Annotated in this window: 65 protein-coding genes; 8 read left to right on the top strand and 57 right to left on the bottom strand. The window is 41.7% G+C overall.

The genetic code is table 11. The features are described 5' to 3' along the window. Positions 1 to 29 precede the first annotated feature (29 nt). Entirely contained in the window at positions 30 to 1343 is a 1314-nt protein-coding gene (locus DW103_RS12495; protein WP_122276621.1) for a Gfo/Idh/MocA family protein, read from the top strand. Between the two features lie 126 nt (positions 1344 to 1469). Here the strand turns inward: DW103_RS12495 and DW103_RS12490 are convergent, their stop codons facing one another. Continuing rightward, positions 1470 to 2990, bottom strand: coding sequence for a DUF4301 family protein (locus tag DW103_RS12490; protein WP_122276611.1), 1521 nt, complete (start codon positions 2988 to 2990; stop codon positions 1470 to 1472). 216 nt (positions 2991 to 3206) lie between these two features. On the opposite strand from DW103_RS12490, the gene DW103_RS12485 reads away from it, so the two are divergent. Next, positions 3207 to 5426, top strand: a complete 2220-nt coding sequence (locus DW103_RS12485) for a bifunctional (p)ppGpp synthetase/guanosine-3',5'-bis(diphosphate) 3'-pyrophosphohydrolase (protein ID WP_122276647.1) — start codon at positions 3207 to 3209, stop codon at positions 5424 to 5426. 4 nt (positions 5427 to 5430) lie between these two features. On the opposite strand, the gene DW103_RS12480 is transcribed toward DW103_RS12485, so the two are convergent. Then, entirely contained in the window at positions 5431 to 6039 is a 609-nt protein-coding gene (locus tag DW103_RS12480; protein WP_122276609.1) for an HU family DNA-binding protein, read from the bottom strand. 362 nt (positions 6040 to 6401) lie between these two features. On the opposite strand from DW103_RS12480, the gene DW103_RS12475 reads away from it, so the two are divergent. After that, positions 6402 to 7190, top strand: a complete 789-nt coding sequence (locus DW103_RS12475) for a dienelactone hydrolase family protein (protein ID WP_122276607.1) — start codon at positions 6402 to 6404, stop codon at positions 7188 to 7190. Positions 7191 to 7213: 23 nt separating this feature from the next. Here DW103_RS12475 and DW103_RS12470 read toward each other — a convergent pair whose 3' ends face one another. Further along, a complete protein-coding gene (locus DW103_RS12470) occupies positions 7214 to 8644 on the bottom strand; it encodes a CCA tRNA nucleotidyltransferase (RefSeq protein ID WP_122276605.1) in 1431 nt (476 codons plus the stop codon). 298 nt (positions 8645 to 8942) lie between these two features. Here DW103_RS12470 and DW103_RS12465 point away from each other — a divergent pair, with 298 nt between their 5' ends. Both DW103_RS12465 and DW103_RS12460 read left to right on the top strand, forming a co-directional pair. After that, positions 8943 to 9956, top strand: a complete 1014-nt coding sequence (locus DW103_RS12465) for a virulence RhuM family protein (protein WP_122276603.1) — start codon at positions 8943 to 8945, stop codon at positions 9954 to 9956. A 161-nt stretch (positions 9957 to 10117) separates the two neighbouring features. After that, positions 10118 to 10948, top strand: a complete 831-nt coding sequence (locus tag DW103_RS12460) for a hypothetical protein (RefSeq protein ID WP_122276601.1) — start codon at positions 10118 to 10120, stop codon at positions 10946 to 10948. 117 nt (positions 10949 to 11065) lie between these two features. Here the strand turns inward: DW103_RS12460 and DW103_RS12455 are convergent, their stop codons facing one another. Then, a complete protein-coding gene (locus tag DW103_RS12455) occupies positions 11066 to 13576 on the bottom strand; it encodes a DUF6383 domain-containing protein (protein ID WP_122276599.1) in 2511 nt (836 codons plus the stop codon). A gap of 381 nt (positions 13577 to 13957) precedes the next feature. Further along, positions 13958 to 14740, bottom strand: a complete 783-nt coding sequence (locus DW103_RS12450) for a mechanosensitive ion channel family protein (protein WP_233545683.1) — start codon at positions 14738 to 14740, stop codon at positions 13958 to 13960. Between the two features lie 218 nt (positions 14741 to 14958). Here DW103_RS12450 and DW103_RS12445 point away from each other — a divergent pair, with 218 nt between their 5' ends. Next, positions 14959 to 15777, top strand: a complete 819-nt coding sequence (locus DW103_RS12445) for a tetratricopeptide repeat protein (protein ID WP_122276595.1) — start codon at positions 14959 to 14961, stop codon at positions 15775 to 15777. Positions 15778 to 15866: 89 nt separating this feature from the next. On the opposite strand, the gene eno is transcribed toward DW103_RS12445, so the two are convergent. From eno to tig, 44 genes are all read right to left on the bottom strand, one after another. Then, positions 15867 to 17150: a phosphopyruvate hydratase gene (gene eno / locus DW103_RS12440; protein ID WP_122276593.1), complete on the bottom strand. Its 1284-nt coding sequence runs from the start codon at positions 17148 to 17150 to the stop codon at positions 15867 to 15869. 196 nt (positions 17151 to 17346) lie between these two features. Next, on the bottom strand, positions 17347 to 17829 hold the full coding sequence (gene rplQ / locus DW103_RS12430; RefSeq protein WP_122276589.1) for a 50S ribosomal protein L17: 483 nt from the start codon (positions 17827 to 17829) through the stop codon (positions 17347 to 17349). 8 nt (positions 17830 to 17837) lie between these two features. Then, positions 17838 to 18830: a DNA-directed RNA polymerase subunit alpha gene (locus DW103_RS12425; protein ID WP_122276587.1), complete on the bottom strand. Its 993-nt coding sequence runs from the start codon at positions 18828 to 18830 to the stop codon at positions 17838 to 17840. 12 nt (positions 18831 to 18842) lie between these two features. Further along, positions 18843 to 19448: a 30S ribosomal protein S4 gene (gene rpsD, locus DW103_RS12420; RefSeq protein WP_122276585.1), complete on the bottom strand. Its 606-nt coding sequence runs from the start codon at positions 19446 to 19448 to the stop codon at positions 18843 to 18845. Positions 19449 to 19570: 122 nt separating this feature from the next. Further along, complete coding sequence (rpsK, locus tag DW103_RS12415) at positions 19571 to 19960, bottom strand: 30S ribosomal protein S11 (protein ID WP_115497995.1); 390 nt, start codon at positions 19958 to 19960, stop codon at positions 19571 to 19573. 11 nt (positions 19961 to 19971) lie between these two features. Beyond that, on the bottom strand, positions 19972 to 20352 hold the full coding sequence (gene rpsM, locus DW103_RS12410; RefSeq protein WP_122276583.1) for a 30S ribosomal protein S13: 381 nt from the start codon (positions 20350 to 20352) through the stop codon (positions 19972 to 19974). A gap of 35 nt (positions 20353 to 20387) precedes the next feature. Then, positions 20388 to 20504 (bottom strand): type B 50S ribosomal protein L36, encoded by a 117-nt coding sequence (gene ykgO / locus DW103_RS12405; RefSeq protein WP_005645768.1) that lies wholly within the window; start codon positions 20502 to 20504, stop codon positions 20388 to 20390. A 15-nt stretch (positions 20505 to 20519) separates the two neighbouring features. After that, complete coding sequence (gene infA / locus DW103_RS12400; RefSeq protein ID WP_005634776.1) at positions 20520 to 20738, bottom strand: translation initiation factor IF-1; 219 nt, start codon at positions 20736 to 20738, stop codon at positions 20520 to 20522. A gap of 10 nt (positions 20739 to 20748) precedes the next feature. Then, the gene (gene map, locus DW103_RS12395) at positions 20749 to 21534 is read right to left on the bottom strand and encodes a type I methionyl aminopeptidase (protein ID WP_122276581.1); all 786 of its coding nucleotides are present in this window, start codon (positions 21532 to 21534) and stop codon (positions 20749 to 20751) included. A gap of 4 nt (positions 21535 to 21538) precedes the next feature. Continuing rightward, complete coding sequence (secY, locus tag DW103_RS12390) at positions 21539 to 22879, bottom strand: preprotein translocase subunit SecY (protein WP_122276579.1); 1341 nt, start codon at positions 22877 to 22879, stop codon at positions 21539 to 21541. A 3-nt stretch (positions 22880 to 22882) separates the two neighbouring features. Next, positions 22883 to 23329 (bottom strand): 50S ribosomal protein L15, encoded by a 447-nt coding sequence (gene rplO, locus DW103_RS12385; protein ID WP_122276577.1) that lies wholly within the window; start codon positions 23327 to 23329, stop codon positions 22883 to 22885. Between the two features lie 27 nt (positions 23330 to 23356). After that, entirely contained in the window at positions 23357 to 23533 is a 177-nt protein-coding gene (gene rpmD, locus DW103_RS12380) for a 50S ribosomal protein L30 (protein WP_122276645.1), read from the bottom strand. A gap of 18 nt (positions 23534 to 23551) precedes the next feature. Further along, the gene (rpsE, locus tag DW103_RS12375) at positions 23552 to 24070 is read right to left on the bottom strand and encodes a 30S ribosomal protein S5 (RefSeq protein WP_122276643.1); all 519 of its coding nucleotides are present in this window, start codon (positions 24068 to 24070) and stop codon (positions 23552 to 23554) included. Positions 24071 to 24075: 5 nt separating this feature from the next. Then, positions 24076 to 24420 (bottom strand): 50S ribosomal protein L18, encoded by a 345-nt coding sequence (rplR, locus tag DW103_RS12370; protein ID WP_122276575.1) that lies wholly within the window; start codon positions 24418 to 24420, stop codon positions 24076 to 24078. Positions 24421 to 24441: 21 nt separating this feature from the next. Then, a complete protein-coding gene (gene rplF, locus DW103_RS12365; RefSeq protein ID WP_122276573.1) occupies positions 24442 to 24993 on the bottom strand; it encodes a 50S ribosomal protein L6 in 552 nt (183 codons plus the stop codon). A 16-nt stretch (positions 24994 to 25009) separates the two neighbouring features. Continuing rightward, positions 25010 to 25405 (bottom strand): 30S ribosomal protein S8, encoded by a 396-nt coding sequence (rpsH, locus tag DW103_RS12360; protein ID WP_122276571.1) that lies wholly within the window; start codon positions 25403 to 25405, stop codon positions 25010 to 25012. Positions 25406 to 25462: 57 nt separating this feature from the next. Then, the gene (gene rpsN / locus DW103_RS12355; RefSeq protein ID WP_005634756.1) at positions 25463 to 25732 is read right to left on the bottom strand and encodes a 30S ribosomal protein S14; all 270 of its coding nucleotides are present in this window, start codon (positions 25730 to 25732) and stop codon (positions 25463 to 25465) included. 6 nt (positions 25733 to 25738) lie between these two features. Next, positions 25739 to 26296, bottom strand: a complete 558-nt coding sequence (gene rplE / locus DW103_RS12350) for a 50S ribosomal protein L5 (RefSeq protein ID WP_122276569.1) — start codon at positions 26294 to 26296, stop codon at positions 25739 to 25741. After that, a complete protein-coding gene (rplX, locus tag DW103_RS12345; protein ID WP_122276567.1) occupies positions 26296 to 26616 on the bottom strand; it encodes a 50S ribosomal protein L24 in 321 nt (106 codons plus the stop codon). The genes rplE and rplX overlap by 1 nt, the downstream gene beginning before the upstream one ends. Positions 26617 to 26635: 19 nt before the next feature. Then, a complete protein-coding gene (gene rplN / locus DW103_RS12340) occupies positions 26636 to 27001 on the bottom strand; it encodes a 50S ribosomal protein L14 (RefSeq protein WP_005853982.1) in 366 nt (121 codons plus the stop codon). Position 27002: 1 nt separating this feature from the next. Continuing rightward, positions 27003 to 27260: a 30S ribosomal protein S17 gene (rpsQ, locus tag DW103_RS12335; protein WP_009859539.1), complete on the bottom strand. Its 258-nt coding sequence runs from the start codon at positions 27258 to 27260 to the stop codon at positions 27003 to 27005. Between the two features lie 9 nt (positions 27261 to 27269). After that, a complete protein-coding gene (gene rpmC / locus DW103_RS12330; protein ID WP_122276565.1) occupies positions 27270 to 27467 on the bottom strand; it encodes a 50S ribosomal protein L29 in 198 nt (65 codons plus the stop codon). A gap of 6 nt (positions 27468 to 27473) precedes the next feature. After that, complete coding sequence (gene rplP / locus DW103_RS12325; RefSeq protein ID WP_005634742.1) at positions 27474 to 27908, bottom strand: 50S ribosomal protein L16; 435 nt, start codon at positions 27906 to 27908, stop codon at positions 27474 to 27476. A gap of 20 nt (positions 27909 to 27928) precedes the next feature. Further along, complete coding sequence (gene rpsC, locus DW103_RS12320) at positions 27929 to 28663, bottom strand: 30S ribosomal protein S3 (RefSeq protein ID WP_115497988.1); 735 nt, start codon at positions 28661 to 28663, stop codon at positions 27929 to 27931. A 7-nt stretch (positions 28664 to 28670) separates the two neighbouring features. Continuing rightward, the gene (rplV, locus tag DW103_RS12315; protein ID WP_005634739.1) at positions 28671 to 29081 is read right to left on the bottom strand and encodes a 50S ribosomal protein L22; all 411 of its coding nucleotides are present in this window, start codon (positions 29079 to 29081) and stop codon (positions 28671 to 28673) included. Between the two features lie 49 nt (positions 29082 to 29130). Next, positions 29131 to 29400 (bottom strand): 30S ribosomal protein S19, encoded by a 270-nt coding sequence (rpsS, locus tag DW103_RS12310; RefSeq protein ID WP_005634738.1) that lies wholly within the window; start codon positions 29398 to 29400, stop codon positions 29131 to 29133. A 20-nt stretch (positions 29401 to 29420) separates the two neighbouring features. Beyond that, the gene (gene rplB, locus DW103_RS12305) at positions 29421 to 30245 is read right to left on the bottom strand and encodes a 50S ribosomal protein L2 (RefSeq protein WP_122276563.1); all 825 of its coding nucleotides are present in this window, start codon (positions 30243 to 30245) and stop codon (positions 29421 to 29423) included. 8 nt (positions 30246 to 30253) lie between these two features. After that, entirely contained in the window at positions 30254 to 30547 is a 294-nt protein-coding gene (rplW, locus tag DW103_RS12300; RefSeq protein ID WP_115497986.1) for a 50S ribosomal protein L23, read from the bottom strand. Between the two features lie 11 nt (positions 30548 to 30558). Beyond that, a complete protein-coding gene (gene rplD / locus DW103_RS12295) occupies positions 30559 to 31188 on the bottom strand; it encodes a 50S ribosomal protein L4 (RefSeq protein WP_122276561.1) in 630 nt (209 codons plus the stop codon). Then, a complete protein-coding gene (rplC, locus tag DW103_RS12290) occupies positions 31188 to 31805 on the bottom strand; it encodes a 50S ribosomal protein L3 (protein WP_122276559.1) in 618 nt (205 codons plus the stop codon). Before rplC ends, rplD begins: the two co-directional genes overlap by 1 nt. A gap of 21 nt (positions 31806 to 31826) precedes the next feature. Continuing rightward, positions 31827 to 32132, bottom strand: coding sequence for a 30S ribosomal protein S10 (gene rpsJ / locus DW103_RS12285; protein ID WP_005634728.1), 306 nt, complete (start codon positions 32130 to 32132; stop codon positions 31827 to 31829). Between the two features lie 20 nt (positions 32133 to 32152). Then, positions 32153 to 34282, bottom strand: a complete 2130-nt coding sequence (gene fusA / locus DW103_RS12280; protein ID WP_122276557.1) for an elongation factor G — start codon at positions 34280 to 34282, stop codon at positions 32153 to 32155. Positions 34283 to 34313: 31 nt separating this feature from the next. Further along, a complete protein-coding gene (rpsG, locus tag DW103_RS12275; protein WP_122276555.1) occupies positions 34314 to 34790 on the bottom strand; it encodes a 30S ribosomal protein S7 in 477 nt (158 codons plus the stop codon). A gap of 154 nt (positions 34791 to 34944) precedes the next feature. Beyond that, positions 34945 to 35355 carry a 30S ribosomal protein S12 gene (gene rpsL, locus DW103_RS12270; protein ID WP_005634721.1) on the bottom strand — a complete coding sequence of 137 codons (411 nt, stop codon included), beginning with the start codon at positions 35353 to 35355 and terminating at the stop codon, positions 34945 to 34947. 292 nt (positions 35356 to 35647) lie between these two features. Beyond that, the gene (mutL, locus tag DW103_RS12265) at positions 35648 to 37507 is read right to left on the bottom strand and encodes a DNA mismatch repair endonuclease MutL (RefSeq protein ID WP_122276552.1); all 1860 of its coding nucleotides are present in this window, start codon (positions 37505 to 37507) and stop codon (positions 35648 to 35650) included. Next, complete coding sequence (locus DW103_RS12260; RefSeq protein ID WP_122276550.1) at positions 37507 to 37809, bottom strand: hypothetical protein; 303 nt, start codon at positions 37807 to 37809, stop codon at positions 37507 to 37509. The genes mutL and DW103_RS12260 overlap by 1 nt, the downstream gene beginning before the upstream one ends. Positions 37810 to 37842: 33 nt before the next feature. After that, positions 37843 to 39474 carry an OstA-like protein gene (locus tag DW103_RS12255; RefSeq protein ID WP_122276548.1) on the bottom strand — a complete coding sequence of 544 codons (1632 nt, stop codon included), beginning with the start codon at positions 39472 to 39474 and terminating at the stop codon, positions 37843 to 37845. Further along, positions 39471 to 40835, bottom strand: a complete 1365-nt coding sequence (locus tag DW103_RS12250) for a peptidylprolyl isomerase (protein WP_122276546.1) — start codon at positions 40833 to 40835, stop codon at positions 39471 to 39473. The genes DW103_RS12255 and DW103_RS12250 overlap by 4 nt, the downstream gene beginning before the upstream one ends. Before the next feature lie 22 nt (positions 40836 to 40857). Beyond that, positions 40858 to 41712: a peptidyl-prolyl cis-trans isomerase gene (locus tag DW103_RS12245; RefSeq protein ID WP_122276544.1), complete on the bottom strand. Its 855-nt coding sequence runs from the start codon at positions 41710 to 41712 to the stop codon at positions 40858 to 40860. A 13-nt stretch (positions 41713 to 41725) separates the two neighbouring features. Next, the gene (locus tag DW103_RS12240; protein WP_122276542.1) at positions 41726 to 43312 is read right to left on the bottom strand and encodes a peptidylprolyl isomerase; all 1587 of its coding nucleotides are present in this window, start codon (positions 43310 to 43312) and stop codon (positions 41726 to 41728) included. Positions 43313 to 43425: 113 nt separating this feature from the next. Further along, positions 43426 to 45606, bottom strand: a complete 2181-nt coding sequence (recQ, locus tag DW103_RS12235; RefSeq protein ID WP_122276540.1) for a DNA helicase RecQ — start codon at positions 45604 to 45606, stop codon at positions 43426 to 43428. Positions 45607 to 45632: 26 nt separating this feature from the next. Beyond that, positions 45633 to 46862 carry an ATP-dependent Clp protease ATP-binding subunit ClpX gene (gene clpX, locus DW103_RS12230; protein WP_122276538.1) on the bottom strand — a complete coding sequence of 410 codons (1230 nt, stop codon included), beginning with the start codon at positions 46860 to 46862 and terminating at the stop codon, positions 45633 to 45635. Between the two features lie 65 nt (positions 46863 to 46927). Beyond that, positions 46928 to 47593, bottom strand: coding sequence for an ATP-dependent Clp endopeptidase proteolytic subunit ClpP (clpP, locus tag DW103_RS12225; protein ID WP_122276536.1), 666 nt, complete (start codon positions 47591 to 47593; stop codon positions 46928 to 46930). Between the two features lie 181 nt (positions 47594 to 47774). Beyond that, entirely contained in the window at positions 47775 to 49130 is a 1356-nt protein-coding gene (tig, locus tag DW103_RS12215; RefSeq protein ID WP_122276532.1) for a trigger factor, read from the bottom strand. Positions 49131 to 49456: 326 nt separating this feature from the next. On the opposite strand from tig, the gene DW103_RS12210 reads away from it, so the two are divergent. Further along, positions 49457 to 49702 carry an RNA-binding protein gene (locus DW103_RS12210; protein WP_122276530.1) on the top strand — a complete coding sequence of 82 codons (246 nt, stop codon included), beginning with the start codon at positions 49457 to 49459 and terminating at the stop codon, positions 49700 to 49702. Positions 49703 to 49771: 69 nt separating this feature from the next. Further along, on the top strand, positions 49772 to 50671 hold the full coding sequence (locus tag DW103_RS12205; protein WP_122276641.1) for a CPBP family intramembrane glutamic endopeptidase: 900 nt from the start codon (positions 49772 to 49774) through the stop codon (positions 50669 to 50671). A 1-nt stretch (position 50672) separates the two neighbouring features. On the opposite strand, the gene lptB is transcribed toward DW103_RS12205, so the two are convergent. From lptB to DW103_RS12165, 8 genes are all read right to left on the bottom strand, one after another. Further along, complete coding sequence (lptB, locus tag DW103_RS12200; RefSeq protein WP_122276528.1) at positions 50673 to 51425, bottom strand: LPS export ABC transporter ATP-binding protein; 753 nt, start codon at positions 51423 to 51425, stop codon at positions 50673 to 50675. Between the two features lie 128 nt (positions 51426 to 51553). Beyond that, positions 51554 to 52006, bottom strand: a complete 453-nt coding sequence (locus DW103_RS12195; RefSeq protein ID WP_122276526.1) for a D-Ala-D-Ala carboxypeptidase family metallohydrolase — start codon at positions 52004 to 52006, stop codon at positions 51554 to 51556. Positions 52007 to 52017: 11 nt separating this feature from the next. Further along, the gene (locus DW103_RS12190; protein ID WP_122276524.1) at positions 52018 to 52224 is read right to left on the bottom strand and encodes a hypothetical protein; all 207 of its coding nucleotides are present in this window, start codon (positions 52222 to 52224) and stop codon (positions 52018 to 52020) included. A 16-nt stretch (positions 52225 to 52240) separates the two neighbouring features. Continuing rightward, the gene (locus DW103_RS12185) at positions 52241 to 52681 is read right to left on the bottom strand and encodes an HU family DNA-binding protein (protein WP_122276639.1); all 441 of its coding nucleotides are present in this window, start codon (positions 52679 to 52681) and stop codon (positions 52241 to 52243) included. A gap of 145 nt (positions 52682 to 52826) precedes the next feature. After that, a complete protein-coding gene (locus DW103_RS12180; protein WP_122276522.1) occupies positions 52827 to 54092 on the bottom strand; it encodes a 6-bladed beta-propeller in 1266 nt (421 codons plus the stop codon). A gap of 39 nt (positions 54093 to 54131) precedes the next feature. Beyond that, the gene (locus DW103_RS12175) at positions 54132 to 55427 is read right to left on the bottom strand and encodes a 6-bladed beta-propeller (protein ID WP_122276520.1); all 1296 of its coding nucleotides are present in this window, start codon (positions 55425 to 55427) and stop codon (positions 54132 to 54134) included. A gap of 18 nt (positions 55428 to 55445) precedes the next feature. Beyond that, positions 55446 to 56558: a 6-bladed beta-propeller gene (locus DW103_RS12170; protein ID WP_122276518.1), complete on the bottom strand. Its 1113-nt coding sequence runs from the start codon at positions 56556 to 56558 to the stop codon at positions 55446 to 55448. A 121-nt stretch (positions 56559 to 56679) separates the two neighbouring features. Beyond that, a complete protein-coding gene (locus DW103_RS12165) occupies positions 56680 to 57144 on the bottom strand; it encodes a hypothetical protein (RefSeq protein ID WP_122276516.1) in 465 nt (154 codons plus the stop codon). Between the last annotated feature and the right edge of the window lie 321 nt (positions 57145 to 57465).

The following is a 57465-nucleotide window of genomic DNA, read 5'->3' as shown; positions in this document are numbered from 1 at the left end:
AACACTTATATTATCTAATTATTAAGACCATGACAACACGAAGAGATTTTCTCCGGCAAGCGACCTTATTAGGAGCCGGACTTACAGTAAGCCCTTTCTTTATTCAAGCCGGTACGGGAAGTATCAGTGCCAACGACAAAATACGTGTCGGCCTTATCGGTTGCAATGGAATGGGGTTCGAAGACCTGAAAGCTTTCCTACGTAACCCGGAAGTCGAATGTATCGCACTTGCCGATATTGACGAAGGTGTTCTGAACAACCGGGCCGCCGAAACAGCAAAAATAACCGGTAAAAAAGTAAAGAACCTGTACAAGGACTGGCGTAAACTGATTGACAACAAGGATATAGACATTGTTATTGTCGGAACTCCGGACCATTGGCATTGCCTGCAAATGGTTTCAGCTTGCCAGGCTGGCAAAGACGTTTACTGCGAGAAACCGTTGGGCAACAGCATCGAAGAATGTAACATCATGATTCGTGCCGCCGAAAAATACAACAAAGTCGTACAAGTAGGCCAATGGCAGCGAAGCGATCCTCACTGGCAAGACGCCATGGCATTCGTGCATAGCGGCCAGTTAGGTAAAATCCGCACTGTGCGCGTATTCTCTTATCAGGGCTGGTGTCCTTCCATTCCCGTTAAGCCGGATGAAGCAGTCCCGGCAGGCGTAGATTATGACATGTGGCTGGGACCGGCTCCCAAGCGTCCGTTCAACCGGAACCGTTTCCACTTCACCTTCCGCTGGTTTTGGGACTACGCGGGCGGACTGATGACAGACTGGGGAGTCCATTTGCTGGACTATGCCCTTTATGGAATGAATGTTACAGCTCCCAACTCCATTATGGCTTCAGGGGGCAAATTCGGTTATCCGGACGATGCCTGCGAAACACCCGACTTATTGCAAACCATCTATACATTCAACGATTTCACAGTCATGTGGGACCATGCGATTGGTATCGATGACGGTGCTTACGGGCGCAATCACGGTTTAGGCTTCGTAGGCGAAAACGGAACATTGGTTGTCGACCGGGGCGGCTGGGAAGTGATACCGGAAAAAGTGAACGGAAAAGCCCGCATGGAAGCCGTACCTCTCAAACGTTCATATGGAGAAGGAGGCTTGAACCTGCACGTCAAAAACCATTTGGAATGTATTAAATCTCGCAATCGCAACTGCAATGCTAGCATTGAAATCGGTGCTCACATCGCAAAGTTCTCCCAATTAGGGAACATTGCTTACCGGACCGGAAAGAAATTAACCTGGGACGGAAGCAGCTTCCACGATGCTGAAGCCGACAAATATCTATGCAAGGAATACCGCGCTCCTTGGGAATTACCGAAAATATAAAAGGGTTAATCCTTTAATTTGGTCGTTATACAAAAACAGCCGGTGGATAATCATTCCTTATTTACAAAGGAAATAATTACCACCGGCCCAAATTATTAATTAAAAAAAACGGATGAAATCCTTATTTCATTGATGCTCCCTCCGCAACAAGTCATTCACGGTCTTCACCGGATTGAATGTTTCGATGGGGACTTCCACAAAGACCGTACTCCAGTCGCTCATCGCACCATTCCATAAACCCGGAAGTTCAAGTGCTTTCAATTCACGACCATCTTTACTCTTATAGGAGATAAAACCGGTATTCTTATCGACATAATCCGGCAAATTAAATTTCTCTCCCTTGTAATTCTTTAATGCACAAACCAAATCGACCGGATTGAAATGCGTACCTTGCTCGAACATCTCCTTCTTAGCCGGGTCACTCAAGTCTACTTGTGAACTTTCGAGTATTTGCAAGGAAACCGTTCCATCCGGATTGACTGTCAGGAACGGGCCACCGCCCGGTTCACCGACATTCTTCACCATACCGCACACACGCAACGGACGGTTCAGTTTGCTCTTGAGGTAAAGTATCAGCTCGGCATCTTCCAAAAGCTTGGTGTCCGGGTTCTTAACACACAATTCATCCTGAAGAAAATGAATCATCTCCTCCACTTGGTCGTGCGTATATTTACCACTATCAATCAATGCCATATAGTTGAATATACGTTCCTGCAAAGAAACCAATACGCCGGCAATCACTTTCTTATAGATTACCGTTGCGCATTTGAAACTGTCCGGCACGACATTATCGATATTCTTTACAAATACCACATCGGCATCCACATCATTCAGGTTCTCAATCAAAGCACCGTGTCCCCCCGGACGGAAAAGCAAATTACCGTTCTTATCCCGGAACGGCTGATTGTCCATACCGGCGGCAACCGTATCCGTGCTCGACTTCTGCACGCTGAAGGATATATCATATCTGACAGAGAACTTCTCTTCATATTCATCCGACTTTGCAGCAACCAACTGTTCAAACAAAGCCTTATGTTCGGGAGATACGGTGAAATGGATATTCACTTCGCCGGCATGATTCTTGGCATACATCGCCCCTTCCGCCAAATGCTCTTCCATTGCAGTACGCACTTTCTGCGGATACGAATGAAACAGCAACAAGCCTTTCGGCAACATCCCGTAATTAAGCCCTTTCGCCTCCAGCAAATTGGCAACCACAGCTTTGTAATTGCCGTCTGCAACCAAAGTCGAAATATTCTTTTCCTCATTTGCTATGCAAGCCGCATTCAGGGCGCCATAGAAAGCAAAATGTTCAATCTCGTCAAAAAACTTCTTTTCAAACGCATTCGACGGTTGGTCGTAATCGGCAGATAAGAACTCATACAAGTTCTTAAACATACGGCTTGCCGCTCCCGAAGCCGGCACAAACTTCACTATTTTCTTGTTCTTAGCCAGATAAGCATCCCAGGCTTCCATATAATAAGCCTGTCTTTCCTGCGGAATAACCATTATGCCTCTCTCTACCGATGCCGAAGCGGCTATTTCAAGGAAGGGAAATCCTTTTACAAAGCATGCCAACTGTTCATTTATCTGCTCTTCGCTGATACCTTTCTTAGTTAGCAGTTCCAAGTCTTTTGCGTTTAGCATAATATCTTCTTTTAATTAATAATTCGTTACGCAAGCAGGGACTTTCTGCTCTATCTATATCGCAAATGTATAAAATTACCTTTAGAATAGCAGTCATATTCCAAGAAAAAGTTACTTTTACAGTATGTTTTACAAGAAGAAGTGCCCGCAAGCCCTATTCGCCTTGAATACAAACATGGAGGTTATACCGGCACATTCTTAAAAAGACAGAGTACTATGGATATACAACCGTTCTTTACCGAAGAAGAAAAAAAGCAGTTTTTCTGTAAATATAAACAACTGTTACGCAGTCTTTACTCCTTCCTGAAAAAAGAGGACCTAAGTAAGATGAAGGCGTTAATGAAGCGGGTCGTGGCAATGGATTGCTACGGACGCGACAAAAACGGCATCAACGGAATGCTGCGAAACATCAACACGGCTCTGATTGCCACCGTCGAAATCGGATTGAAACGTACCTCGGTGATTGCCCTCTTGCTGTACCGTCCGGTCATGAAAAGGATAATCACCCTGGAAGAAGTGGAAGAGACATTCGACGCCGACGTCACCCTGATTATAAGCCGGCTACTGAAAACATCCGACTTATACGCCCGGAATACGGCCGTCGACTCGGAGAATTTCCATCGTCTCCTGTTCTCGTTTGCCGAAGATGTACGCGTCATCCTGATTATGATTGCCGACCGTCTCTGCCTGATGCGCCTCGGCAAACAACTGAAAGACGAAGCCGACCGGAAAAGGCTGGCCACCGAGGTGTCCTATCTCTATGCCCCCCTCGCCCACCGCTTGGGTCTGTACACCATCAAAAGCGAGCTCGAAGACCTTTCGCTCAAATATACCGACCGGAAGCAGTACGACTTTATCAAACAGAAACTGAACGAGACAAAACGCTCGCGCGAAGCCTATATCGCAGAGTTCATCGCCCCGATAAAGAAGAAGCTGCAAGAGGCCGGTTTCTGTTTCGACATCAAAGGTCGTACCAAGTCCATCCACTCCATCAACAATAAACTGAAGAAGCAAAACGTGCCCTTCGAAGGCATTTACGACCTTTTCGCCATCCGTATCATTCTGGATACGCCGCTGGAGAAGGAACGTTCGGAATGCTGGCAAGTCTACTCCATCATCACCGACATGTACCAACCGAACCCGAAACGGATGAAAGACTGGATATCCATTCCGAAGACAAACGGATACGAAAGCCTGCATATCACCGTCATGGGACCTCAAAACAAATGGGTGGAGGTACAAATCAGAACCCGCCGGATGGACGAAATAGCCGAGCGCGGTCTGGCCGCCCACTGGAAATACAAAGGAGTTAAAGAGGAGAACGGCTTGGACGAGTTTCTGACTACCGTACGTACCGCCCTTGAAACAAAAGGGACAAATCCGCTCGACCTGATGCAGGATTTCAAGATGGATTTGTACAAAGACGAGATATATGTCTTCACCCCGACCGGCGAACTTATCAAGCTCGCCAAAGGAGCTACCGTTCTGGATTTTGCCTTCGCCATCCATTCCAAGCTGGGAAGCAAATGCGTCTCCGCCAAAGTAAACGAGAAAAACGTACCTATCAAATATGTATTGAACAACGGAGATACAGTGTCCGTCGTTACTTCGCCCACCCAAACGCCTAAGCGTGATTGGCTGAACATTGTTGTCACCTCCAAGGCGCGTGTCAAGATTAAGCAAGCACTTCGGGAAGAAATGGCCAAAGCTGTCGACTTTGCCAAAGAAATGCTGCAACGCCGTTTCAAGAACAGGAAGATAGAAATGGACGAACCTGTCCTGATGCGCTATATCAAGAAGAAAGGCTTCAAGACCGTCACCGACTTCTACATCGAGATTGCCGAAGAGCGGCTCGACCCGAACCAGGTAATCGATGAATATCTCGAACAGTTGCGCAAGGAGACGGAAACGAACGACCACACTGAAGTGCGCAGTGCCGGAGAGTTTATCACCACCACCGAAGTGGAAGAAATTTCGACCCACCAGGATATTCTGGTCATCGACAAGAACCTGACCGGCATCGAATACAAACTGGCAAAATGCTGTAACCCGATTTACGGCGACGAAGTGTTCGGCTTCGTCTCCACGCAAGGCATCAAAATACACCGCATGGACTGTCCGAACGCCCAAGAGATGTTCAGTCGTTTCGGTTATCGTATCATCCAAGCCAAATGGAGCGGGAAAGGCGACAACGGTTATATCGTCACTTTGCGCGTCATCGGCCGGGACGACATTGCCATCGTAACCAATATCACCTCCGTCATCAGCAAAGAAAGCGGGGTTACACTGCGGTCGCTCAACATCGACTCAGCAGCCGACGGCATCTTCCAAGGCAACTTCACCGTCATCGTACGCGACACAACCGCCCTGAACATGCTAATTAAAAAGATGAATGCCGTGAAAGGTGTAAAAACGGTAAGCCGGTTAAACTCATAACTGTTTATGCCTCCTCCTCCGGCTTTACCGGCTGGAAGAGATACGCGTTCCCGATATATTTGCGTACCAGCTTTCCGGCATTCGCCATTCGCTTCAAGTCGCCCGCAGCCTTTGTCTTCCCGCACCGACAAAGGCTACGGTAGATTTTCCCGGAAATGTACTGATGCGTTTCCAGATACTTCATGGTCCGCTCCTCACACTCTTCGAAAGAAAGTACGGCACGTTCCTCTTCGGACGAACGCATCAGCGGCATTTCCTGCAAGCGGTCGCGCAATTGTCTCGACGAACGAAACGTCACATCCTGAAAATGGATGGATTCGGCCCTGATTTCCTTCTTATCCTCTACCGGACGAGACTTCAACGAAATACTGAAAGTACCGATGCCTTCCAGCTCGACGTTGTGTCCGAACATCAATTCGTCTACCATCATGTCCTGGAGCAGTTGCAACACACCCTTGATATCCGCCGACGAAAAAGAGGAACGTCCCTGCGCCTTCTGCACCAAATCGTCCAAGCGTACCGTATCCGTAGGCACAAAGCGGGGATAAAGCTGTTGTTTCCCATCCGTCTTACCAAGAGGCGGACGACGTACTAATTTATATTCTGCTGCCATATTCTTTACCTTTTAATAATTTGTTCGTTATCTTTTAGCACTTTCATGCTTATGCTTTAGCCTGTTCGTCACTATCTATTAGTTGTTCGCTTGCTGGCGAACGACCGTTCGCCAATTGACGGACGTTCGTTCGCTGCTTGACGGACAATCGTTCGCCAATTGGCGAACGATTAATAGATACCGTCCAAAGATACAAAATATAGGGAGGAAAGAGGTAAAGAATAAGGAGAAAAAAAAGAACAGATAATAAGAAATATTTTCAAATGCACTTGTTCGTCATAAATCTTTGCTAAATTTGTGAAATAGCCTCGCACGTTGTGCCGGGAGAAGTCTGTATAGAAACTTTTTAATCGATAAAACTTATGAAACTACGCAAAGGCATTTTTTTCCTGTTCCTGAGCCTGTTCCTATCCGCTACCGGATACGCCGGCGACAAAGATAGCTTCCTGAAGAAGCAGTTCACTAGCCGGAACGGGTACGCATTGAACTACCGGATTTTATATCCGGAAAATTATAGTCCGGACCGGCAATATCCGGTTATCCTCTTCCTGCACGGCGCCGGAGAACGGGGTTCCGACAATAAAGCGCAATTAATACATGGCGGCGACATGCTTGCCTCTTTCGAAAATCAGACACAGTATCCTGCCATCATCATTGCTCCCCAATGTCCTTCCGACACTTGGTGGGTGAATTACACACGGCCTTCCAAGGATGGAGAGAAGCGTTATTTCCCGCCTTCCGCACCGATAACCGCCTCGTTGAATGCGGTAATAGAGTTGCTGGACAGCTATATAGACAAAGGAATTGTGGATACGAGACGCATTTATGTGACGGGGCTTTCGATGGGAGGCATCGGGACATTCGATTTGGTTTGCCGCTACCCGAACACGTTCGCAGCCGCCACACCGATTTGCGGGGGCGCCAACTTGGAACGTTTGGCGAAATACAAGGGCAAGACTGCGTTCAGCATCTATCACGGCGGTTCGGATAGCGTTGTGGATGTACAATTCTCCCGCGATGCGTATGAGACATTGAAAAAGGCAGGGGCCGATGTGCGTTATAAAGAATATCCCGGTGTCGACCATAACAGTTGGGACAAGGCTTTCGCCGAACCGGACTACCTTTCCTGGATGTTTCAACACAGCCTGTAACACAGCGGCACAGGCTGTTGCAATCAGGCTTTCGGTTTTAAGCCCATCTTTTCCGCCCGCTGAAGCATGAACCGATGGGCAGCTTCATACTCATTCGGGATAACGCCGTCCAGAATGGCGTTCTTGATGGCATCCTTCAAAACACCGACAGGACGGGATGGGGACAAGCCGAATGTCTCCATGATTTCTTCTCCACTGACAGGCGGTTGGAAATTCCGGACCCGGTCTTTTTCTTCTATCTCGGCCAGTTTTTCCCGTACCAGACGGAAATTATTCAGGAAACGACGCACCTTATCAGGGTTCTTGCTGGTGATGTCGGCTTCGCAAAGTTTCATCAAGTCGTCTATATCGTCGCCGGCATCAAACAGGAGACGGCGGATGGCAGAGTCGGTGACATCCTCATCTGCCAGCACAATCGGGCGCATGTGAAGGCTGACCATCTTCTGGACATATTTCATCTTTTCGTTCATCGGCAGTTTCATCTTCCTGAAAATACCGGGTATCATCTTCTCGCCGATGAAATTATGATTATGGAAAGTCCAGCCCAGACGCGTGTCGAAACGTTTGGTCGCAGGCTTGGCAATATCGTGGAAAACGGCACTCCAGCGCAGCCATAGGTTGTCGGTTGTCTTACTCAGTCGGTCGAGTACCATCAAGGTATGTGCGAAGTTGTCCTTATGGCCAATGCCCTCCTTCGTCTCCACCCCTTTCAGGGCGCAAAGTTCCGGGAAGATTAGAGGCAACAAGCCGCAACGGTCCAGCAGGTCGAAACCGACAGAAGGTTTGGGAGACATGACAATCTTATTCAATTCGTCCACTATACGTTCTTTCGAAATGATAGAGATGCGCTCTTTATTTCGCTCGATGGCCTCAAAAGTGTCGGGGTCGATATAGAAACCCAGCTGGGAAGCAAAACGGACGGCACGCATCATGCGGAGCGGGTCGTCGCTAAAGGTGATATCGGGGTCGAGCGGGGTACGTATCAGGAGGTTATCCATGTCGTCCAATCCGCCGAAAGGGTCGACCAGTTCGCCGTAACGGTCTTTGTTCAGGCAAAGTGCCAAGGCATTGATAGTGAAGTCGCGACGGTTCTGGTCATCCTCGAGAGTCCCGTCTTCCACAACAGGCTTGCGGCTGTCGTGCGTATATGATTCCTTGCGGGCGCCAACAAACTCAAGCTCCACATCTCCGGCCTTCACTTGTGCCGTTCCGAAATTCTTAAAAACAGAAAGGTGTGTACCGCGTCCCAGCTTTTTCGCAACAGCTTTAGCCAGTTCGATGCCACTTCCTACCGCAACAACATCTATATCTTTCGAAGGACGTCGCAGAAATATATCCCGCACATATCCTCCTATCACATAAGCCTCCACATTCAATTCGTCCGCCGCCTCGGATACCAACCGAAAAGGTTTTGCCGAAATATGTTTCAATATATCTTCTTCCTCTATATACATATAATTATCATTGGGGAACACGGGGAAACTTCCCCTATCTTACTTCCCGGTAAATCGGAGAGCAAAGATAAGGAATAAAACCGAAAGACAGAGCAGAATGATGAAACTTACCAACCCATACAAAATAGCATCTGCACATGAAAAGGGGTGCTTGGTATCTCTTCGTGAAAAAGAAATAAAAGAAATCATTTATTTTATCAAAATAGAAACTATATATTTGTATGTATCTTGTAAGTAACAGGCAGTGAAGAAATCTGAGGCTTATAGCTAAGAAGCAAATGCAGGAACAATATCGATTATGGAACAAAAAGATGAAATCATTATATATCAATCTCAAGACGGCACAATCAAAGTAGATGTGCTGTTCACGGAAGAAACTGTTTGGCTGACGCAGGCTCAAATTAGTTCATTATTCGGGAAAGCCAAATCAACTATTAGTGAGCATATTAAAAACATATTCGAAGAAGGAGAGTTAAATGAAGATATGGTTGTCCGGAAATTCCGAACAACCACTCAGCATGGAGCAATAGAGGATAAGACACAAAGCCATGAAGTGAATTTCTATAACCTTGATGTCATTATCTCAGTCGGTTACCGGGTAAAATCTTTGCAGGGTACGCAATTCCGTATTTGGGCAACTCAACGTTTACGGGAATATATCGTTAAAGGCTTTACTTTGAACGAAGAACGATTCAAGACCGGTTCTTCCATGAACTACTTCAGGGAACTATTAGACAGAATTCGGGAGATTCGTTTATCGGAAAGAGTATTCTACCAGCAAATCAAAGATATCTACGCTACTAGTATAGACTATGACCCCTCCGATGAGATGACGCTTGCTTTCTACAAAGAGGTACAAAACAAACTTCTTTGGGCAGTAAGTGGAAAAACTGCCGCTGAATTGATTTACTACCGGGCAAATGCCGCACTGCCCCAAATGGGCTTGACATCCACATCTTTGCCTAACAAGGTTCGTAAAACGGATATTGAAATCGGGAAGAATTATTTGAACGAAGAGGAAATAGGACTTTTAAAACTAATAGTGGAGCAATTCTTGGCTTATGCTGAAACTCAGGCAGTACAACATAAACCAATGTATATGAGAGATTGGATTGAGAAACTAAAGCAGGTGCTAACTATGAATGATAAAAACATATTGGAACATGCCGGCTCTATCTCCCATAAACTTGCTTTACAAAAAGCGACTAATGAGTATGATAAATATAAAGAAATCCAAAGGCAGCTGGAACATTTGGAGAGCATAAAAGAATTGGAACAGGACATTAAAAAGTTGGGCAAGAAAAAGGAATAATCATTATCTACAGTCATTTACTCATTCAATTCTATCAATCAGACAGATATAAAAGAGGTTCTTATTTACCGGTAAAACGAATTAAATTCTTCCTGTGATGCTAATTCGGTCTTTTTCCAATATCTTTGTATCGGAAAAAAGTAAAACAAAGAATTACCGGAATGAAAAAGTCTGCTATCTGCATAGCTCTTGTTGCCGTCACACTGACAGGTTGCAACAGTAGCGGAAAGAAAGCGCAAGCTCGTTTCGACCAGGCAAAGACCTTGTTCGAACAAAAGGAATATTCTGCCGCAAAAAGTCAATTAGACAGTATTCGCGCTTTGTATCCGAAAGAAATAAAAGTCCTGAAAGCGGGGCTAACCTTGATGCGGCAAATCGAGATGAAAGAAGCGGAACGCAATATTGCCTTCTGCGATAGTCTTCTCCCTATCAAACAGGAAGAGATGAAGGAACTGCAAAAAGGTTTCGTCTTCGAAAAAGATTCGGTTTACGACGAAATAGGCCGGTATGTTTCCAAACTCCAGACTATCGAGCGTAACATCCAACGTTGCTACGTCCGCTCGGGCGTGGACGAAACGGGCGAAATGTATCTGGCAAGTGTTTACTTCGGCGGTAAGCCTATCAACCATACCGGTATCAAACTCAGCACCCCCAACGACCTTTTTGTAGAAACCCCTTCCATCCCTTATGACGGTGGTCTGAATTACCGTTTTAAAGACATGGGAAACATAACGGAAGTTGTTACCTACAAAGGTGAGAATTGTAAAGATGCTGCCGATTTTATTTACAACAATCAGAATGAACGCATCAAAGTAGAGTACACGGGGGGTAAACCTTATATCCTCTATTTGGCAGATTCCGAAAAGAAAGCTATCGCTGCTACTTACAATCTGGCTATCGTGCTGAATGACATCAACAAGATGACAAAGGAGAAAGATAAGTCTATCAAAAAGATTGCTTACCTGAAAAGTAAATTGGAGAAAGAGGAATAAAGAATAATTCCGGAGTATAGTATAAATAGGAAGGGCGGCCTCATGTGATGAAGCCGCCCTTCTATTTGGGAATAAAAGCGGAAAACGAGGTTCCGCTTTTACTGCTTTGAAACAATCTTATTTAACAACGACCTTATAGGTTTTATTGCCTTCAACCGTAACAAGGACGATACCAGTAGAAACCGGAATAGAGAAGTAGTCCGAGCTTGCTCTGCGGGTATCGATTGTCTGTCCCAGAATACTGGACAATGTTATCTTTTTGCCGGCGGCATTTGCGACAATCACTTCACCGTCCTTACTCAAAACCTGAACTTCAGAGACGCTGACTTCTTCGTTTGCGGTAGGAGCCGGAGCGTTTTCGACCGTAAATACGGCATCGTCCAACTTAGACTGCATAGTAGCAAAACCGTTAACCACACCAAGATAAGGCTTGCCTCCGGTCGTTTTAGCCAACTCACTTTGGTTTTCCAAATAATAACCGCCCTGCTCGGCAGTCTTAAATGCAAATAAGGCAGGACTGTCTTTCATTGTCTTTACCGTTTCGTCAAGGAACATGGCACGGCCGCCCAATGTATCTTTTGCAGACAAATAATAACGGGCCTTATCAGCATTCGTTCCATTCTTCATTCCGGAAGATATAAAGTACAGTTGCTTTCCATCTACATTCTTATCCTGTTCAACCCAAAGACTGAAGTTCTCTTCTTCATATCCGGCTTTCGTAATCTCATTTCCTTCTTTCTTGAACTCGGCGAAGAAGGTATAAGGATTCATTACCAATGAATTATTATTCAATACCAGACGTTTGTGAGCATCAGCAAAGGATGCGTATTCCGGAGCTTCAACCGCTTCAAGGGCTACGTATGCTTCTTTATCTGTCATTTCAAGGTTTGCGGTATTGAAGTTCATAGATACATTTCCGCTGCCCAAGTCTTTATTATCGGCTATAACCATCGAATACTTTTCGCCGGATGCGTCAGAGATGAATGCAAACGACGTGGCAGGTAGGTAGTCCGACAATTTCAATATATTTTTATCTGCTACATATGAAACTGTATCAAGATTGAATGCACCTCTCAACTTATAAGAAATAACATACAAATAGTCGTCTAATGCAGTAGCACCGCCCACAAGTAGAGTATCACTTGGTATAAGCTTGAAGATGGCCGCTATATCCTTATCGTCACTTCCTCTCAATATAGAATCCGCTATCGATGCATATTGCAGACTCACACCGGAAGCTCCCGGAATGATATTCAACACAAAGGCCTTATCATTCAATTCCTGAGCCGTAAAATACATGGAACCTAAATACTTGTCGTCCAGATTAACTACTTGCTTCAAAATCGTTACCGAGTCGTTACCGAAAAGATAAGTATTCTCCATGCCCTGAACAGCAAATATTTCGATAGCATCCTTAGTATCTGTGAAATAAGAACCGGATTGACGGTCGACTATTGAATATTTACCATTATCTTCTTTGATATACCATTGACCTCTTGACTTATTCACAGAAGGAACACTGTCGCCTCCCATAAATTCACTTTGTGCTATATAGTATTTACCAGCATTTGCACCAGTTCCGGCATTTTTTAAGAAGTAAACTCCTGTTCCGCTTGAAATAGTGGCAGGCGTACCTCTCGATACTGTAATTAGAGGAACAAAGCCTTGCTTTACTTGTCCTTTCTCTCCGTCAAATTTAGATACAGTCAAGACCTTTGTATCCGCAACTTGTGCGTAAACAATACAAACGGTATCACCTTCAGCATCGACACTTAAATCGCCATTTACATCAGGAGCTCCTGCCACAAACATCGATAAGGAATCATTCTGCAAATCAATCACAAACTTAAAATGCTGGCAACGTCCATTCGGACGGACAACAGTCCGCGTGGAGTCTAATGCGAATTTAGCGCCAAAAACATCTAAGGCATCATTTATTTCTGTCTTTAAAGTATCAACGCCCAAATACTTCTTTACTCCGTTCGGAAAAGACTCATCGTCTTTTACTTGCAGAGTCATAAAGTTTTTATCACCGCTTACAGATGTCGCAATCAAATCTTTATCTGCAAACAAGTCTGCTCCTTGGTAATCTCCTCCAAACTTCAATTGAAAAACACTAAAGCCTCCACCTAAATCTTGCGGAGACATAATCATTGTATTCGGCTTTTCAACCGAGAAAGAGGTACCTTCAGTATTGAAGGTTACGGCACCATTAGCGCCAATACCAATAACCATCTTGCCACCATTTGCACTAATCTTACCACCACTAATAGCCCATTTATTTATGCCGTCTCCCAATACCGGAGTGGTAGCAGAAGCGGGGAAAGATAAAACTTGCTTTGTTTTCTTGTTCTTAATCTGATAAACAACAGTGGCAGTTTCTGTTCCAACCTCTGTTATTTCCCACAAAGCGGAGTCGCGGGAAGCTTTATTTGATTCGGGGGTAATTTCTTTTACGATAACGGAGTCTGCCTTATTTCCAGCTAAAGACAAGCATTTGTCGCCTTCTGCTTGCAGATAATAGTAATTTCCAGCAGTCCATTGTTCCGGTGCAACATCCGTTGCATGCGCCATAAATGTCCCTACTGTCAAAAAGGCCGTAGCCAAAAAAGTACATTTTTTATTCATATGCGATTGTTTATCATTATCATTTGTTTAACAAGGACAAAGATAAAAAAGTTTGGGATTATTCTTGCTCTTCCAAGGGTTAAAGATACTTAGCATAGAACATACTGTACAAAAGGGGCGGATATCCATACCAACTCCATAAAAAAAAGCCCGCCTTTTACAGCGGGCTTCAAATTACTTCTCTTTTATAATCAAATAATAATACCAAAGTAATGAAATAAAGCTCAAAATATCTTGTCTTAATATTATCTGAGGTATTGTTCTAATAAGTTCATATTAGTACGACAAAGATAAATCTTTTTGTTCAAAATCGCTCGTCAGAAACAGACTCCTAACCAAACCTTATGATTATTGAACAAAAACGTTCAGTTCTAGGACAAATTAGTTATTTGCCCGGTGTACAGTAAGTTGCGGGAACGGGAAGTTGATACCTTCCGCATTGAATGTTTCATAAACTGCTTGATTAATGCCGAAATAAACATCCCAGTAATTCGCGTTCTCCACCCAGACACGTACTACCACATTTACGCTGCTAGCGGCCAAAGCATGCAAAGCGATAAATGGGGCCGGCTCTGTTAAAATACGGGAATCACGTGACAATATTGTTTCGATTACCTGCCTTACCTTATCATAATCTTCCCCGTAATCTACACCAAACGTCCAGTCTACACGCCGAGTAGACTGACGGCTGAAGTTAGTGACAGCTCCACTACTTAACGAGCCGTTCGGGATATAAACCACCTTATTATCCGGAGTGGTCAGGATAGTATGAAATATTTGAATTTCTTTTATCGTCCCTCCCATACCCTGCGCTTCGATATAATCGCCAACTTTATAAGGTTTGAATAACAAAATAATTAATCCTCCTGCAAAGTTTGCCAGATTGCCACTCAAGGCCATACCGACAGCCACACCGGCAGAGGCAAGCAAGGCTGCAAAGGAAGTTGTTTGAACACCTAATGCTCCCACAACGGAAATAATCAATAAGATTGTTAATACTACATTAACAAGACTTCCTACAAAGGTTTTCACCGATGGTTCTATATCTCGTTTCAGCAGAACTCTCTTAATTAGTTTATTCACCAAGTTTATCAGTAGTCGTCCGACTATGAAAACCAAAAATGCCTTAATCAATGTCCACCCTAGAGTTGCTCCTTGCGACATCAGGGAACTCAAAAGACCTTCCGTCCCATGAGAAAAATCAATTGCTGCTAATATCATAATTGTTTACATTTAATAAAATTCGTACTGTTTAAATAACAATCCTAAGTCCAAAAAGTATTAGAAATTGTAGCAAAGGTATAAAGTTTTTTTATTCGGATAAAGAACTAAATTTATTATGTAGTTTTGCACGTCATCAAATAACAGATAAAAGAAACAGGATGAAGGGCATTTTGATTTTTATAGGTTTGCTTCTTGCCGGTAATGGCTTCGCGCAATCTTACGAAGAGTATATAGAAAAAAGCTATGATTTTGTTGATAAAAACGATTTACCTTCGGCTGAAGAAAGTCTAAAAGCCGCCATGCGCCTGGAACCAGCAAATCCGCTCAATTATGCTTTGCTCAGCAATCTGGGAACTATCCAGCGTAGACAAGGGAAACTACAGGAGGCTCTCATCTCCTACTCTTCCGCTCTTAGCAGTCATACAAATGATAGAACTATCCTGGAAAATCGAGCATCGCTTTACACGGAATTAGGAGAAACGGACAAAGCATTGACGGATTACAATACATTGCTGATTACTGACCCGGAAAATCAAGAGGCTCTTTATTGCCGCGGATTGATATATATTCAACTCAAAAATTATATCTGGGCGGAACAGGATTTTGACAAGATATTGGAAATAAATGAAAAATCCGTCCGGGGCCGTCTAGGGCATGCTATCTTGGAAAAGATGCGGGGTAACTATACAGAGAGTGAGAAAATATTCAATTATCTAATTAGTGAAATGCCTCGTGATTGGATTCTTTATGAAGGACGTGCAGATTTATATTTTATGATGGGAAAGAATGCCCGTGCCATGGCTGATATAAACAAGGTATTTATAGAAAGTGAACCTACTGCCGCACTATACGTACTTAGAGGCAAGATTAAACTGGCACAATATGAAAAAGAACGGGCTGCTATCGACTTCAAAAAAGCGGAAGCGATGGGATATGATAAAAAAGTGATAGAAGAATTAATGAAATTGGCAAAATAAACGACCGCAAAATCTTTTATAAAAAAACGAGATTATTCCACTTTGTGCAGGAATAATCTCGTTCGTTTTATCCATTAACGGCTTTCTTTTTACTTCTTGTATGTCTTATAGCCGTATACAGCCAAATCCCCCAGTTCTTCTTCAATACGAAGCAGTTGATTGTACTTGGCCATACGGTCGGAACGGCTCAATGAACCGGTTTTAATCTGTCCCGAATTAGTTGCCACGGCAATATCCGCTATAGTAGCATCTTCCGTTTCACCCGAACGGTGGGAAGTAACAGATGTATAGCCGTTACGATGCGCCATTTCAATAGCATCCAATGTTTCGCTCAGTGTTCCAATCTGATTTACCTTAATCAAGATTGAATTGGCGCAACCTTCTTCGATTCCTTTTTTCAAGAATTCAACATTCGTCACAAATAGGTCGTCGCCCACCAGCTGGCATTTCTTACCAAGTGCGTCCGTCAACATTTTCCAGCCGGCCCAATCGTTTTCATCCATGCCATCTTCAATCGAATCTATCGGGAATTTGTCAACCAGGTTAGACAAATAAGCGACCTGTTCCTGAGCTGTACGCTTAGCACCTTTAGCGCCTTCAAACTTGGTATAGTCATACACTCCATCGTGATAAAATTCGGAAGATGCACAGTCCATAGCGATTGTCACATCTTTACCCGGTTCATATCCGGCAGTTTTTATAGCGGCCATAATGGAATTGAGGGCATCCTCGGTTCCGTCCAATGCCGGAGCAAAGCCCCCCTCATCACCGACAGCCGTACTTAATCCGCGGTCATGGAGCACTTTCTTCAAAGCATGAAATACTTCCGCTCCCATACGTAATCCTTCACGGAAACAACAAGCTCCTACCGGACGTATCATAAATTCCTGAAAAGCAATAGGAGCATCGGAATGTGAACCTCCATTGATAATATTCATCATCGGAACTGGTAATACATAAGCATTTGTTCCACCTATATAACGATACAAAGGCTGCTCCAAATAGTTTGCTGCTGCTTTTGCCACAGCTAAAGAAACACCTAACATGGCATTTGCTCCAAGGTTCGATTTTGTTTTCGTACCATCCAGCTCTATTAATTTATGATCAATTTCACGCTGGTTCAAAGCACTCATACCAATAATAGCGGGAGCTATCACATTATTTACATTTTCAACAGCTTTCAAAACACCTTTTCCACCATAACGGTTCTTATCACCGTCACGAAGTTCAATCGCTTCGTTTTCACCGGTAGAAGCTCCAGATGGAACTGCCGCACGACCAAATGCACCGGAAGCCAAATGCACATCGACTTCTACAGTCGGGTTTCCGCGTGAGTCAAGGATTTCTCGTCCTACTACTTTAATAATTTCCATGTTTTTGAATAATTTGAGTTTCTCTTTTATTTAAATATAACAAATACCGAAAGGAAAAGTTTATTCCCATTGCTTCCAAAGACCATTCCTGTTGAGATAAACGTTTTACTCCTTCAAAAACATCCTCATTCCGGAACAAAAAAGGGTGTATCAAATAAATGACACACCCCATTATCTTTATTGAAATAAGCCGAATTTATTCAGCTGCTTGTTCCTCTACTGCAGGAGCTTCGGCAACAGGAGCTTCAGCTGCTGTAGACTTTTTACGTGAACGTCTTGTCTTAGTAGCTTTTTTCGCTGTAGCTGTTTTCAACATATTTTCATTGTAATCAACCAGTTCAATGAAGCACATTGCAGCATTATCCCCCAGACGGTTGCCAGTCTTCAGGATACGAGTATATCCACCCGGACGGTCACCTATCTTTTGAGAAACTTCTTTGAACAATTCCGTTACAGCATATTTGTCTTGCAAATTGCTGAATACCACACGTCTTGAATGAGTTGTGTCCTCTTTAGACTTAGTGATAAGTGGTTCTACAAACTTACGCAGAGCTTTAGCTTTAGCAACAGTGGTGAAAATTCTCTTATGTTTGATAAGAGAACAAGCCATGTTAGAAAGCATTGCGTTACGGTGAGTGTTTGTACGACCTAAATGATTTATTTTTTTATTATGTCTCATCGCTATACTTACTCTTTATCTAATTTATATTTTGTGATATCCATACCGAATGAAAGGTTCAGACTATCCAACAGTTCATCAAGTTCCGTAAGTGACTTTTTACCGAAGTTCCGGAACTTCAACAAATCATTCTTGTTGAATTTAACCAATTCACCTAAAGTTTCAACATCTGCAGCCTTCAAGCAATTCAAAGCACGAACAGACAGATCCATATCCGAGAGCTTACTCTTGAGCAACTGACGCATGTGAAGTACTTCTTCATCGAATTCTTCATTACCGTCAGTATCTACTGTTTCGATAGCAATCTTTTCATCTGAGAACAACATAAAATGATGTATCAGAATCTTAGCTGCTTCTTTTAATGCTTCTTTCGGATGAATAGAACCATCAGTGGCTATTTCAAGAACCAACTTTTCGTAGTCCGTCTTTTGCTCAACACGGAAGTTTTCAATTGAATACTTAACATTACGAATAGGCGTATAAATAGAGTCGATAGCAATGACATGTACGTCTGCGTTCGGGTCTCTGTTTTCATCAGCGGGTACATAACCGCGGCCTTTGTTTATTGTTAATTCAATTTGGAAACCTGCGTTCGGATCTAAACGACAAATAACCAACTCTGGATTCAACACCTCGAATCCGGTCAGCTGTTTACCTATATCACCGGCTTTGAACACTTCCGAACCCGAAACAGTAATACTTACTTTTTCATTCTCTATGTCGTCTACAATATGCTTAAACCGAACTTGCTTTAGGTTCAGGATAATGTTTGTTACATCCTCCATAACACCGGAGATTGTACCAAATTCATGGTCAACACCCTCGATTTTAATAGATGTAATAGCAAAACCTTCAAGTGACGACAGGAGAATACGACGCAGAGCATTACCTATTGTAATACCATAGCCGGGTTCCAACGGACGAAATTCAAACTTTCCGAAGAAATTGTCCGCTTCCAACATTAATACTTTATCGGGTTTTTGAAATGCTAATATCGCCATGGAAATCAATTATTATTTAGAATACAATTCTACGATCAACTGCTCTTTAATGTTTTCAGGAATGTCAGCTCTTTCCGGCAGATGCAGTAATTTTCCGCTTAAAGAAGACTGATCCCATTCAATCCAAGGATACTTACTGTGATTAAAGCCAGACAAAGCGTCGGCAATCACTTCCATAGACTTGGATTTTTCTCTAACACCTACAATCTGACCAGCTTTCAAAGAGTAAGAAGGGATGTTAACAACCTGACCGTCTACTGTAATGTGACGGTGAGAAACCAACTGGCGAGCAGCAGCACGTGTCGGAGCTATACCCAAACGGAATACCACATTGTCCAGACGGCCTTCCAGTAACTGAAGCAATACTTCACCGGTAATACCTTTAGAACGTGATGCTTTTTCAAACAAGTTTCTAAATTGCTTTTCCAATACACCATAAGTGTATTTTGCTTTTTGCTTCTCGCGAAGCTGAATTCCATACTCAGAAGTTTTCTTCTTACGGCCATTCCCATGTTGTCCGGGAGGATAATTCTTTTTTGAAAGAACTTTATCCGGTCCGAATATAGCCTCACCAAACTTACGGGCTATTCTTGTTTTTGGTCCAGTATATCTTGCCATTTTTTTATTGTTTTAATGTTCTGTCTGAATCTGGAACCGTGCAGCCGCGATTACAGAGAGGATAAGGTCTTTGTGCAATCTATTCACAATTCCGGATTCAATGTTCAAGAAACTATAGTTAATTATACTCTTCTCTTTTTCGGAGGACGACAACCATTATGAGGCAGTGGAGTAACATCTACAATTTCAGTTACTTCAATACCGGCACCGTGGATAGTTCTGATAGCAGACTCACGTCCGTTACCCGGGCCCTTAACGAATACTTTTACTTTTCTCAAACCAAGATCATAAGCTACCTTAGCACAATCCTGTGCCGCCATTTGAGCAGCATACGGAGTGTTCTTCTTAGAACTTCTAAAGCCCATTTTTCCAGCAGAAGACCAACTGATTACCTGACCTTCGCTATTTGCCAGAGACACAATGATGTTGTTAAAAGAAGAATGAATATGAGCTTGACCGTAAGCGTCAACTTTTACGTTTCTCTTCTTTGCTGCGACTGATTTCTTTGCCATATCAATTCTTATTATTTAGTAGCTTTTTTCTTATTTGCAACAGTTTTCTTCTTACCCTTACGAGTACGAGCATTATTCTTTGTGCTCTGGCCTCTTAAAGGCAAACCAATACGGTGACGAACACCTCTATAACAACCGATATCCATCAGTCGTTTGATATTCAACTGAACTTCTGAACGAAGATCACCTTCGACCTTATATTCTGCGCCAATGACTTCACGTACTTTTGCAGCCTGATCATCAGTCCAGTCCTTTACCTTGATATCACGATCAATGCCTGCTTTCGCTAAAATTGAGTTCGCTGCACTACGACCGATACCGAAAATGTAGGTCAAGGCAATTTCTCCTCTTTTATTTTGTGGCAAGTCTACACCAACTATTCTTATAGCCATATTACTTACTTAAATTATTTTGCAAAAATAATAAATTATCCTTGACGTTGTTTATACTTAGGATTTTTCTTGTTAATTACGTATAAGCGTCCCTTTCTTCTTACGATTTTGCATTCGGGAGTACGCTTCTTTAAAGATGCTCTTACTTTCATATCTTGTTATTTTTTTTATTTATATCTAAAAGCAATTCTACCTTTCGATAGATCATACGGAGACATTTCTACTCTTACCTTATCCCCCGGAAGGATTTTAATGTAATGCATCCGCATCTTTCCGGAAATATGGGCAGTAATTTCATGTCCGTTCTCTAATTCTACACGAAACATTGCATTTGACAATGCCTCTACTATAACTCCATCTTGTTCAATTGCTGACTGTTTAGCCATATAAATCAAATTAAATTGCGTTATTACCTAAAACTTCTTCTAAAAACTTAAATGAAGATAAGATTTGCGGACCGTCAGGACGAATAGCAATACAATGCTCAAAATGAGCAGAACATTTACGGTCCTTTGTCCGTACCGTCCAACCATCCTTTTCGAATACCACGTTTTTACTTCCCATATTAATCATAGGTTCAATGCAAATGCACATACCACTACGTAATAAAGGGCCACAACCTGGTCTTCCGTAATTAGGAACTTCCGGTTCCTCATGCATCTTACGTCCACAACCGTGACCGACCAACTCTCTGACTACAGAATAATTTTTCGCTTCACAATAAGACTGTACTGCATGACTGATATCCCCTACCCGTTTGCCTTCCAAGGCATGTTGGATACCAAAATAAAGAGATTCTTTTGTTGTCTTCAACAATTTCTTTACTTCCGGAACAACTTCTCCTACACAAAAAGTATAAGCGGAGTCACCTACAAATCCATTCAATTGGGTTCCGCAATCTACAGATATAATATCACCTTCTTTCAATATAGTCTTTGAAGAAGGGATACCATGTACCACCTGCTCATTGACAGAAGCACATATTGAACCCGGAAAACCACCGTATCCTAAAAAGGCCGGAATAGCACCATTATCTCTAATGAACTCTTCAGCAATCTTATCGAGTTGCAGTGTGCTTACACCTGGGGCAATGTGTTTGGCTAATTCGCCAAGCGTCTTACCGACCAGTTGATTGGCATCACGCATCAACTCTATTTCTTCATCTGTCTTTAAATAGATCATTCTATTAATAAGCGGCAACTGAGCCTGTACGACCTTTAATTCTTCCTGACTTCAACAAACCGTCATAGTGACGCATCAACAAATGACTTTCTACCTGTTGTAATGTATCCAATACAACACCAACCAAAATCAACAAAGATGTTCCGCCAAAGAATTGGGAGAACGCCATACTTACACCGGCAATTCTGGCAAAAGCTGGCATGATAGCCACTAATGCAAGGAAGAATGCACCCGGTAAAGTAATACGATCCATAATGGCATCCAAATAATCTTTGGTATGTTTTCCAGGTTTAACACCAGGTATAAAACCATTGTTTCTTTTCAAATCATCAGACATCTGAGTCGGATTAATTGTGATAGCTGTATAGAAATAAGTAAACAAAATAATCAATACAGCAAAAACAAAGTTGTACCAAAATCCGGTGTTATCCATAAATGCAGCTACAAAACCAGAGCGTTCACCAGTACTGGAAAAACCGACAATCGAAATAGGGATAAACATTATTGCCTGAGCAAAAATGATAGGCATTACGTTAGCAGCATTCACTTTCAAAGGAATGTACTGGCGCGCACCTCCATATTGTTTATTGCCAATAATTCTTTTTGCATACTGTACGGGGACCTTACGGGTACCCTGCACCAACAAGATTGCACCTGCTATAACAAGCAAAAGGAATAACATTTCAAACAGGAACATAACCAAACCACCGGTTTTCTCACTTGTTCTGGAAATAAATTCTTCGAACAAAGAATGCGGCAAACGGGCTATGATACCAACCAGAATGATAAATGAGATACCATTTCCTACACCTTTATCTGTAATTCTTTCACCTAGCCATAAGATAAACATACTTCCGGCAGCCAAAATGACTGTAGAAGAAATTGTAAACCAAATTCCTGCAGGCAAAGCAGCACCGGCAGCTTTCAGCTGTACACTTAAGTTAACAAGATAAGTAGGCCCTTGAAGTACGAGAATCAGAACTGTCAGATAACGAGTCCACTGGTTAATCTTACGACGACCACTTTCTCCTTCTCTCTGTAATTTCTGAAAAGAAGGAACAGCAATAGCCATCAACTGCATAACAATAGATGCAGAGATATATGGCATAATCCCTAATGCAAATATAGAAGCATTAGAGAATGCACCTCCTGAAAACATATCCAACAAAGCGAGCAATCCGCCTCTTGTCTGTTCTTGTAAAGCGGTCAACGCTTTAGGGTCGATACCCGGAAGCACTACATACGTTCCAAAACGGTAAATAGCCACTAACAAAAGAGTGGTGAGGATCCGATTTCTCAGATCCTCAATCTTCCAGATATTTTTTATTGTTTCAACTGCTCTCATAACTTAGAGTTTAACAACAGTTCCACCTACAGCTTGAATAGCAGCCTCAGCAGACTTTGAGAAAGCATGAGCTTCCACTTCAAGTTTAGCTGTCAAGTTTCCATTACCAAGAATTTTAACCAATTGAGATGTTGAAATAAAGCCGGCTGCTATCAGTTCATCAAGACCAATCTTAGTCAACTGTTGAGCATCTGCCATTCCTTGCAACGTAGACAAGTTAATAGCTTTATATTCCACACGGTTAATATTCTTAAAACCAAATTTAGGCAAACGTCTTTGAATTGGCATCTGACCACCTTCAAAACCAATTTTGCTTTTATAGCCAGATCTTGACTTTGCCCCTTTATGACCTCTTGTTGAAGTTCCTCCTAATCCCGAACCCGGACCACGGCCGATTCTCTTTCTGGTCTTGGTAGATCCTTCAGCAGGTTTTAAATTTGATAAATTCATATCGTATAATTAATTTTTCAACCGTTATTACTTTACTACTGAAACCAAATGTTTCACTTTCTCAACCATACCCAGAATAGACGGAGTAGCTTCATGTTCTACCACCTGGTTCATTTTCTTCAAACCCAGTGCATCAAGAGTTCTCTTTTGGTCTTTCGGGCATTTAATTCTACTTTTTGTTTGCTTAACTTTTATAGTTGCCATAATCATTATCCTCCCTAATTAACCTCTGAATACTTTTTCTACGGAAACACCTCTGTTCTGAGCAACATCAAACGGGCTTCTCAACTCACCCAGCGCAGCGATAGTAGCTTTCACCAAGTTGTGAGGGTTAGACGAACCTTTCGATTTAGCCAAAACGTCTGTGATACCTACACTTTCCAATACGGCACGCATAGCACCACCAGCCTTAACACCTGTACCGTGAGATGCCGGTCTAATCAAGACCTGTGCACCACCGAACTTTGCAAGCTGTTCGTGAGGAATAGTACCTTTATGAACGGGAACCTTGATTAAGTTCTTTTTTGCAGCTTCAACACCCTTAGCGATAGCTGTCGTTACTTCACCGGCTTTACCCAAGCCCCAACCAACGATACCGTCTTCGTTACCTACCACAACAATAGCGGCAAAACTGAAAGTACGTCCACCTTTGGTTACTTTTGTTACGCGGTTGATTGCAACCAAACGGTCCTTCAACTCTATGTCGTTGGTCGACTTAACTCTATTATTAACTCCTGCCATCTTCATTAAAATTTAAGGCCGCCGTTACGTGCAGCATCAGCTAATTCTTTAACTCTCCCATGATACAGGTAGCCGTTACGGTCAAAAACAACAGCCTGAATACCAGCTTCCTGGGCTACTTTAGCTATTTGTTCACCAACCTTAGCGGCAATCTCCTTTTTCGGAGCCTTAACATCTATCTTTAAAGATGATGCTGCAGCCAAAGTTTTACCTGTAGTGTCATCTATAACCTGTGCATAGATTTGCTTGTTGCTTCTAAACACAGTCAGGCGCGGACGTTCAGGAGTCCCTGAAATCTTGCCACGTACACCTGCTTTTATTTTTAATCTTCTTTCTTCCTTCGTTGTCATGATAATTTCAGTTTACGTAGATTACTTACCTGCTGATTTACCAGACTTTCTGCGAATTTCTTCACCCACGAACTTAATACCTTTACCTTTATACGGTTCCGGCATTCTGAATGAACGAATCTTTGCACAAATCTGACCTAGTAATTGTTTATCAGCCGATTCAAGGATAATAAGAGGATTTTTATTTCTCTCTGCCTTTGTCTCAACTTTCACTTCTTTAGGCAACTGCAAATAAATATTATGTGTATAACCTAAAGAGAGATCCAACAGCTGACCTGTATTTGATACACGGTAACCAACACCGACAAGTTCAAGTTCTTTCTTGTAACCTTCTGATACACCAATAACCATATTGTTGATCAAGGAACGATAAAGTCCGTGTAATGCACGATGGTTCTTATCGTCAGTCGGTCTTGTCAGATGGATGATGCCATCTTCAAGAGTTACTTTAATATCAGGATTTACAGCCTGGGTCATTTCACCTTTGGGACCTTTGACAGTCACCACGTTATCCTTAATAGTAACCGTAACACCGGCGGGTACATGAATTGGTAATTTTCCTATTCTTGACATTCTTCTTTCCTCCTAATTAATAAACATAACATAATACTTCACCACCGATCTTCAGATCACGGGCTTCTTTGTCTGTCATCACACCTTTAGAAGTAGAAAGAACAGCAATACCTAAACCATTCAATACTCTCGGCATGTCTTTGTAGCCGGTGTACTTACGCAAACCCGGAGTAGAAACTCTCTCAAGTTTCTTGATTGCGTTCACTTTGTTAACCAGGTCATACTTCAAGGCAATCTTAATTGTACCCTGAGGACCATCTTCTACAAACTTAAAATTAAGAATGTAGCCCTTGTCGAAAAGGATCTTTGTGATCTCTTTCTTTAAATTTGACGCCGGCACTTCAACAACTCTGTGCTTCGCTTTAATTGCATTACGCAATCTTGTCAAATAATCTGCAATAGGATCTGTCATATATAAATAAATTAAATTGATCCGGACTTCCGGACAATATTTAAACTAAAAAAACTCTTACCAACTTGCTTTCTTTACACCCGGGATTAAACCATGAGATGCCATTTCACGCAGTTGAATACGAGAAATACCGAACTGGCGTACATAGCCTTTCGGACGTCCTGTGATTTTACAACGATTGTGCAAACGTACAGGAGAAGCATTTTTAGGTAAAGCCTGTAAAGCTTCATAGTCACCTGCTGCTTTCAGTTCTGCTCTTTTAGCAGCATATTTAGCTACGAGCTTTGCTCTTTTCACCTCACGGGCTTTCATTGATTCCTTTGCCATAACTACTTAGTCTTTTTTTGCATTTTTAAAAGGCAACCCAAATTCTCTCAAAAGAGCATACCCTTCTTCATCTGTTTTCGCAGAGGTCACAAAGGTAATATTCATTCCCAATATTTTGGTAATATTATCGATATTTATTTCAGGGAAAATGATTTGTTCCTGAATTCCGAGAGTATAATTACCTCTTCCGTCCAATTTACTTTCAATACCTTTGAAGTCACGAATACGAGGAAGAGCTACGCGAACAAGTCTTTCCAGGAATTCATACATTTGTTCACGACGTAATGTTACCATTACACCGATTGGCATTTTTTTACGCAACTTGAAGTTAGAGATATCTTTCTTGGAAACCGTGGCAACAGCTTTCTGACCCGTAATTGTAGTCAGTTCACTGATTGCTATATCGATAATCTTCTTATCAGCAGCAGCCATACCCAAACCTTGATTGATAACAATCTTCTTCAATACAGGCACCTGCATTACTGATTTATAACCGAACTCTTTCGTCAAAGCAGGAACAATTCTGTCCTGATATTCTTTTTTAAGACTGGCAGTATTGCTCATTACTTAATTTCCTCCCCTGATTTTTTAGAATAACGTACTAAAGCACCTTTTTCATCCAATTTACGACCAATACGTGTCGGTTTACCGGATTTCGGATCCAACACGTTAAGGTTGGAAATATGAATAGGAGCTTCTTTCTTTTCAATTCCTCCTTGAGGATTCTTTGCATTAGGCTTGGTATGCTTTGATACCATATTAATACCCTCAACAATGGCACGTTCGTCTTTTACGAGAACCTCTAAAACACGTCCTGTTTTACCTTTGTCTTCGCCGGTATTAACAAAAACTATATCGCCTTTTTTAATATGTAATTTACTCATTACTTTAAATTTTACAAAATTAAAGCACTTCAGGTGCAAGTGAAACGATTTTCATGTTTGTTGCACGAAGTTCTCTGGCAACCGGACCAAAGATACGGCTTCCACGAATATCACCACCGGCATTCAATAATACGCAAGCGTTATCATCGAAACGGATGTATGAACCATCCGGACGGCGGATTTCTTTTTTAGTGCGAACAATGATAGCTTTAGAAACAGCACCCTTCTTCACATCACTTGCCGGGATTACACTTTTAATTGCAACCACAATTACATCCCCAACAGTGGCATAACGTTTTCTTGTACCGCCTAAAACGCGAATACACAACGCTTCTTTTGCACCACTGTTATCTGCTACTACTAGTCTTGATTCTTGTTGTATCATGTTACTTAGCCCTTTCGATTATTTGAACTAATCTCCATCTTTTTGTTTTGCTCAAAGGACGAGTTTCCATAATTTTTACGGTATCGCCAATGTTGCATTCATTCTTTTCGTCGTGAGCATGATATTTTTTCGTCTTATTGACGAACTTACCATAAATGGGGTGTTTTTCCTTCCATTTAATAGCAACCGTGATGCTCTTATCCATCTTGTTGCTAGTAACCACGCCCGTTCTTTCTTTTCTTAAATTTCTAGTTTCCATCAGGCTCAATTATTTGTTGTTAACTTCTCTTTGGCGCAATTCTGTTTTCATGCGCGCAATCATCCTGCGTTGTTGTTTAATCTGAGCAGGGTTATCACTAGGAGAAATGCTGTGGTTAATCACTTTCTGATCGTAAGCAGCCACTTCAGCATCAATTCTTTCTACTAACTCCTTCGTGCTTAATTCTCTAATTTCTGCAATCTTCATAACCAATTACGCATTTTGATTAGCCATATCATAATCACGTCTCACAACAAACTTCGTTGTTACCGGAAGCTTTTGAGCAGCAAGGCGCAAAGCTTCTTTAGCAATATCAAAAGGAACCCCTTCGATTTCGAAAATCAGACGACCCGGAGTAACAGGCGCAACAAACCCTTCCGGGTTACCTTTACCTTTACCCATACGTACTTCTGCAGGTTTCTTTGTAATAGGTTTGTCCGGGAAAATCCGAACCCAAACCTGACCCTGACGTTGCATATAACGAGTTACCGCAATACGAGCAGCTTCAATCTGACGACCGGTAATCCATTTATTTTCTAACGCTTTTATACCAAACGAACCGAATGCCAGCTGGTTACCGCGTTGAGCTTCGCCCTTCATACGGCCTTTCTGCTGTCTTCTGAACTTGGTTTTCTTTGGTTGTAACATCTCTTCTTAAATTCTAACGTTTAACGATTAGCTTTCTTTCTCTTGAAGTTCTTTTCTCTGCTGCCGCCGGCATTGTCATTTCTACGACCCGAATCTTTTGTTGCAGCGAATGAAGGAGCAAGATCTCTCTTACCATATACCTCACCACGGCAAATCCAAACCTTAACACCGATCAAACCAACCTTCGTCAACGCTTCAGCCAAAGCATAATCAATATCTGCTCTGAATGTGTGCAACGGAGTTCTTCCTTCCTTATACATTTCTGAACGAGCCATTTCAGCTCCATTCAAACGACCAGAGACTTGCACTTTAATACCCTCGGCACCCATTCTCATGGTAGAGGCGATAGCCATCTTGATAGCACGACGGTAAGCAATTTTTCCTTCAAGTTGACGAGCAATATTGTTTGCAACGATAACAGCGTCCAATTCGGGTCTTTTTACCTCAAAGATATTAATCTGAACTTCCTTGTCGGTAATTTTCTTCAACTCTTCTTTCAACTTATCAACTTCCTGACCACCTTTTCCGATGATGATACCCGGACGTGATGTGCAAACTGTGATTGTAATCAACTTCAGCGTACGTTCAATAACGACGCGAGATACACTAGCCTTAGCAAGACGAGCATTCAGATATTTACGGATTTTGCTATCTTCCAGCAAAGTATCTCCGTATTTCTTGCCGCCATACCAATTGGAATCCCAACCACGGATGATTCCTAAACGATTACTAACCGGATTAACTTTTTGTCCCATCTACAAATTAATTTTGACTATCGTTTTTACTAAGTGTATCAACAAACAGAGTTACATGGTTCGAACGTTTACGAATTCTGTATCCTCTTCCCTGAGGAGCCGGACGCATTCTCTTCAATGTAGTAGCGCAATCTACGCTGATTGAAGATACGCACAACTCTCCAGCTTCTGCTTTACGTTCATTCTTCTGTTCCCAATTGGCAATAGCCGAACGAAGCAATTTTTCTACTCTTGCTGCAGCTTCCTTATTAGAAAACTTCAAAACACCAAGTGCACGGAATACTTCCATACCGCGAATCATGTCTACAACGAGACGCATCTTGCGCGGAGAAGTCGGCACGTTCCGCAATTTTGCGAAATACATGGTCTTTTGGGCTTCTTTTCTTGCTTCAGCTGATATTCTTTTTCTAGCACCCATTTTATTGATTCTTTTTATTTTCAGATTCCTGAATTCCTGTTACTACCGATTATTTTTTCTTGTTACCGGCATGACCACGGAACGTACGAGTAGGAGAAAACTCTCCCAGCTTATGACCTACCATGTTCTCGGTTACAAAAACAGGAATAAATTTATTTCCATTATGAACTGCAATCGTATGGCCTACAAAGTCAGGCGAAATCATTGAAGCTCTTGCCCACGTCTTAACGACAGCCTTCTTCCCTGACTCATTCATTGCCAGGACTTTCTTTTCAAGCTTTACATTAATATACGGGCCTTTTTTTAGCGAACGACTCATAGTTTACTTAATTAATCAGATTATTTCTTTCTTCTTTCAATAATATATTTTGAAGAATGCTTCTTCGGAGCTCTTGTTTTCAAGCCCTTAGCATATAAGCCATTACGAGATCTAGGATGACCTCCGGAAGCACGACCTTCACCACCACCCATTGGGTGATCAACCGGGTTCATTACAACACCACGGTTGCGAGGACGACGACCTAACCATCTAGAACGACCGGCTTTACCTGATTTTTCAAGACCATGGTCTGAGTTACCTACACTACCAATTGTAGCCTTACATGCAGCAAGAATCTTTCTGGTTTCGCCAGAAGGCATCTTAATAATTGCATAATCGCCTTCTTTCGAAGTCAGCTGAGCAAAAGCACCGGCAGAACGAACCAACTTGGCACCCTGTCCCGGACGAAGCTCAATATTATGAATAATAGTACCTACGGGAATATTTGCCATCGGCAAAGTATTACCTATCTCAGGAGCAACTTCGCTACCCGAAACCACTGTTTGGCCAACTTCCAGTCCGTTCGGAGCAATAATATAGCTCTTTGCTCCGTCTGCGTAATACAACAATGCGATACGAGATGTACGGTTCGGATCATACTCGATCGATTTTACTGTTGCCGGAATGCCATCTTTATTTCTCTTGAAATCGATAAATCTGTACTTTTGTTTGTGACCACCACCAAGATAACGCATTGTCATCTTACCAGTGTTGTTACGACCGCCAGTACTTCTTTTACCTGTTACAAGAGACTTTTCTGGTGTACTTGCAGTGATTTTATCAAATGCACCAATAACTTTGTGTCTCTGCCCCGGTGTTGTGGGCTTTAATTTACGTATTCCCATTTCTTTTTTTAGATATTACTAAAGAAATCAATTGTTTCTCCTTCTTTCAACGTTACGATAGCTTTCTTGAAAGCCGATTGTTTGCCATTGATAATTCCGGATTTCGTATAACGACTTTTCTGTTTACCAGAGTAATTGATGGTGTTTACATCTACTACCGTAACGTTATACATATCCTCAATAGCTTTTTTAATCTCTAACTTGTTGGCATCAGGAGAAACACGAAAACCATAGCGATTAGCCATTTTTTCTGTAATCGCTGTTTGCTTCTCTGTTACTATAGGTTTAATAATAATTCCCATTTTTCTACTCCTTATGCGTTAAATAATTTTTCAATAGCAGCAACCGAACTTTCTGTCAAAACCAAATTTGCAGCATTTAACACTTTGTATGTGTTTAATTCTGAAGCTGTTACCACGTTAGCCTTCTCTAAATTTCTGGCCGACAAATATACGAAATTATTTTTCTCCGTTAAAACCAAAAGCAACTTTCCATCAGCCACTTTTAGATTCTTAGCAATTGTTACAAATTCTTTAGTTTTAGGAGCTTCCATTGAGAAATCTTCTACCACTACAATTGCATTATCCTTTGCTTTATAGGCCAAAGCAGACTTACGAGCCAAACTCTTTACTTTCTTGTTCAATTTGAACTCATAATCTCTAGGTTTAGGACCGAATACACGGCCACCACCTACCAATACCGGAGAGTTGATATCACCACGACGAGCTCCTCCACCACCTTTCTGACGGATAAGTTTACGTGTACTACCGGAAACTTCACTTCTTTCTTTCGATTTATGAGTTCCCTGACGCTGATTAGCCAAATACTGTTTTACATCCAAGTAAATAGCATGATCATTTGGTTCAATGCCAAAGATAGCATCGTTCAAAGTTACCTTTCTTCCGGTATCTTCACCTTTAATATTAAATACGCTCAGTTCCATTACTTTTCAATTAATAAGATTGAACCTTTTGCTCCAGGAACAGATCCTTTTACTAATAAAAGGTTGTGTTCCGGCATCACCTTGATCACTTGCAGGTTCTGAACTGTTACACGTTCATTACCCATTTGGCCGGCCATACGCATACCTTTGAACACCTTTGCAGGATAAGAACAGGCACCGATACCACCGGGAGCACGCAGACGGTTATGCTGACCGTGAGTAGTCTGACCCACACCACCGAAACCATGACGTTTTACCACACCCTGGAAGCCTTTACCTTTTGATGTACCTACTACATCAACGAAACCTGCATCTTCCAAATAATCTACAGTGATTACATCACCGAGCTTATATTCGGTTTCAAAATTCTTGAACTCGGCCAAGTGTCTCTTGGGAGTTACACCGGCTTTTTTAAAGTGGCCCATTTCAGGCTGCGTAGTGTGTTTCTCTTTTTTCTCTTCGAAACCCAACTGTACAGCTTCATAGCCATCTTTTTCCAAAGTCTTAATCTGTGTAACAACACAAGGACCCACTTCGATAACAGTGCATGGAAGATTTTTTCCCTCGGCACTGAAAACGGATGTCATTCCGATTTTTTTTCCTAATAATCCTGGCATTTCACTTAATTTTTAAATAACTCACACTTTAATTTCAACTTCAACACCACTGGGTAATTCCAGTTTCATCAAGGCATCAACTGTTTTTGCAGTTGAGCTGTAGATATCGATTAATCTCTTATAAGAAGAGAGTTCGAACTGCTCACGAGATTTCTTGTTAACGAAAGTCGAGCGGTTCACAGTAAAGATACGTTTGTGGGTAGGCAGAGGTATAGGACCGCTAACTACAGCACCGGTAGCCTTTACCGTCTTTACGATTTTCTCTGCAGATTTATCCACCAGAGAATAATCGTAAGACTTTAATTTAATTCTGATCTTTTGGCTCATATTTATTATATGTTTCTAAATTATTTGATCAAATCAGCACGACCCTGAACTTCTGTCAGTACCTGTTTAGCAATAGCTGAAGATACTTGAGCATAGTGGGAGAACTGCATGGAAGATGTTGCACGGCCCGAAGTAATAGTACGGAGTGCTGTTACATAACCGAATGTTTCGGCCAACGGCACTTTCGCTTTTACAACACGCGCACCTGTACGGCTGGTTTCCATACCTTCAACCTGTCCGCGACGCTTGTTCAAGTCTCCGATTACATCACCCATACTTTCTTCCGGAGTCACAACTTCCATTTGCATGATTGGCTCCATCAATACAGGACCGGCCTTTTCAGAAGCGTTCTTGAATGCCTGGATAGCAGCAATTTCAAATGATAACTGGTCGGAGTCAACCGGGTGATACGAACCATCACGTAATGTAACTTTCAGTTTATCTAACGGATAGCCGGCCAATACGCCATTTTTCATTGCCTTTTCAAAACCTTTCTGTACAGACGGAATAAATTCTTTCGGAATATTACCACCCTTCACTTCGTCAACAAATTGCAATGTACCGTCGAAATCCGCATCAGCTGGTTCTATACAAACAATAATATCGGCAAACTTACCACGACCACCGGACTGCTTCTTATAAACCTCACGAAGTTCAACCGGCTTCGTAATAGCTTCTTTGTAAGTAACCTGAGGTTTACCCTGATTACATTCAACCTTGAATTCACGTTTCAGACGGTCGATGATGATATCCAAGTGAAGTTCACCCATACCACTGATAACGGTCTGTCCTGTTTCTTCATTAGTTTGAACACGGAACGTTGGGTCTTCTTCTGCCAGCTTAGACAATCCCATACCCAGTTTATCCAGGTCTTTCTGAGTCTTTGGCTCAACTGCGATACCGATAACAGGATCCGGGAATTCCATGGATTCCAATGTAATCGGATGCGCTTCGTCACAAAGCGTATCACCTGTACGGATATCTTTGAAACCAACACCGGCACCTATATCACCACAACCGATAGCTTCCATCGGATTTTGTTTGTTGGAATGCATCTGGAACAGGCGAGAAATACGTTCTTTTTTGCCTGAACGAGTGTTATAAACGTAAGAACCGGCAGACAGAGAACCGGAATATACACGGAAGAAGCACAGACGACCTACATAAGGGTCTGTTGCAATCTTAAATGCCAATGCTGTAAGCGGTTCTTCAAACAACGGTTTACGAATGATAATTTTATCCGGATCTCTTGGGTCCGTACCTTCAATCGAAGGAGTATCTTCCGGACTCGGCAGATATGCACAAACAGCATCCAACAAAGTCTGAACTCCCTTATTTTTGAAAGAAGAACCACAAATCATCGGATTAATCTGCATAGCCAAAGTACCTTTACGGATAGCCGTCCTGATTTCCTCCTCTGTAATAGTAGCAGGATCATCAAAATATTTTTCCATCAAGGCATCATCGCATTCAGCCAAAGTTTCGAGCATTTTATCTCTCCATTCTTCAGCTTCAGCAAGCAAATCGGCCGGAATTTCTTCTGTTGTATATTCAGCACCCATTGTTTCATCATGCCAGAAAATAGCTTTCATCTTAACCAGGTCTACAACACCTTTGAAAGTTTCCTCTGCACCGATAGGTATCTGAATCGGACACGGAGTAGCACCCAATACATCCTTTACCTGACGAACTACTTCAAAGAAGTTTGCGCCGGAACGGTCCATTTTATTTACATAACCAATTCTGGGTACATTATATTTATCAGCTTGACGCCATACTGTTTCAGACTGCGGTTCAACACCACCTACAGCACAGAAAGCAGCAACAGCACCATCCAGGATACGCAGTGAACGTTCTACTTCTACAGTGAAGTCCACGTGCCCCGGGGTGTCAATCAAGTTAATCTTATATTTATCATTAGCGTAGTTCCAGAAAGTCGTAGTAGCAGCAGAGGTAATAGTGATACCGCGTTCCTGTTCCTGCTCCATCCAGTCCATTGTTGCAGCACCGTCATGAACTTCACCAATCTTGTGAGTCAGACCTGTGTAGAAAAGGATACGCTCTGAAGTCGTAGTCTTTCCTGCATCGATGTGCGCCATGATACCGATGTTTCTGGTATACTTTAATTGTTCGTCAGCTTTTGTTGCCATCTTTTTTATTATCTCCTAAATAATTGATAAATTAAAATCTGAAGTGAGCGAATGCACGGTTAGCTTCGGCCATACGGTGCATATCTTCTTTTCTTTTGAATGCGCCACCCTGGTTGTTATAAGCATCTACAATCTCTGCAGACAGCTTGTCAGCCATAGTCTTACCACCTCTCTTGCGTGAGAAGATGATTAGGTTCTTCATTGAAATTGATTCTTTACGATCGGGGCGAATTTCAGTAGGTACCTGGAAAGTAGCACCACCTACGCGGCGGGATTTCACTTCGACTTGAGGAGTAATATTGTCGAGTGCAGCTTTCCAAATTTCGAGAGCGGACTTTTCTTCGTTAGGCAATTTGGCCTTAACTGTTTCCAAAGCGGAATAGAAAATTTCGAAGGCAGTATTTTTCTTGCCGTCATACATCAAATGGTTAACGAATCTCGTAACCTTAACATCACCGAAAACAGGATCCGGAAGGATCTGTCTTTTCTTTGGTTTTGCTTTTCTCATTTTGTTTTCAAAAATTTCGTTCTTGTTTCTTGGTTGCCTTTTATGCGTCTTCAACGGTTCCGCTGAACCATTTACTCAACCTATAGCCTATCCAAATAACTCAAACCAGCTTTAATACTTAATTTAAATTCTCAGTTTGAAGGGATGTAACTAATTACTTCTTCTTTCCTTTAGCTGCAGCAGCTGCCTGTCCCGGTTTCGGACGTTTAGCGCCGTATTTGGAACGTCTCTGAGTACGTCCGTTTACGCCTGCAGTATCCAAGGTTCCACGTACAATGTGATAACGTACACCAGGAAGGTCTTTCACACGACCGCCACGTACCAGTACGATTGAGTGCTCCTGCAAGTTGTGTCCTTCTCCCGGAATATAAGAGTTTACTTCTTTACCGTTCGTCAAACGTACTCTCGCTACTTTACGCATTGCAGAGTTAGGCTTCTTCGGAGTAGTTGTGTAAACACGTACGCAAACGCCACGTCTCTGCGGACATGAATCCAATGCGGGTGACTTACCCTTTTCCACCAAAGTTTCCCTTCCTTTTCTAACTAATTGCTGAATTGTAGGCATTTCTTTTCTTTTTTAAACTTTGAATGTGTTATTATTATAATTATCTATTTTCATATTTCGAGCCGCAAAGATACATATTATTTTCGGACTATCAATCATTTAAGCCCATTTTTATATATACTTCGCGCTAAAAACGGTGCAAAGTTACACATTTGTTTCCGTTCTACAAGGGGGAGTTTTTAATAATTTATTCATATTTAACATTACAGCAGGGGCTGGCAACAAAAAAAATGAGACAAGACGCTTTTTCACAATCGGTCCACAACAAGGATACAAACTTCCCCTTGGAGAATTATTTAAATCGCTTTTCTAACTCTTCATCCGTCAACATGGAGATAATCGTTTTCCCGTCAGGAGTAAGGTTGGAATCCTGGCAAGAGAAAAGAGAAGCTAACAAATTATCCATTTCCTCGGCAGACAAAATTTTTCCGGGACGGATAGCGGCAGCTTTTGCCAAAGAAAGAGCCAGAGCTTCACAAATTTCTTCATGTACCTCACAACCGGTTTCTATAGTACGATCAACCATGTCACGAACCAAAGCGACTGTATCCAGATTCTCAATGCCGGCCGGCAAACCGTTGATTGCATAACTATTGTTTCCCAAATGGGTCAAATCAAAACCAATAAAACGCATATCTTCTAACAAAGAAGGCAGAACAGCTGCTTCTGCTGCCGTGAATTCCGCGATTTCGGGAAAAAGGAGCTGCTGGGATGCGCCTTTTTGCTGGCGAATATTCATCAGATATTGATCGAAAAGAATGCGGACATGGGCACGATACTGGTCTATCAAAGCCAAACCGGATTTCAAGGAGGTAATAATATAACGTCCCTTATACTGATAACAAGGATTGGATACATTATTAAATAAAGGAGCGGGGGTGCCCGGTTCTACTATTTCATCCAATCCGACAGAGATTGAGTCCCCGCCGGAGGGTAGTTCGGATATATCCGGCTCTGATTGAATGGCCGAACGGTCTTCTTCAAAATCCTGATATAGTTTAGACCAGTCAAACTCAGGCTTCTTATACGAAGATGTATCGAACGGATTATATCCAGAATCAACCTGGACACGGGGAGCTTTATAATTCCCCGTTTCTTTAACCGGATTATAAACTGGAATATCAATTGAATCTTCCACATCAAAATCTATGGAAGGAATAGCACTCGATTTCGCAAGAGCCTCGCGTGTCGCGGCCATCAGAATTTGCCAAATGGGCTGTTCATTTTCAAATTTGATTTCTGTTTTAGTCGGATGTATATTGACATCGATGGTAGCCGGATCGAGTGTGAAATAAATAAAATAATTCGGTTGTTCCCCTTGGGGAATTAACTGCTCATACGCTTGCATCACAGCTTTATGAAAATAGGGATGTTTCATGAAGCGTCCGTTCACAAAGAAATACTGCAAGGCCCCTCTTTTCTTTGCCGAGTCCGGACGGCCAACAAAGCCGGAGATTGTAACAAGCGAACTCTGCGCATCGACAGAAAGCAGCTTTTGGTTCAACGTCTTTCCGTACACATTAATAATACGCTGGCGAAGCCCCGACTCCGGCAGATTAAATATCTCCGTATCGTTATGGTAAAGCGACATTGCGACTTGTGGATTCACAAGTGCTATCCGCTCGAACTCATTAATTATATTCCGAAATTCCGTCTCATTCGATTTTAGAAATTTACGACGGGCCGGAACATTAAAAAACAAATTCTTAACAGAAAAAACACTGCCCTCATTGCAGGCATCCGGCTCTATTCTTTCCAAAACGGAACCGGAAAAAGAAAGGAGAGTTCCCAACTCCGTTCCTTTCAGGCGAGTCTTGAGCTCCACTTGTGCTACAGCTACAATAGAAGCCAGAGCCTCTCCCCGGAAACCCATCGTATGTAAAGAGAATAAATCGTCGGCTGTCGAAATCTTGGAAGTGGCATGTCGCTCGAAAGCCATACGCGCATCGGTTTCAGACATACCTTTCCCGTCATCGACTACTTGTATCAATGTACGACCGGCATCCTTTATATTCACCTGAATATGACCGGATCCGGCATCAACTGCATTTTCGACCAGTTCTTTTACCACAGAAGCCGGACGCTGAATAACCTCGCCCGCTGCAATCTGATTGGCAATACTGTCGGGAAGTAAATGTATTATATCGCTCATTACATGAACAGGTACCAGAGCACACCGCCCAGAATAGCAGCGGCCAGCAATAGTTTTATATTCTTATATGTACGACTACGGGAATTATACCCTTTTTCGGTACTCTTCTTCAAATGTGAAGTACCTTCAATAAAAGTACCCTTAATCTGAGGTTTATAATCTTCTGTAGGAACCTCCAACCCAATCTCCTGCTTCACAGTCTGGATACGTTTCTCCATAGCCTCTTTATGGGGATCCCAATAAATTGGCTTATGCTCAAACTGCCGGGGCTTACGTACATTATAAAATGAGAAAAGTGCCATAACCTTACCTGAATTAAAATGTGAATACGACTGCTAATGTACAAATTTATTACTTCTTTTCGGGGCTTCCGAAACTTTTCTTTTCACAACCTGATAAATGTCATACTTATTTTTAGGACGCAAATAATCAAACCAGAAAAAGTCTTTCAGCATTTTCTGGTCGGGATTCAAGTCCGGAATTGGCGTCATATTAGCCTTCACCTGCGGCCAAAGCTTCAATCGGTTCAGCTTGTTTTCTTTCACCCAGATTGTCAGGAAACCGCTCTTTGTTTTGTTCATTCCTATCTTTGCCCCGTCTCTTTCCAAAGGATAATATATAGATTCCGCGCTTCCTGTCACATCGATACGTCGTAGCTCCTGTCCCTCGAAATAAGCTTTCAAGTCATTCCCTTTCAATTGATTATAATAGGTGGAATCTACATGTTGGGCAGCAAAAGCGAACTGTATCACATGGGCATAATCAATCGTACTATCATTCATATAGACCGCAATCGTATCACCATACAATTGATAATCTTCATTCCATATAATTGGTTCCGTATACATATATAATACAGAATCACGACTATTAAACTGCATAGAGTCGCAAACGCCCTGCATATCGGTTCGATAAAAACGCACACCGTAATAAGCCTTAATCTCCCGGTAAGTGGAATCGACAGTTTGCATCAGTAGAGTATCAGCATGCAAAAAGAGGGTGTCTCCCTGTGAATATTCAAGAAGACGGGCACTGTCGGTTGCAAAAGCATAACCGGTTTTATCGTTATAATATCCGTATTCACCTTCCAATGTAACATGTTGGGCGGTATCTACCAGGCTCATATTGCCGAATACCTCGCCAAAACCGGTATCCCGGTTATAATAGATGGAATCTCCCAACAATATCTTATCCCCTGATTCGACTTGTGAACGATCCAGCAATAATGACGTATTATTCACGGTATCATACCAACCTCTTGAAGAGTGGATTGTTCCACTATCCGAGACAATAGTCGAAGGTCCGAGTATCGTCGCTATTTTTGAATCCGTATTATAATGAAGCGTATCGGAATATAACGTAAATTGAGGATTTTCCAGCCGAACACTATCATTAAAAACCGTCTGTTTCGTATCAGGCGAATATTGACCGTAAAATGAAGACAATTGGTTCAATGAATCTACTACCATACCACCTTCGAAATAGTAGCCGATATTCGGAATGCGTTCATAATTAAGGCTGTCGGTAAAGAGAGTCACCTGTCCATTTTCCATCCGGACATTTTCACGCAAGTAGGCGATTTGTGTGTTCCCATCATAAAAAAGATAGTCGCCATACACAAACAACGTATCACCCTGCTCCATCCGTACATTGCTGAATGCCTCCAATGAATTATTCTTTTCAAAAAAATAGGCACTGTCGCAATACATATAAGAACTGTCGTGACGAAAACAAACATCTCCTATCAAAACCTGTATATCCGGATTTATCGCTTTATTAAAGGAGAGCGTATTGGCATGCTCCAGGTAAATCATCGTTTTCTTCACCGTATCGGTCAAAACTGTATCCGCTTCATGAGGTTGAAACCGTTCTTGCCCGGATACAATGCTGTCTTGAGCCTGTGCAAAAACACAAACCGCCAGCAATAACAAGAATCCTGTAAGAATAAATTTATTTATCGTCCTCATTCTTTAACCCAGCCGGGATACTTGAAATCGCAATTACGCCATCCCTCACTGATACGAACATAAGTGCTTTTTTGCTTTTTTGCAACCCAGTCGTTCAGCAATTGTTCGCGTTTACGGTTTTCAACAATTGACTTCAAAGCCTGAAAATCGTCAGAAAGGTTCGCTTTATGCTGTTCCACTCTGGTTTTTAACTTAACAATCGCAACGACCTCTTTCTGCTTATCATTAATCATCCTAAACGGCTTGGAAATTTCACCCACTTTCATCGTGTAAACTATTTTTCCTACTTCCTGGGGAAGTTCTGCCATTTCAAATTTAGGTGTACCATAATGTTCACTCTCTTCTTTCTTATTCACCATCAACCCTTTATTATTACGAGTATCTTTATCATAAGAAGCGAGAAGAGCCGCTTCTTCAAATGTAAACTCATTATCCTTCAAAAGATTGCACAAAGAATCCATACGTGCCATCGAATTTTCCAATTCCTTATCCGAAGCTTTAGGTTTCAACAAAATATGTCGGCAGTTAATACGGTCACCGCGTTTTTCAATCAACTGGATAATATGGTAACCATATTCCGTCTGTACGATTTGAGAAATCTTTTTCGGATCGTTCAAATTAAAAGCGACATTGGCAAACTCCGGAGCCAGAAAGCCTTTTCCTGTGAAACCCAATTCTCCACCTTTCATTGAAGAAGCAGGGTCTTCCGAATACAACCGGGCCAATGAAGCAAACTCATACTTTCCATTATTAATATCCTCTGTAAACTGACGCAAACGGGCTTTGATAGCATCCGTCTCTTCGAAAGGTATCTTTGGCTCCATTGTAATAATCTGCACTTCCACGGTCGTCGGAATCATAGGCAAGCTATCCTTCGGCAACTGGTTATAAAACTTACGAACTTCAGACGGCGTGAGTTTTATTTCACCTATCAACTCGCGTTTCATCTGCTGGACAATTTGTTCTTCACGTATTGTCTCCTTACGCTCCTCCTTCAACTGTGAGATTTTTTTATTAAAATACTCCTCCAGCTTTTCTTTCGAGCCAATCTGATTGATGGCCATATTTATCCATTGATCGGCAGCCTGGATAACCTGGTTCTCATTCACTTCCACACTGTCTATCTTCGCTTGGTTCAGATACAGCTTCTGGATAGCCATCTGCTCCGGTATCACACAATAAGGGTCGCCATCCAGACGTATCCCCTCATTTTGCAACATCAAGCGTTGGTCCTCTATATCCGAACGCAAAATAGCATCATCTCCTACCACCCACACGATTTCATCTATCACATTATCCTGCGCTTTTACAACACAAGATAAACAGGCAAGAAAAAATACAATTAAAATCTTTTTCATCATGTACATCTTTATAATTTAGCAATTACGGCTCGTCACTAAACCGGACATCACCGCTTCTGACTGCATCGTTGTATAACTCATCTTCAAATCTCTTCAGAAACTCCACTTTACGGAGGTTCGTTAGCATTTCCACAATTTGCGGTCCTGCATAATCGTAAGGAGCAACACTTCCGGCTGGAAGATACTCCTTTATATTCAACAAGTAGCAATAACTACTATCCGCAGTTTCTACAAACTTGTTCGCCTTCAAGAACTCGTTCGGGTTAACCACGTGGACCGGTATGTTATCCATCACCTGGTCAAAATCCACCCATTTGTCGTAAAAGTAATCATAAATAGTGGCATTCTGTACACTATACTTCTCTATTTTTTCCAAAGAAGCTTCAGAAGTCGACTTATACCATCCTTTTACGTCAGAAAGCCCGGGAGCATCCACCGGAATTTTAAGAAACAGGCCTTTTATCAAAGCCTTATCCAGAACAAACTTCTTCTGGTTCTCCTCATAATACCTCAACTTATCGCTTTCCTGAAAATCCGCAGAAAGTTTTTCCCGTATCAATTGTTCCTGATAACGATACCGGACAAGCGAATGGCGATATTCTTCCACCAACTTGTCCACTTCTTCCTTTTCATTCCCCAGATTACGAAGAGCAACCTCATAAACCAACGCATCCTTCACCCACTTCTTTACCAGACTCTCCGCCAACAACAAGCTATCGGACGAAGAAACGCCTCGTGGAATCAGTCCTTTTATTTCAGAACGGGTGAGAGTACGGTCCTTCACTTTTACCAACACATCCGTATCAATCGTAGACTGCGTTTTCTTACAAGAACACAGCAAAGATACAAATGCTATAAAAATGAAGCAACTTCTCATGACTTTCTATTCATTATTTCTTTATTTTTTTCAGTAATTTCCAATTTATTGACACTGGATACTTCTCATTCAGGCGTTTTATCCATTCTGCTTCCAAACGTGCCTGTTCCTCAAGCGGTTTACTCCAAATTTCCTTATTACTGATATCAAAAAGTAAAATGCCATCCCGGTACTCTTGCAACTGCAATTTGAATTCAGGATGTTTTGTTTCCAGATTTTTACGTTCAGCCGTCGTTACGATATCACGAATAAACAAATCATACACTTCCTGCATGAAATCACCGGCATATGTTTTAGTGGAAAAGGGACAACGCTGTATATAATAAGCGAACTCATCCTGCTGAATATCGTGACCATCTACATGCACCAACACCTTATGCATATCTTTCGCTTTTTCATAAAAAGCCTGTTCCGACGGGAAATAGTCGTTACAAAGTTCCAGTAATTCCTTATAAGCCTCCGGATAAAAAACATATCCGTACTCTTTTTTCATTCGTTCGTCAAACGCTTTATAATAATCAAAGTTGCGTTCTCCCTGGGCCATTTGGCGGGACCAACCTTTTTTCTTCTGCTCGAATGTCGGCAGGCCGGGCTTTTCTATCAGCTTGATTATATGATAACCAAAGCGTGATTTAACAGGATTACTGATTTCACCCGGCGTAGTCAAGGCAAAAGAGGCATTTTCAAAAGGTTCAATCATTTCTCCAACCCCGAAAGGAGCCAGTTCTCCCCCTCTTTTAGCAGAGGCCTCATCGTCGGAATACTCTTTGGCCAAGGTAGCAAAATCTTCACCCGCTCTTGCTTTCCGACAGATTTCTTCTGCACGTGCCAATATGTCGCTTTCGCTCTGTGCTACCGAATCTTCAGGAAAACGTATCAGGATATGAGCCACATGCACCAACCCGGGATTAGGTTTCCGACTATGTATTAATACGAGATGAAAACCTTGAGCCGTACGCACAGGAAGCGAAACACTCCCTACCGGCATCGAATAGGCTGCATTTTCAAATGCCAAAAGAGCTTGCATAGGAAGCAAGCTACGTACATACTCATAACCGATATGCTCTTTGTCTTCTTTCACCAGTTCCTCACCAACAGCAGCAAAATCCTCCCCTTTCCGGATACGCTCATAAGCTTCCATAGCCTTTTGATAAACGGCAACAGTATCCTTCGACAAAGTTTGTTTCGGAAGACGAAACAAGATATGGCTCAATTCAAGCATTTCCCCATACCGGTTGTAAACGGTACGTACGGCTTCTTCTTCTCCGTCTTTATCGGAAAGATAACTCGAGACAAGCTGGGCACGGTAACCATCCAACTCTTCATCAAACGATTTGGTCTTATCCAGGCCCTGTTCTTCCGCTTCAGCAACTTTCAGTTTGAAATTCTTAAACAACTCGACATAGGCCTCAACAGATTTTTTATCAGAAAGATTTACTTCACTATTCTTTCCCGCGATGAAAATAAATTCGGACAAAGGGATTTGCTTTCCGGCAACAGTCATTACAACAGAGTCTTTCGCGCCCTGAGCTTTAACCGCTAAGCAAGCAAATGCAAAAAATAATACAAGCAACTTCTTCATTAAACCGTCTTTTATCATACCATGATTACATTACAAAATAACATTAATTTAACGGACAGAGAACCGGAAAAGTATGCTATCCTATTAAATTAGTGTTTTTTATAAAACGAATCACCTCTATCATACCAATCCTAATTCGCCATCTCCGAAAGGAATTTAATACGGACCAGGCGCATTTCTTCTTCAGTATAATCACCACCTAATTCTTCGATAGCATCTTCCAGGTCATCCGTTTCAGAATCCTTGAAATATTCATAAATGTCTTCAATATGATCTTCATCCATCACATCATTCAGGAAGTAATCGATATTAATGCGCGTTCCCGAATAAACAATCGCTTCAATCTCATCCAATAATTCGTTAAATTCCAAACCATTGGTCATCGCAATCTCGTCCAAAGCCACTTTACGGTCGATACGCTGAATAATGGACACTTTCAATTTGGATTTATTGGCAACCGTACGTACACGAAGATCTTCCGGACGTTCGATTTCATTCTCCTCCACATGTTTCTTTATCAGCTCGACAAATTCCTTCCCGTAACGTTTGGCCTTTCCGGCTCCCACGCCGGGAATATTCTGCAACTCATCCAATGTCACCGGATAAGTAGTGGCCATCGCTTCAAGCGACGGATCCTGGAAAATCACGAAAGGAGGCACCTGCAGGCGCTTGGACAATTTCTTACGAAGATCTTTCATCATCGAGTACAAAACAGGGTCGACGGCACAGGTGGCGCCACCACGAACCGGCACCTCCTCCTCTTCCTCGTCGAACTCATGGTCCTCGGTAATTTTAAAAGAGACAGGTTTCTCGATAAACTCTTTTCCTTTTGACGTAATTTTCAGCAAACCATAATTTTCAATATCTTTCGCCAAATAGCCTGCAATCAGAGCCTGGCGGATAACGGCGTTCCAAGTTTTTTCTTCCTCATCCTGTCCGGAACCGAAGATTTCAAGCTCATTATGTTTATAAGATTGTATCTCAGAGGTCTCATTACCGACCAACATATTTACGATATATTCCGCCTTGAATTTTTCTTTTAGCGTACCGATAACATCCAGTACGGCACTCAACAATTCTTTTGCTTCCACTTGCTTTTTGGGGTTCAAACAATTATCACAATTTCCACAATTATCCTCCAGATATTCTTCACCGAAATAATGCAACAACACTTTCCTGCGACAGACGGAAGTTTCGGCATAAGCAGCCGTTTCGAGCAACAACTGTTTCCCTATTTCCTGTTCCGCCACCGGCTTACCCTGCATAAACTTCTCCAGTTTCTGCAAGTCCTTATATGCATAAAAGGCAATACATTGCCCTTCGCCCCCGTCACGACCGGAGCGTCCGGTTTCCTGATAATATCCTTCCAGGCTTTTAGGTATGTCATAATGAATAACATACCGTACATCCGGTTTATCTATCCCCATACCGAACGCGATAGTAGCAACAATCACATCCGTTTTTTCCATCAGGAACGCATCCTGATTAGCCGAACGCATGGACGAATCCATACCTGCATGATACGGCAAAGCTTTGATGCCGTTTGCTTTCAATATATCGGCAAACTCTTCCACCTTCTTGCGGCTCAGGCAATAAATAATACCGGATTTGCCCTCATTGGATTTTATATATTTAATAATATCACGATCTATATTGACCGTTTTCGGACGAATTTCATAATATAAATTAGGACGGTTGAAAGATGATTTAAAGACAGAGGCATCAATCATACCCAGATTTTTCTGGATATCATGCTGTACTTTAGGAGTAGCCGTTGCAGTCAAAGCAATCAGCGGACGTTTACCTATTTCATTTATAATAGGACGGATACGACGATATTCCGGACGGAAATCATGTCCCCATTCAGAGATACAGTGCGCTTCATCTACCGCATAAAATGAAATATTGACCTGACGTAGAAATTCCACATTTTCTTCTTTGGTCAACGATTCCGGAGCGACATAAAGCAACTTCGTACGTCCCGCCATGATATCTTCTTTCACCTGGTCGATAGCCGACTTATTCAAAGAAGAATTGATAAAATGGGCCACCCCGTCCTCATCGCTGAAATTACGCATGGCATCCACCTGGTTCTTCATGAGAGCGATTAAAGGCGAGATTACAATAGCCGTTCCCTCCAACATAAGAGACGGCAATTGATAACACAAAGATTTGCCCCCCCCAGTCGGCATCAATACAAAGGTATCATTTCCGGCCAGCACATTCTCGATAATAGCCCTTTGGTTCCCCTTAAAAGTACCAAAACCAAAATGCTTTTTGAGTTCCTCTGCTAAAATATCCTTTTTTGCCATACTAATTTATATTTAACAACCGTTCATCAGGCTATCTGTAAACGGTTTACGTCTGATTTTTCAAACTTTTCCTTCGCATATTCCACTGTTACGTGAAGTGTCTTTTTCTTTGCAGACGGCATCGTGTACATAGCATCCATCATCACGGCCTCCACAATGGAACGTAATCCGCGGGCACCAAGCTTAAATTCCAAAGCTTTATCCACAATAAATTCAAATACATCCTCATCAAACGTCAGCTTGATGCCATCCATTTCGAACAGCTTGACGTATTGCTTGATAATCGAATTTTTAGGCTCGGTCAGAATACTGCGAAGCGTTTTTCTGTCAAGCGGATTCAAATAAGTCAAAATAGGCAGACGCCCGATTATTTCGGGTATCAGGCCGAACGACTTCAAATCCGTCGGCGTTATATACTTAAGCAAATTATGACGATCCACTTGTGCGATATCACAACTTGCGGCATATCCGACCACACGGGTATTCAAACGCTGGGCGATTTTCTTCTCTATTCCGTCGAAAGCACCGCCACAAACAAACAGGATATTCTTCGTATCCACGGCAATCATCTTCTGTTCCGGATGTTTTCTTCCACCCTGAGGCGGCACATTCACAATGGAACCTTCCAATAATTTAAGCAATCCCTGCTGAACCCCCTCACCACTCACATCGCGCGTGATAGAAGGATTATCGCTCTTACGGGCAATTTTATCTATTTCATCGATAAATACGATTCCCCGCTGCGCCGCATCCACGTCATAATCGGCCGCCTGCAACAAACGGGTCAAAATGCTCTCGATATCCTCCCCGACATAGCCCGCCTCAGTCAACACTGTCGCATCTACAATCGCAAATGGCACATGGAGCAACTTCGCAATAGTACGGGCCAATAAAGTTTTTCCCGTACCGGTAGCTCCGACCATAATAATATTCGACTTCTCGATTTCCACATCATCCGACGTCACTTTTTGTATCAACCGTTTATAGTGGTTATACACAGACACAGCCAGATAACGTTTGGCATCATCCTGCCCTATCACATATTGATCCAGAAACTTTTTAATATCTTCCGGCTTCGGAAGCTCTTCCTTGTTTAACCCGAACGAGCTTTTCGGTCCGGACATTTGTTCTTTAACTATTTCGTATGCACGCTGGGAACATTCGTCACAAATAGCACCGGCTATTCCGTTTATCAACATATTGACATCTCTCTCACTACGTCCGCAGAACGCGCATCTTTCGGCTGTTTTGGCCATTCTGTATTTGTTTTTTTACAAGAGCGTTGCGATTGGAACTTTCGCAACACTCTTTATCATTAATACTATTTGTTACGAACCAGCACTTTATCAACCATACCATAAGCCAACGCTTCTTCCGCCGTCATCCAGTAATCGCGATCGCTATCACGTTCAACCTCTTCATAAGGTTTACCGGAATGAGTGGATATGATTGTATAAAGCTCTTTCTTCACCTTCAGGATTTCACGGGCTGTAATTTCAATATCCGAAGCCTGCCCCTGCACGCCTCCTAACGGCTGATGTATCATCACGCGCGAATGAGGCAAAGCCATACGCTTTCCTTTCGTTCCGGCCACTAACAAAACTGCGGCAAAAGAGGCAGCCATTCCCGTACAAATAGTCGAAACATCACTGCTGATAAACTGCATCGTATCATAAATACCATATCCGGCATAAACGGAACCACCCGGAGAATTGATATAAATAGAAATGTCTTTACCGGGGTCACTAGAATCCAGGTACAGGAGTTGTGCCTGAATCACATTAGCCGTATAATCGTCTACCTGTGTTCCCAAAAAGATAATACGGTCCATCATTAACCGTGAAAAGACATCCATCTGAGCAACGTTCAACTGGCGTTCTTCAATAATTGTCGGAGATATGTAACTGCTGGTGATATTCATATAACTATCCAGCGCATTACTGTTCATTCCCAAATGCTTCGTTGCATACTTTCTAAAATCTTCCATAATCTATATCTTATTGATTTACCGAATAGTTATAAAAAAAGGGATTTCCCTCAAACTTATCGGAATAACAAAGTTATAAATAAATTTCTGAAAGAAACAACTTATTTGCTATCCGGTAAGATATTTTTTAGAGAGAAAGCCCTTTTTTCGAAAAAAAGCAGCTCAAGGCTGCTCCTTTATATTATACTTCGAAAAGTTTATTAAACTCGTCTGCCGTTACCTCTTTTACATCCAGTTCAACCTGTTCTTTCAACCAAGCCGCCAGTTTTTCTTCAACAGCACGGTCGATAATATTCTGCAAAGTCTGCTTATTCTTAAGCATGTCTTTTGCATAGTTCGCCAATACATCTTCCGGAACAGAAAGCATTCCGTACTGGGCAAACTGAGCCTTGGCGACACGTTTTGCAAAGTTTTCGATATCAGCATCTTCCACCTTTATACCGTTTTCCTTCACCAAAGTTTCTTTAATCAGGTGATATTTCAGGTCTTCGATAATTTTAGGATAATCCTCTTCGATTTTTTCAGCCGTATTCTTTTCGTTTGCAACAAGCAGCCAACGTTTCAACAAATCATCGGCAAAAGCCAGCTCACCGGCCTTTGCAACCAACAAGTCACGAGTATCGGTCAGGAATTTGAAGTCACTCTGCGGAGTGAACTGTTCCGCCAACGCTTCTTTGATTTTATTCTTAAACTCTTCTTCGCTGGAAACAACACCTTCACCAAACACTTTATCGAACAGTTCCTGATTCAGTTCAGCACCTTTATGGCGAGTAATCTCCTTGATTTCAAAACTAAAATCACCCGTAATACCGGCAACCGCTTCTTTTTCAACTTTCAGTAAAGAAGCAATCTCAGCCTCGGCTCCTTCATAAGCCTTATTCGGATTAAACACCACGACAGCATTTTTCAAGGCACCGATAAATTTAGCCTTTTCAGCTTCGTCCTTCACATACATAGGCATCAGGACAGCGTCTTCCACAACGATTCCCCCTTCTTTAGGAGTACCGTTTTCGAGTTCGGCAATCGTACCCTTTACCAAATCTTTTTCTTCCACATCATCAACTTGGTCGTAAGAGCCGAAATTAGCTTGGTAAGACTCAACCTGTTTGTCAATCATTTCATCATCAATGGCAACCTGATAATAAGCCACCTTATCATTCTTTGTCAGTTCCAGTTTGATTTCAGGAGACAAAGCCACATCGAAACAAAACTCAAACTCTTCCTGCGTGTCGAAATTTATTTCCTTCTGTTCGGTTTCATTAGGCAGAGGTTCGCCCAAAATGTTCAGTTTGTTTTCACGGATATAGTTATACAAGCTTTCAGAAACCAACTTGTTGATTTCTTCAACCAATACATGTTTACCATACATTTTCTTCACCATACCCATGGGTACCATTCCTTTACGGAAACCCGGCACATTTGCTTTCTGACGAAAACTTCGCAGGCTTTTTTCCACCTGGTCAGCATAGTCAGCCTTCACTATTTCTAATTTCACAATGCCTTTTGTAGCATCAATGTTTTTAAGCGAAACGTTCATTCTGAATGATTTATTTAATTAATAGTCCTGTTCGAATTTTAGGGTGCAAAATTAGACTTATTCTTTTAATATCGCAAATTGTTTGCTTAATTTGTTACAACCCGGCCTAATTTAGAAGTCCGATTATTTTTTTCCCGCTAAAATGTTGTATATCTAAAATAAATGTATTCCTTTGTGGTGTGAAAGGGATTTGACCTTGAACGTACATAACATTGTTTTTTATTTCTTCATTTACTCGTTACTTGTAGAATATCACTCACTGTTACGAAATTCCGGTTTTACAACTTTCATTAGTAACATTTTTATTTTTAATTATTTTTATTTTTATGAACATTTACATTGGTAACCTGAACTATCGTGTTCGGGAAGATGATTTGAAACAAGTAATGGAAGAATACGGTTCCGTTGATTCTGTAAAGATTATCAAAGACCGTGAAACAGGTAGATCCAAAGGTTTCGCTTTCGTTGAAATGTCTGACGATGCTGCAGCAAAGAAAGCTATCGAAGAATTGAACGAAGCAGAATTCGAAGGTCGTCAAATGGTAGTTAAAGAGGCTCGTCCTAAAATGTAATTACCACTTCCTGTAAGAAATAAAAAACTTCTGTCTATCTTTGGCAGAAGTTTTTTTATGTTCATAGATATGCAACTAAAAGGTATATATGCCGGCAAAACGGCTCTTTTCCAGTTATTCGTCCTGCTGGTACTCATCCTGGCAGGAGCGATATTCTCAGCTCTGGTTTCAGCGGGTATCCTTTACCTGTCCTGTGGTTTTTCCGCCACACTGACAGACCATCCGGACATCATGCGACTATTCCAACTGTGCTCATCCGTCGGGACCTTTTTACTGCCCGCATTAGGTGTAGCCTTTCTATGCAGCAACAGTCCCAAAGAATACCTCTCGATAGGAGGCATGCCGAACGGACAAATATTGTTGCTTACCTTAGTCACCATGTTCCTGCTTTCCCCCACCATCAGCCTCACCGGACTGTTGAACAAGCAAATGGAACTTCCCTCTTTCCTGGCTCCGGTCGAAGAGTGGATGCGCAGCCAGGAAGACGAGGCCGAACGGTTGACCCTGCTTTTGTTGGCCGGCAAGGGTATCATTACATTAATTTTCAATTTAATCGTAATCGCGGTCGCAGCCGGCATCACGGAAGAATACCTGTTCCGGGGAGCTCTCCAGCGGATTATCGGAGCATGGACCCGCAACCATCACCTGGTTATCTGGAGCGCGGCATTCCTGTTCAGCGCTTTTCACATGCAGTTTTTCGGCTTCCTTCCCCGCATGCTGCTGGGCGCATATTTCGGCTATCTGCTTTATTGGAGCAAAAATATCTGGATACCGGTATTCGCCCATTTCGTGAACAATGCTTTCGCCGTCATCTCCATGTCCGATGCCAACTTGAAAGACAACGAATTCATCACCGGCGATATCACCCCGGACCATCTGTTGCCCTACTCATTCGTAGCCATCATCACACTGTACCTCTTCTATATCAGTTGCAAGCGGCTACGAGCAAAATTATTAAATAAGGAATAATTTAAAAATCTTTTTTCCGCAGGATAAAGTCCTTACCCAAATATTTCTCACGAACGATTTCGTTCTCCGCCAACTGCTCCGCCGTTCCCTGGAAAAGTACCTTTCCCTCGAAAAGCAAATAAGCACGGTCGCAAATACTAAGGGTTTCATATACGTTATGGTCGGTAATCAAGATACCGATATTCTTGTGCTTCAATCTCGCCACGATACTTTGGATATCCTGCACGGCAATCGGGTCGACTCCCGCAAAAGGCTCATCCAACATAATAAATTTCGGGTCGATAGCCAGACACCGGGCAATCTCCGCACGACGACGTTCACCTCCGGACAATTGGTCGCCCAAATTCTTGCGAACCTTGGTCAGACCGAATTCGGCAATCAAACTCTCCAACTTTTCCTTCTGGTAATCCGGAGTCGTCTCCGTCATCTCCAATACCGAACGGATATTATCCTCGACTGTCATTTTACGAAAAATAGAAGCCTCCTGTGCCAGATACCCGATACCGTTACGCGCACGTTTGTACACCGGATATTTCGTTATCTCCATATCATTCAGGAATATCTTTCCCTCGTTTGGTGTCACCAACCCTACCGTCATATAAAACGTGGTCGTTTTCCCGGCCCCGTTCGGTCCGAGCAAACCGACAATCTCACCCTGCTTCACGTTGATGGAAACATGATTCACGACTGTCCTCATCTTATATTTTTTCACCAGGTCCTCCGTACGAAGCACCATCTGTTGTTCGTCTGCCATATCCTAAAATCTTTGCCACAAAGGAACGGAATTAATTCTTTCTATACAAATACGAACCCGCATAAAGTGCAAAGATGACCAGAATAACCCACCATAAATTAAATCCTCCTTCCGTATGACCAATACCCTCATCGTATAATCACCTGCCTCCGATTCGCACCTTTATATTTTAACGAAAGATGCAAAAACTTCCGGGAACGGTACAAAATGGCTTGGTCAAAATTCAGTCCGCTATTAATGAGATTTTCCAGTAAGCGGAAACTGCCGAACGTATACACATCCGCCGCCTCTCCCTTCCGGTGTTGTGAATTAGGCACCCCTCCGACAAGCCTGTTGACCTCCTCCGAGCGATATCCACTGGAAATCACGATAGGTTCCCGTGAATAAACCCGGAGCGGCTCCAACAATTTACGTACCAAATTCCGTATCGCCATCTGCGCATCCGCCGGAGGCATGTTATCCAGTCCCGCCTGTACAGCCTTAGCACTATAAATAAACTCCCCCATATAAAAATGTTCACTAATCCAATCCGGATGTTTCTCCTGCCACTTCTTAAATTCAATTGTCAATATTTCTTCCATTTTTTGTAATTTCAATGTTCAACTCCCTCTTTTTTCCAACGATAAGAATAATCCACCCCGAACAACGCTCCGGCAAATGTGGAAATCTCCCCGAAAGCAACCAACACACTATTATGAATCTCTCCGGCCGGTGCCACCCAAAAACCGGAGAAGATTAAAACAATCCCGCTCATTACGAGCAGGATTGCCACGACTAACTGAATAGTCATTCTCTTCATCAAAACAGCCGGTTAGTTAAAGAACATCCGGATTCTCCTCATCAGCGCCACCGGTTACAGGCACATCCTGTTGTTTCAGGTGTGTAAATTCCAACACCTTCTTCGTATGACGCAAATCCGTACCGGGAGTAAACACCAGTCTGGCCGGTCGAATCATGCTGGGAGTAAACAACTTCTTATCCGTCACCCCTTCGCTTCCGACAGTAATGCGGAAATTACCCAATTCGCCCAACTTCACAATCTTACCCTCCTGCAATTCCGCGTCCATAATCCAGTTCAAGGAATCCAAAACCGCCTTCACATCCGCGCTCGACACCGTACTTCGTGCCGCAATCATCTTAGCCATATACGGAAGGTCCACCACCCCCGTACTTTTTGACTGCGCATAATACTTCTTTTCTGAATCTTTCTTACCCGGCTCCGACGGACGAAGCACCAATACATAACCCTGTGCCATAATTAAAATGATTTTAAATTGCATCCCCGTTATCGGGAACAGTGCAAAGGTAGGGTTGCCGGGAATCGTTAAAAAAGCAGTGAGAAAGGATAGACATATAGATGCCTTGTATTTTCAATCGATATCATTGTAATAAAACGTCATTCTATTTCAATGTCACAATCGAAACTACTCCATTGTCGTCATCTTTCAAGCTTTCGGCCATTTTTACATATTTATCATATAAAAGAGGATTATAAATCTTTTTCCCATTCTCATCTGCATTCTCTTTTATCGATTCTGACGAGAAAATTCTATAACCCAAATGCCCTCCTTGATCTCTATCCAAAAACAATCCTGTAACTCCATTGTCTATATCATTATGTATGGGATTATGTATAGAGAAGCCGTCTCTTCCATAATAGGTTTTTATTTCTTTCGTATCTTTCTTATAAACAATCATATAATATTTTCTTTCTTTTCTTTCCTGGTTACTCGCAGTTATATAGATATATAGGAACTGTGGACTTTCCGCAATATCAAGTAGTCTCCAATATAAAAAATCACCTTTACTACCAATATACAACTCTTCTTTAGTCTGCTTAAGATCCTCAAAGTTTATATGACCGATAGGAACTGCTTCAAATTTCTTATTAATTGCATAAACCGTATCTGTCAAATAATCATAATAACGTACTCCGTCATCATATTCCCAAAACATATTAGCACCCATTGACGCATAAGATTCGCCTCTTTTTACAAGATGCTTACATTCATTTAAATCCTTACAGTTCAATAAGGCTGAAGAACGGCGCGTATACAAAATTTCATTACTGTCCACATTCAGTACACAATAATCATCATAAGTACAGTTCATAAATATTCCTCTTGCCAATAACAAATTTCCATTACCTAACGAAAAAACACTGGGTTCATCGGCATATTTAATTGTTTTTTTATATGTATTATCATATCCAAATACCTGAATCTTCGCTCCTGAATAAAAATAAATTTCTTCACGTTCATCATCTGCTGCAGTAGAAAAGACCTCCAAATATTCCTTCGGCCCCTGTCCCCTGCTGGATAATGCACTTAAATATTTCCCCGTTTTACGATCAAATATCTTCATATCGACTATTATGATTTTATCCGACACCAAATGCCCTAATGACACAAAACGTCCATTTCCTATCAAACTTTCATTCGTTGTCTCCAAAGGGATATACTCCATACTTTCAAAAAATTGACTCATATAAATATCTTCACCTTCTACTGCGTCCTTTACACAATCCTTTATATCTATTTCAAATAAGTCTTGTCCCTCTTGAGTGACAGAATAAACGGAATCCGATTCATTATTCTGGACAGAAGCATGTTTCTTACATCCTGTTAGTAACAAACAAACGCATAAAATAATACTAGATTTATACATATAATCATAATTATTAGTTTAACCCATAAATTCTAATTCTCACTGTTTCAGTTTATACAACACGATAATAGGATTATCATCTTCTCCATACTCTTCCAGCATTTTTATCAGTTGCTGTTGTTTCTCCGGAAATTTCACAGTCTTACTTTTTAGTTTATCCACCGACCAGGCATCCAGATTATCCTGAGAAATATAGGCACAAATATATTTTCCGCCATCCAATGTACCCCATAAGGGAGAAGGACCACCATCTACGTCATTGTAAAAGCCCCCACCCCAAACAAAATGGGTCGTCTTTCCTAACACTCTTCCTTCTTGCGCCCAACAAACCACTGTTTTATCCGATTTTCCATATCGTACTATCCATTTTTTTAAATTATAGGAAAAGTCCATATATAAAAACGAATCTGTTTCTATAAAAGAGATTTCTTGGATATAATTTCTACCCTCATCAAAATATTTTTCATCAACAAAAAAATCACATAACGGCATCTTGTAAACTCCTTTATTAAGGAAATAACAAGGTATTATAGTATCCGGCAATATCTTATAAATCGTATCATTAACATCATCATAATAATGATATTCATTCCCATACTGATAAGGAACTCTATAAATACTAGGATTTTGATAACCCTCAAAACATGTAGTATCAATTCTTGATACATCTTTTAAACTGACCATTTTCTCTACTCCATCTTCTGAAACGATAACCGCATTAAAAAAATCAATCTCCACATTTGTCTTAGGCACAAAATTAGCACCGGGTAATAAAGCTATATTATTATTATCAAAACATAAAATATTCTCGACAGTTCTCCCATTTAAAGGCACAGCCTTTAAAAACCGGTTCGTACGCCAATTATAAATCATTACTTTATGCGACCAATTGGTATTGATGAACAAAAGACTATCATTGGCACAAATGCCCCTTCCCAACCGATACTCTCCAGGTCCCTGACCAAAACGACCTACATTCCGAACGAATTTTCCCGTACGATCAAAAACTTTAATCAAAACGGAAAATGCATCTGTGCCTAATGTTTGAACAAAAAAATGGTCATTATGCAATACTAGCGAGTAGATAATGCCCATGATAGAAGCCTCCGTTGCCTCCAACTTTATATACTCCACATCTTCCACCAAATCGCTCAACAACATCTTCTCTCCGGAATCTTTCAAGTTCGCACCTATATCGATTTCGACAAACGAAGAAGCGGAGGAACTATCCATATCAACATCTCCATCCGCATCTTGTTTTTGTGAATGGCAAGAGAATAAAGCCATAAAGCAACATAATAATACCAGAAAAAATAAGGTTACATCTCTTTTCATAACAAATACATTAAACTTTTAAAACGTCGCGATAAGCAATACCGGATTATCCTCAAGAGAAGCCTTTTCTGTTACTTCTTTTAGCTTTCCCGACAAAAAACCTTTATCCAAAAGATCTTTTAAAGACCCCATCTCATAAATGGAGATAATTTGATTGTCTTGCCCAGTATTAAAAGTACTAATTACCATTCGAGTATCTGCATTTACCAAATATCCTAAGTAGATTCTATCATTTTTCTTATCAACCATGTAAGATTTCGGCTGACGGGCATTTTTCCCATACAAAAGAATATTTGCCCACGATTCTGTTTCAAATCGCAATATTGGACTTGCAGCTTTTTCATCCTCACGGGTTGTCCTCCCATTATTAGGAGGCAAGAATATATAAGCGGGGCGTTTTGATGTTGTATTCACTGCAAATATCGTATCAGTGAACGTACTATTAAAGAAAACTTCTCCTTTATTAATACGAGGGACATTCGATGTTGTAATACGATATGCTGCTCCCGACTGCTGACGGGTCCCGGATAACATGGTTATTTTCCTATCTTTTGAATATATATAAAGTGATGGATCTATGTGCGAGTCTGTATTTCTACAGATTAATACATCTTCTAAGTTTGTAACATAATGAGTTCTATGAGGTAATTTTTCTTTTTTCACGAAATCACCGCCGAATGTATAATAAGCGATTGAAGAGGTTTGCATATCCATTATACCGACCTGCCCTTTCTCCTCATCTATTACAAAAGAGGATGAAAGCGTAATCTCTTCCGGACCCTGTCCATGAGGATTGAAACTATTCAAAAAATGTCCCGAACGGTCGAAATGATAAAATTGCCCTTTTATCAAGATAAATATATGGTCTCCTATTATACGAATATCCTCTAAAAAATTGAGGGATGCTAACAAACCATTATCGGTTGTTTCCAATGGTAAATATTCTATTTTGGTGGCTACATCTTGTAAAAAGATATGTTTCTGTTCATAAGTCTTATCCTTCTCTATGACAATCGGCTTCGATGTTTGTCCCATTAAAGGATGAGAAAAAGCCAAAAACAGTAACATGAAGAAAAAACCGCCTATCATATAGAGCATTCCCATCCGTGTTTGTTTACTTGTTGTTTTCATAATGCAGATTCTTTATTTGAATGTAACAAATCCCTGACCATCGAATCATCTATTCCGTTATTCGACCGTTGAAAAATAAGCATTAATATTCGACTATTCAAACTTTTCCGCAAATTATTTTTCATACCATCTCACTGCTTTTCTCCATCAACTCCACAAAATCGAAAGAATCCGCCTTCGAATAACGGATTTTGTCCGACAAATACTTGACGGACAAATCAATATCAAATGAGAGCAACAATGAAAAAGATAATTCCGTGTAGGACGATTTATTATTTTTACACGGTTGTTCCAATAAGTTAAACACTTTCAGAAGCAAATTTAACTCAACAGGTTCATACAAGAGCTGCCCCAAAACCGTTTCTTTCCTCACATAATCCACGAAACATTGCCTTTCGCTTTTTATTAGCCGGACCAGAAAGAGACGATAAACAGATGTCAGCGACCCCCATTCAGACAAAGCGACCCCATAGGTCATTTTACAAAAAACGCCCCTTTCATCAAGAGGCAAACCTTTCAAAAAATCATGATATTTACAAACAGAAGGCTTTGCACCGCCGAACGATGCAATCAATTGTTCTTTCATAAAAACTTCGGGAGGGGGAAAATTTATCCCTCCGCCCCGAAAGCCACATTAAAAGACACGAAACCATAAAAAAAGAGCCATCCTCCGGTATCCCTTGCAGTGGTTGGAAGAAACGCTCTATCAAACATACATCTTCAGTTACGATTTCGGCTAACGCTTTCAATTCCCGTGGTACAGGATGACAGATTCCGTAGTTGATGGAAGTTTGTCCGGGAAGGCAATCTCCACCAAATAATTGTCTTCCGCCGGAACCATCGAAACATATTTCAAACACCCTGCCATCTCAACTACCCAATTCCAACTGGTTCTTCACCAACTTAT

This window comes from Parabacteroides sp. AM08-6 (assembly GCF_003473295.1).
Classification (GTDB): domain Bacteria; phylum Bacteroidota; class Bacteroidia; order Bacteroidales; family Tannerellaceae; genus Parabacteroides.
The sequence above is the reverse complement of the archived record's forward strand: the minus strand, read 5'-3'. Positions and strand labels throughout refer to the sequence as shown.

Coding starts and splice junctions, on each gene's coding strand:
- DW103_RS12495 (WP_122276621.1), top strand. CDS start 30: ATGACAACACGAAGAGATTTTCTCCGGCAAGCGACCTTATTAGGAGCC.
- DW103_RS12490 (WP_122276611.1), bottom strand. CDS start 2,990: ATGCTAAACGCAAAAGACTTGGAACTGCTAACTAAGAAAGGTATCAGC.
- DW103_RS12485 (WP_122276647.1), top strand. CDS start 3,207: ATGGATATACAACCGTTCTTTACCGAAGAAGAAAAAAAGCAGTTTTTC.
- DW103_RS12480 (WP_122276609.1), bottom strand. CDS start 6,039: ATGGCAGCAGAATATAAATTAGTACGTCGTCCGCCTCTTGGTAAGACG.
- DW103_RS12475 (WP_122276607.1), top strand. CDS start 6,402: ATGAAACTACGCAAAGGCATTTTTTTCCTGTTCCTGAGCCTGTTCCTA.
- DW103_RS12470 (WP_122276605.1), bottom strand. CDS start 8,644: ATGTATATAGAGGAAGAAGATATATTGAAACATATTTCGGCAAAACCT.
- DW103_RS12465 (WP_122276603.1), top strand. CDS start 8,943: ATGGAACAAAAAGATGAAATCATTATATATCAATCTCAAGACGGCACA.
- DW103_RS12460 (WP_122276601.1), top strand. CDS start 10,118: ATGAAAAAGTCTGCTATCTGCATAGCTCTTGTTGCCGTCACACTGACA.
- DW103_RS12455 (WP_122276599.1), bottom strand. CDS start 13,576: ATGAATAAAAAATGTACTTTTTTGGCTACGGCCTTTTTGACAGTAGGG.
- DW103_RS12450 (WP_233545683.1), bottom strand. CDS start 14,740: ATGTCGCAAGGAGCAACTCTAGGGTGGACATTGATTAAGGCATTTTTG.
- DW103_RS12445 (WP_122276595.1), top strand. CDS start 14,959: ATGAAGGGCATTTTGATTTTTATAGGTTTGCTTCTTGCCGGTAATGGC.
- eno (WP_122276593.1), bottom strand. CDS start 17,150: ATGGAAATTATTAAAGTAGTAGGACGAGAAATCCTTGACTCACGCGGA.
- rplQ (WP_122276589.1), bottom strand. CDS start 17,829: ATGAGACATAATAAAAAAATAAATCATTTAGGTCGTACAAACACTCAC.
- DW103_RS12425 (WP_122276587.1), bottom strand. CDS start 18,830: ATGGCGATATTAGCATTTCAAAAACCCGATAAAGTATTAATGTTGGAA.
- rpsD (WP_122276585.1), bottom strand. CDS start 19,448: ATGGCAAGATATACTGGACCAAAAACAAGAATAGCCCGTAAGTTTGGT.
- rpsK (WP_115497995.1), bottom strand. CDS start 19,960: ATGGCAAAGAAATCAGTCGCAGCAAAGAAGAGAAACGTAAAAGTTGAC.
- rpsM (WP_122276583.1), bottom strand. CDS start 20,352: ATGGCTATAAGAATAGTTGGTGTAGACTTGCCACAAAATAAAAGAGGA.
- ykgO (WP_005645768.1), bottom strand. CDS start 20,504: ATGAAAGTAAGAGCATCTTTAAAGAAGCGTACTCCCGAATGCAAAATC.
- infA (WP_005634776.1), bottom strand. CDS start 20,738: ATGGCTAAACAGTCAGCAATTGAACAAGATGGAGTTATAGTAGAGGCA.
- map (WP_122276581.1), bottom strand. CDS start 21,534: ATGATCTATTTAAAGACAGATGAAGAAATAGAGTTGATGCGTGATGCC.
- secY (WP_122276579.1), bottom strand. CDS start 22,879: ATGAGAGCAGTTGAAACAATAAAAAATATCTGGAAGATTGAGGATCTG.
- rplO (WP_122276577.1), bottom strand. CDS start 23,329: ATGAATTTATCAAATTTAAAACCTGCTGAAGGATCTACCAAGACCAGA.
- rpmD (WP_122276645.1), bottom strand. CDS start 23,533: ATGGCAACTATAAAAGTTAAGCAAACAAAAAGTAGAATTAAATGCCCG.
- rpsE (WP_122276643.1), bottom strand. CDS start 24,070: ATGGCAGGAGTTAATAATAGAGTTAAGTCGACCAACGACATAGAGTTG.
- rplR (WP_122276575.1), bottom strand. CDS start 24,420: ATGACAACGAAGGAAGAAAGAAGATTAAAAATAAAAGCAGGTGTACGT.
- rplF (WP_122276573.1), bottom strand. CDS start 24,993: ATGTCAAGAATAGGAAAATTACCAATTCATGTACCCGCCGGTGTTACG.
- rpsH (WP_122276571.1), bottom strand. CDS start 25,405: ATGACAGATCCTATTGCAGATTATTTGACAAGATTGCGTAATGCAATT.
- rpsN (WP_005634756.1), bottom strand. CDS start 25,732: ATGGCAAAGGAATCAATGAAAGCCCGTGAGGTGAAAAGAGCAAAGCTC.
- rplE (WP_122276569.1), bottom strand. CDS start 26,296: ATGAGCAATACTGCCAGTCTTAAAAAAGAATATCAGGACAGAATTGTT.
- rplX (WP_122276567.1), bottom strand. CDS start 26,616: ATGAGTAAATTACATATTAAAAAAGGCGATATAGTTTTTGTTAATACC.
- rplN (WP_005853982.1), bottom strand. CDS start 27,001: ATGATACAACAAGAATCAAGACTAGTAGTAGCAGATAACAGTGGTGCA.
- rpsQ (WP_009859539.1), bottom strand. CDS start 27,260: ATGGAAACTAGAAATTTAAGAAAAGAAAGAACGGGCGTGGTTACTAGC.
- rpmC (WP_122276565.1), bottom strand. CDS start 27,467: ATGAAGATTGCAGAAATTAGAGAATTAAGCACGAAGGAGTTAGTAGAA.
- rplP (WP_005634742.1), bottom strand. CDS start 27,908: ATGTTACAACCAAAGAAAACCAAGTTCAGAAGACAGCAGAAAGGCCGT.
- rpsC (WP_115497988.1), bottom strand. CDS start 28,663: ATGGGACAAAAAGTTAATCCGGTTAGTAATCGTTTAGGAATCATCCGT.
- rplV (WP_005634739.1), bottom strand. CDS start 29,081: ATGGGTGCTAGAAAAAGAATATCAGCTGAAGCAAGAAAAGAAGCCCAA.
- rpsS (WP_005634738.1), bottom strand. CDS start 29,400: ATGAGTCGTTCGCTAAAAAAAGGCCCGTATATTAATGTAAAGCTTGAA.
- rplB (WP_122276563.1), bottom strand. CDS start 30,245: ATGGGAATACGTAAATTAAAGCCCACAACACCGGGGCAGAGACACAAA.
- rplW (WP_115497986.1), bottom strand. CDS start 30,547: ATGGGAATTATTATTAAACCTATAGTAACAGAGAAGCAAACAGCGATT.
- rplD (WP_122276561.1), bottom strand. CDS start 31,188: ATGGAACTGAGCGTATTTAATATTAAAGGTGAAGATACCGGAAGAAAG.
- rplC (WP_122276559.1), bottom strand. CDS start 31,805: ATGCCAGGATTATTAGGAAAAAAAATCGGAATGACATCCGTTTTCAGT.
- rpsJ (WP_005634728.1), bottom strand. CDS start 32,132: ATGAGCCAAAAGATCAGAATTAAATTAAAGTCTTACGATTATTCTCTG.
- fusA (WP_122276557.1), bottom strand. CDS start 34,282: ATGGCAACAAAAGCTGACGAACAATTAAAGTATACCAGAAACATCGGT.
- rpsG (WP_122276555.1), bottom strand. CDS start 34,790: ATGAGAAAAGCAAAACCAAAGAAAAGACAGATCCTTCCGGATCCTGTT.
- rpsL (WP_005634721.1), bottom strand. CDS start 35,355: ATGCCTACAATTCAGCAATTAGTTAGAAAAGGAAGGGAAACTTTGGTG.
- mutL (WP_122276552.1), bottom strand. CDS start 37,507: ATGAGCGATATAATACATTTACTTCCCGACAGTATTGCCAATCAGATT.
- DW103_RS12260 (WP_122276550.1), bottom strand. CDS start 37,809: ATGGCACTTTTCTCATTTTATAATGTACGTAAGCCCCGGCAGTTTGAG.
- DW103_RS12255 (WP_122276548.1), bottom strand. CDS start 39,474: ATGAGGACGATAAATAAATTTATTCTTACAGGATTCTTGTTATTGCTG.
- DW103_RS12250 (WP_122276546.1), bottom strand. CDS start 40,835: ATGATGAAAAAGATTTTAATTGTATTTTTTCTTGCCTGTTTATCTTGT.
- DW103_RS12245 (WP_122276544.1), bottom strand. CDS start 41,712: ATGAGAAGTTGCTTCATTTTTATAGCATTTGTATCTTTGCTGTGTTCT.
- DW103_RS12240 (WP_122276542.1), bottom strand. CDS start 43,312: ATGATAAAAGACGGTTTAATGAAGAAGTTGCTTGTATTATTTTTTGCA.
- recQ (WP_122276540.1), bottom strand. CDS start 45,606: ATGGCAAAAAAGGATATTTTAGCAGAGGAACTCAAAAAGCATTTTGGT.
- clpX (WP_122276538.1), bottom strand. CDS start 46,862: ATGGCCAAAACAGCCGAAAGATGCGCGTTCTGCGGACGTAGTGAGAGA.
- clpP (WP_122276536.1), bottom strand. CDS start 47,593: ATGGAAGATTTTAGAAAGTATGCAACGAAGCATTTGGGAATGAACAGT.
- tig (WP_122276532.1), bottom strand. CDS start 49,130: ATGAACGTTTCGCTTAAAAACATTGATGCTACAAAAGGCATTGTGAAA.
- DW103_RS12210 (WP_122276530.1), top strand. CDS start 49,457: ATGAACATTTACATTGGTAACCTGAACTATCGTGTTCGGGAAGATGAT.
- DW103_RS12205 (WP_122276641.1), top strand. CDS start 49,772: ATGCAACTAAAAGGTATATATGCCGGCAAAACGGCTCTTTTCCAGTTA.
- lptB (WP_122276528.1), bottom strand. CDS start 51,425: ATGGCAGACGAACAACAGATGGTGCTTCGTACGGAGGACCTGGTGAAA.
- DW103_RS12195 (WP_122276526.1), bottom strand. CDS start 52,006: ATGGAAGAAATATTGACAATTGAATTTAAGAAGTGGCAGGAGAAACAT.
- DW103_RS12190 (WP_122276524.1), bottom strand. CDS start 52,224: ATGAAGAGAATGACTATTCAGTTAGTCGTGGCAATCCTGCTCGTAATG.
- DW103_RS12185 (WP_122276639.1), bottom strand. CDS start 52,681: ATGGCACAGGGTTATGTATTGGTGCTTCGTCCGTCGGAGCCGGGTAAG.
- DW103_RS12180 (WP_122276522.1), bottom strand. CDS start 54,092: ATGTATAAATCTAGTATTATTTTATGCGTTTGTTTGTTACTAACAGGA.
- DW103_RS12175 (WP_122276520.1), bottom strand. CDS start 55,427: ATGAAAAGAGATGTAACCTTATTTTTTCTGGTATTATTATGTTGCTTT.
- DW103_RS12170 (WP_122276518.1), bottom strand. CDS start 56,558: ATGAAAACAACAAGTAAACAAACACGGATGGGAATGCTCTATATGATA.
- DW103_RS12165 (WP_122276516.1), bottom strand. CDS start 57,144: ATGAAAGAACAATTGATTGCATCGTTCGGCGGTGCAAAGCCTTCTGTT.